The 53,702-nt window shown below is 65.3% G+C and carries 61 protein-coding genes and 1 tRNA gene (2 of these 62 cut by a window edge); 39 read left to right on the top strand and 23 right to left on the bottom strand.

Features of this window, described 5'->3' with window-relative positions:
• The 8 genes from fliD to queE all read left to right on the top strand — a co-directional run.
• Positions 1-39, top strand: partial view of a flagellar filament capping protein FliD gene (gene fliD, locus Q4610_RS03335; protein WP_304534575.1) — the 3' portion only. It extends 1,374 nt beyond the left edge of the window; only the last 39 of its 1,413 coding nucleotides appear in the window; its start codon lies off the left edge, out of view; its stop codon occupies positions 37-39.
• An 18-nt stretch (positions 40-57) separates the two neighbouring features.
• Positions 58-456: a flagellar export chaperone FliS gene (locus Q4610_RS03330; RefSeq protein ID WP_304534574.1), complete on the top strand. Its 399-nt coding sequence runs from the start codon at positions 58-60 to the stop codon at positions 454-456.
• A gap of 158 nt (positions 457-614) precedes the next feature.
• Positions 615-1,811, top strand: coding sequence for an aspartate aminotransferase family protein (locus Q4610_RS03325; protein ID WP_304534573.1), 1,197 nt, complete (start codon positions 615-617; stop codon positions 1,809-1,811).
• Between the two features lie 105 nt (positions 1,812-1,916).
• Positions 1,917-2,846 (top strand): ornithine carbamoyltransferase, encoded by a 930-nt coding sequence (argF, locus tag Q4610_RS03320; RefSeq protein ID WP_304534572.1) that lies wholly within the window; start codon positions 1,917-1,919, stop codon positions 2,844-2,846.
• A gap of 96 nt (positions 2,847-2,942) precedes the next feature.
• Positions 2,943-3,851 carry an Hsp33 family molecular chaperone HslO gene (gene hslO / locus Q4610_RS03315; protein ID WP_304534571.1) on the top strand — a complete coding sequence of 303 codons (909 nt, stop codon included), beginning with the start codon at positions 2,943-2,945 and terminating at the stop codon, positions 3,849-3,851.
• A gap of 141 nt (positions 3,852-3,992) precedes the next feature.
• Positions 3,993-4,445, top strand: coding sequence for a DUF3617 domain-containing protein (locus Q4610_RS03310; protein ID WP_304534864.1), 453 nt, complete (start codon positions 3,993-3,995; stop codon positions 4,443-4,445).
• Positions 4,446-4,492: 47 nt separating this feature from the next.
• Positions 4,493-5,185 carry a 7-cyano-7-deazaguanine synthase QueC gene (queC, locus tag Q4610_RS03305; protein ID WP_304534570.1) on the top strand — a complete coding sequence of 231 codons (693 nt, stop codon included), beginning with the start codon at positions 4,493-4,495 and terminating at the stop codon, positions 5,183-5,185.
• Positions 5,186-5,196: 11 nt separating this feature from the next.
• Positions 5,197-5,844, top strand: a complete 648-nt coding sequence (gene queE / locus Q4610_RS03300) for a 7-carboxy-7-deazaguanine synthase (RefSeq protein ID WP_304534569.1) — start codon at positions 5,197-5,199, stop codon at positions 5,842-5,844.
• Here the strand turns inward: queE and Q4610_RS03295 are convergent.
• From Q4610_RS03295 to lipB, 3 genes are all read right to left on the bottom strand, one after another.
• Positions 5,841-6,533 carry a hypothetical protein gene (locus tag Q4610_RS03295; RefSeq protein ID WP_304534568.1) on the bottom strand — a complete coding sequence of 231 codons (693 nt, stop codon included), beginning with the start codon at positions 6,531-6,533 and terminating at the stop codon, positions 5,841-5,843. The two genes, queE and Q4610_RS03295, sit on opposite strands and share 4 nt — an antisense overlap.
• Before the next feature lie 85 nt (positions 6,534-6,618).
• Entirely contained in the window at positions 6,619-6,912 is a 294-nt protein-coding gene (locus Q4610_RS03290) for a hypothetical protein (protein WP_304534567.1), read from the bottom strand.
• Between the two features lie 58 nt (positions 6,913-6,970).
• Positions 6,971-7,666, bottom strand: coding sequence for a lipoyl(octanoyl) transferase LipB (gene lipB / locus Q4610_RS03285; protein ID WP_304534566.1), 696 nt, complete (start codon positions 7,664-7,666; stop codon positions 6,971-6,973).
• Positions 7,667-7,742: 76 nt separating this feature from the next.
• On the opposite strand from lipB, the gene Q4610_RS03280 reads away from it, so the two are divergent.
• The gene (locus Q4610_RS03280; protein WP_304534565.1) at positions 7,743-8,537 is read left to right on the top strand and encodes a hypothetical protein; all 795 of its coding nucleotides are present in this window, start codon (positions 7,743-7,745) and stop codon (positions 8,535-8,537) included.
• Here Q4610_RS03280 and Q4610_RS03275 read toward each other — a convergent pair.
• Positions 8,534-9,118: a GNAT family N-acetyltransferase gene (locus tag Q4610_RS03275; protein ID WP_304534564.1), complete on the bottom strand. Its 585-nt coding sequence runs from the start codon at positions 9,116-9,118 to the stop codon at positions 8,534-8,536. The two genes, Q4610_RS03280 and Q4610_RS03275, sit on opposite strands and share 4 nt — an antisense overlap.
• The gene (gene hemF, locus Q4610_RS03270; RefSeq protein ID WP_304534563.1) at positions 9,118-9,975 is read right to left on the bottom strand and encodes an oxygen-dependent coproporphyrinogen oxidase; all 858 of its coding nucleotides are present in this window, start codon (positions 9,973-9,975) and stop codon (positions 9,118-9,120) included. Before hemF ends, Q4610_RS03275 begins: the two co-directional genes overlap by 1 nt.
• Before the next feature lie 201 nt (positions 9,976-10,176).
• On the opposite strand from hemF, the gene Q4610_RS03265 reads away from it, so the two are divergent.
• Entirely contained in the window at positions 10,177-11,037 is an 861-nt protein-coding gene (locus Q4610_RS03265; RefSeq protein WP_304534562.1) for an FkbM family methyltransferase, read from the top strand.
• A 6-nt stretch (positions 11,038-11,043) separates the two neighbouring features.
• Here Q4610_RS03265 and Q4610_RS03260 read toward each other — a convergent pair whose 3' ends face one another.
• The gene (locus tag Q4610_RS03260; protein WP_304534561.1) at positions 11,044-11,502 is read right to left on the bottom strand and encodes a tRNA (cytidine(34)-2'-O)-methyltransferase; all 459 of its coding nucleotides are present in this window, start codon (positions 11,500-11,502) and stop codon (positions 11,044-11,046) included.
• Between the two features lie 207 nt (positions 11,503-11,709).
• Here Q4610_RS03260 and petA point away from each other — a divergent pair, with 207 nt between their 5' ends.
• The 4 genes from petA (at position 11,710) to Q4610_RS03240 (ending at position 15,048) form a co-directional block, all read left to right on the top strand.
• Positions 11,710-12,276 carry a ubiquinol-cytochrome c reductase iron-sulfur subunit gene (gene petA, locus Q4610_RS03255; RefSeq protein ID WP_304534560.1) on the top strand — a complete coding sequence of 189 codons (567 nt, stop codon included), beginning with the start codon at positions 11,710-11,712 and terminating at the stop codon, positions 12,274-12,276.
• An 11-nt stretch (positions 12,277-12,287) separates the two neighbouring features.
• The gene (locus Q4610_RS03250) at positions 12,288-13,580 is read left to right on the top strand and encodes a cytochrome b (protein ID WP_304534559.1); all 1,293 of its coding nucleotides are present in this window, start codon (positions 12,288-12,290) and stop codon (positions 13,578-13,580) included.
• A gap of 14 nt (positions 13,581-13,594) precedes the next feature.
• The gene (locus tag Q4610_RS03245; RefSeq protein ID WP_304534558.1) at positions 13,595-14,443 is read left to right on the top strand and encodes a cytochrome c1; all 849 of its coding nucleotides are present in this window, start codon (positions 13,595-13,597) and stop codon (positions 14,441-14,443) included.
• 71 nt (positions 14,444-14,514) lie between these two features.
• Complete coding sequence (locus Q4610_RS03240; RefSeq protein ID WP_304534557.1) at positions 14,515-15,048, top strand: adenine phosphoribosyltransferase; 534 nt, start codon at positions 14,515-14,517, stop codon at positions 15,046-15,048.
• Positions 15,049-15,093: 45 nt separating this feature from the next.
• On the opposite strand, the gene Q4610_RS03235 is transcribed toward Q4610_RS03240, so the two are convergent.
• Complete coding sequence (locus Q4610_RS03235) at positions 15,094-15,723, bottom strand: 5'-methylthioadenosine/S-adenosylhomocysteine nucleosidase (protein ID WP_304534556.1); 630 nt, start codon at positions 15,721-15,723, stop codon at positions 15,094-15,096.
• A gap of 102 nt (positions 15,724-15,825) precedes the next feature.
• Here Q4610_RS03235 and Q4610_RS03230 point away from each other — a divergent pair, with 102 nt between their 5' ends.
• Complete coding sequence (locus Q4610_RS03230) at positions 15,826-15,984, top strand: hypothetical protein (RefSeq protein ID WP_304534555.1); 159 nt, start codon at positions 15,826-15,828, stop codon at positions 15,982-15,984.
• A gap of 66 nt (positions 15,985-16,050) precedes the next feature.
• Here the strand turns inward: Q4610_RS03230 and Q4610_RS03225 are convergent.
• Positions 16,051-16,125: transfer RNA gene (locus Q4610_RS03225), tRNA-Val, on the bottom strand.
• A 175-nt stretch (positions 16,126-16,300) separates the two neighbouring features.
• Positions 16,301-16,678 (bottom strand): cell cycle two-component system response regulator CpdR, encoded by a 378-nt coding sequence (cpdR, locus tag Q4610_RS03220; RefSeq protein ID WP_304534554.1) that lies wholly within the window; start codon positions 16,676-16,678, stop codon positions 16,301-16,303.
• A gap of 142 nt (positions 16,679-16,820) precedes the next feature.
• On the opposite strand from cpdR, the gene Q4610_RS03215 reads away from it, so the two are divergent.
• Positions 16,821-17,714 carry an N-formylglutamate amidohydrolase gene (locus tag Q4610_RS03215; protein WP_304534553.1) on the top strand — a complete coding sequence of 298 codons (894 nt, stop codon included), beginning with the start codon at positions 16,821-16,823 and terminating at the stop codon, positions 17,712-17,714.
• A 3-nt stretch (positions 17,715-17,717) separates the two neighbouring features.
• Here Q4610_RS03215 and Q4610_RS03210 read toward each other — a convergent pair whose 3' ends face one another.
• The 3 genes from Q4610_RS03210 to Q4610_RS03200 are packed head-to-tail and all read right to left on the bottom strand — an operon-like array spanning position 17,718 to position 21,065.
• Positions 17,718-19,625 (bottom strand): acyltransferase family protein, encoded by a 1,908-nt coding sequence (locus Q4610_RS03210; RefSeq protein ID WP_304534863.1) that lies wholly within the window; start codon positions 19,623-19,625, stop codon positions 17,718-17,720.
• 10 nt (positions 19,626-19,635) lie between these two features.
• Complete coding sequence (locus Q4610_RS03205; RefSeq protein ID WP_304534552.1) at positions 19,636-20,004, bottom strand: hypothetical protein; 369 nt, start codon at positions 20,002-20,004, stop codon at positions 19,636-19,638.
• A 56-nt stretch (positions 20,005-20,060) separates the two neighbouring features.
• Entirely contained in the window at positions 20,061-21,065 is a 1,005-nt protein-coding gene (locus tag Q4610_RS03200) for a class 1 fructose-bisphosphatase (protein ID WP_304534551.1), read from the bottom strand.
• A gap of 204 nt (positions 21,066-21,269) precedes the next feature.
• On the opposite strand from Q4610_RS03200, the gene Q4610_RS03195 reads away from it, so the two are divergent.
• Positions 21,270-22,058 carry a TerC family protein gene (locus Q4610_RS03195; protein ID WP_304534550.1) on the top strand — a complete coding sequence of 263 codons (789 nt, stop codon included), beginning with the start codon at positions 21,270-21,272 and terminating at the stop codon, positions 22,056-22,058.
• Positions 22,059-22,933: 875 nt separating this feature from the next.
• On the opposite strand, the gene Q4610_RS03190 is transcribed toward Q4610_RS03195, so the two are convergent.
• The 3 genes from Q4610_RS03190 to Q4610_RS03180 form a co-directional block, all read right to left on the bottom strand.
• Complete coding sequence (locus Q4610_RS03190) at positions 22,934-24,304, bottom strand: class II 3-deoxy-7-phosphoheptulonate synthase (RefSeq protein ID WP_304534549.1); 1,371 nt, start codon at positions 24,302-24,304, stop codon at positions 22,934-22,936.
• Positions 24,305-24,432: 128 nt separating this feature from the next.
• The gene (locus Q4610_RS03185) at positions 24,433-24,780 is read right to left on the bottom strand and encodes a Rap1a/Tai family immunity protein (protein WP_304534548.1); all 348 of its coding nucleotides are present in this window, start codon (positions 24,778-24,780) and stop codon (positions 24,433-24,435) included.
• Positions 24,781-24,854: 74 nt separating this feature from the next.
• Positions 24,855-26,111 carry a YceI family protein gene (locus Q4610_RS03180; protein WP_304534547.1) on the bottom strand — a complete coding sequence of 419 codons (1,257 nt, stop codon included), beginning with the start codon at positions 26,109-26,111 and terminating at the stop codon, positions 24,855-24,857.
• A gap of 199 nt (positions 26,112-26,310) precedes the next feature.
• Between Q4610_RS03180 and Q4610_RS03175 the strand changes: the two genes are divergently transcribed.
• A complete protein-coding gene (locus Q4610_RS03175) occupies positions 26,311-26,748 on the top strand; it encodes an acyl-CoA thioesterase (protein WP_304534546.1) in 438 nt (145 codons plus the stop codon).
• A gap of 59 nt (positions 26,749-26,807) precedes the next feature.
• Here the strand turns inward: Q4610_RS03175 and Q4610_RS03170 are convergent, their stop codons facing one another.
• Positions 26,808-27,185: a DUF983 domain-containing protein gene (locus tag Q4610_RS03170; protein ID WP_304534862.1), complete on the bottom strand. Its 378-nt coding sequence runs from the start codon at positions 27,183-27,185 to the stop codon at positions 26,808-26,810.
• A 92-nt stretch (positions 27,186-27,277) separates the two neighbouring features.
• Between Q4610_RS03170 and pabB the strand changes: the two genes are divergently transcribed.
• The 5 genes from pabB to msrA all read left to right on the top strand — a co-directional run bounded on the left by pabB (position 27,278) and on the right by msrA (position 31,610).
• Positions 27,278-28,468, top strand: a complete 1,191-nt coding sequence (pabB, locus tag Q4610_RS03165; RefSeq protein WP_304534545.1) for an aminodeoxychorismate synthase component I — start codon at positions 27,278-27,280, stop codon at positions 28,466-28,468.
• A gap of 8 nt (positions 28,469-28,476) precedes the next feature.
• Positions 28,477-29,100 carry an aminotransferase class IV gene (locus Q4610_RS03160; RefSeq protein WP_304534544.1) on the top strand — a complete coding sequence of 208 codons (624 nt, stop codon included), beginning with the start codon at positions 28,477-28,479 and terminating at the stop codon, positions 29,098-29,100.
• A gap of 187 nt (positions 29,101-29,287) precedes the next feature.
• The gene (locus Q4610_RS03155; protein ID WP_304534543.1) at positions 29,288-30,490 is read left to right on the top strand and encodes a pyridoxal phosphate-dependent aminotransferase; all 1,203 of its coding nucleotides are present in this window, start codon (positions 29,288-29,290) and stop codon (positions 30,488-30,490) included.
• A 309-nt stretch (positions 30,491-30,799) separates the two neighbouring features.
• Positions 30,800-30,952 (top strand): hypothetical protein, encoded by a 153-nt coding sequence (locus Q4610_RS03150; RefSeq protein WP_304534542.1) that lies wholly within the window; start codon positions 30,800-30,802, stop codon positions 30,950-30,952.
• Positions 30,939-31,610 (top strand): peptide-methionine (S)-S-oxide reductase MsrA, encoded by a 672-nt coding sequence (gene msrA / locus Q4610_RS03145; protein WP_304534861.1) that lies wholly within the window; start codon positions 30,939-30,941, stop codon positions 31,608-31,610. The genes Q4610_RS03150 and msrA overlap by 14 nt, the downstream gene beginning before the upstream one ends.
• 207 nt (positions 31,611-31,817) lie before the next feature.
• Here the strand turns inward: msrA and Q4610_RS03140 are convergent, their stop codons facing one another.
• Positions 31,818-32,270: an NfeD family protein gene (locus Q4610_RS03140; protein ID WP_304534541.1), complete on the bottom strand. Its 453-nt coding sequence runs from the start codon at positions 32,268-32,270 to the stop codon at positions 31,818-31,820.
• 154 nt (positions 32,271-32,424) lie between these two features.
• Positions 32,425-33,399: an SPFH domain-containing protein gene (locus Q4610_RS03135; protein WP_304534860.1), complete on the bottom strand. Its 975-nt coding sequence runs from the start codon at positions 33,397-33,399 to the stop codon at positions 32,425-32,427.
• A 76-nt stretch (positions 33,400-33,475) separates the two neighbouring features.
• Between Q4610_RS03135 and Q4610_RS03130 the strand changes: the two genes are divergently transcribed.
• Together Q4610_RS03130 and Q4610_RS03125 are read left to right on the top strand one after the other, a co-directional pair.
• Entirely contained in the window at positions 33,476-34,294 is an 819-nt protein-coding gene (locus Q4610_RS03130) for an HpcH/HpaI aldolase/citrate lyase family protein (RefSeq protein WP_304534540.1), read from the top strand.
• Between the two features lie 83 nt (positions 34,295-34,377).
• Positions 34,378-35,187, top strand: coding sequence for a DUF1206 domain-containing protein (locus Q4610_RS03125; RefSeq protein WP_304534539.1), 810 nt, complete (start codon positions 34,378-34,380; stop codon positions 35,185-35,187).
• 3 nt (positions 35,188-35,190) lie between these two features.
• Here Q4610_RS03125 and ubiG read toward each other — a convergent pair whose 3' ends face one another.
• Positions 35,191-35,931, bottom strand: coding sequence for a bifunctional 2-polyprenyl-6-hydroxyphenol methylase/3-demethylubiquinol 3-O-methyltransferase UbiG (gene ubiG, locus Q4610_RS03120; RefSeq protein WP_304534538.1), 741 nt, complete (start codon positions 35,929-35,931; stop codon positions 35,191-35,193).
• A 180-nt stretch (positions 35,932-36,111) separates the two neighbouring features.
• Here ubiG and Q4610_RS03115 point away from each other — a divergent pair, with 180 nt between their 5' ends.
• From Q4610_RS03115 to Q4610_RS03105, 3 genes are all read left to right on the top strand, one after another.
• Positions 36,112-37,377, top strand: a complete 1,266-nt coding sequence (locus tag Q4610_RS03115; protein ID WP_304534537.1) for an aspartate kinase — start codon at positions 36,112-36,114, stop codon at positions 37,375-37,377.
• 121 nt (positions 37,378-37,498) lie between these two features.
• Complete coding sequence (locus tag Q4610_RS03110) at positions 37,499-38,512, top strand: NAD(P)H-dependent flavin oxidoreductase (RefSeq protein WP_304534536.1); 1,014 nt, start codon at positions 37,499-37,501, stop codon at positions 38,510-38,512.
• Between the two features lie 86 nt (positions 38,513-38,598).
• Positions 38,599-39,525, top strand: coding sequence for a hypothetical protein (locus tag Q4610_RS03105; RefSeq protein WP_304534535.1), 927 nt, complete (start codon positions 38,599-38,601; stop codon positions 39,523-39,525).
• A 48-nt stretch (positions 39,526-39,573) separates the two neighbouring features.
• On the opposite strand, the gene Q4610_RS03100 is transcribed toward Q4610_RS03105, so the two are convergent.
• On the bottom strand, positions 39,574-40,245 hold the full coding sequence (locus Q4610_RS03100; RefSeq protein WP_304534534.1) for a winged helix-turn-helix transcriptional regulator: 672 nt from the start codon (positions 40,243-40,245) through the stop codon (positions 39,574-39,576).
• Between the two features lie 96 nt (positions 40,246-40,341).
• On the opposite strand from Q4610_RS03100, the gene Q4610_RS03095 reads away from it, so the two are divergent.
• From Q4610_RS03095 to Q4610_RS03080, 4 genes are all read left to right on the top strand, one after another.
• Positions 40,342-40,704, top strand: coding sequence for a DUF1428 domain-containing protein (locus tag Q4610_RS03095; RefSeq protein ID WP_304534533.1), 363 nt, complete (start codon positions 40,342-40,344; stop codon positions 40,702-40,704).
• A 78-nt stretch (positions 40,705-40,782) separates the two neighbouring features.
• Positions 40,783-41,580 carry a VOC family protein gene (locus Q4610_RS03090; RefSeq protein ID WP_304534532.1) on the top strand — a complete coding sequence of 266 codons (798 nt, stop codon included), beginning with the start codon at positions 40,783-40,785 and terminating at the stop codon, positions 41,578-41,580.
• Positions 41,580-42,071 (top strand): VOC family protein, encoded by a 492-nt coding sequence (locus Q4610_RS03085; RefSeq protein ID WP_304534531.1) that lies wholly within the window; start codon positions 41,580-41,582, stop codon positions 42,069-42,071. Before Q4610_RS03090 ends, Q4610_RS03085 begins: the two co-directional genes overlap by 1 nt.
• Complete coding sequence (locus tag Q4610_RS03080; RefSeq protein ID WP_304534530.1) at positions 42,068-42,535, top strand: SRPBCC domain-containing protein; 468 nt, start codon at positions 42,068-42,070, stop codon at positions 42,533-42,535. The genes Q4610_RS03085 and Q4610_RS03080 overlap by 4 nt, the downstream gene beginning before the upstream one ends.
• A gap of 101 nt (positions 42,536-42,636) precedes the next feature.
• On the opposite strand, the gene Q4610_RS03075 is transcribed toward Q4610_RS03080, so the two are convergent.
• Positions 42,637-43,803 (bottom strand): pyridoxal phosphate-dependent aminotransferase, encoded by a 1,167-nt coding sequence (locus Q4610_RS03075; RefSeq protein ID WP_304534529.1) that lies wholly within the window; start codon positions 43,801-43,803, stop codon positions 42,637-42,639.
• A gap of 169 nt (positions 43,804-43,972) precedes the next feature.
• On the bottom strand, positions 43,973-45,130 hold the full coding sequence (locus tag Q4610_RS03070; protein WP_304534528.1) for a pyridoxal phosphate-dependent aminotransferase: 1,158 nt from the start codon (positions 45,128-45,130) through the stop codon (positions 43,973-43,975).
• Between the two features lie 160 nt (positions 45,131-45,290).
• On the opposite strand from Q4610_RS03070, the gene ptsP reads away from it, so the two are divergent.
• The 7 genes from ptsP (at position 45,291) to Q4610_RS03035 (ending at position 53,430) form a co-directional block, all read left to right on the top strand.
• Positions 45,291-47,567, top strand: coding sequence for a phosphoenolpyruvate--protein phosphotransferase (gene ptsP / locus Q4610_RS03065; protein ID WP_304534527.1), 2,277 nt, complete (start codon positions 45,291-45,293; stop codon positions 47,565-47,567).
• A 74-nt stretch (positions 47,568-47,641) separates the two neighbouring features.
• Entirely contained in the window at positions 47,642-48,601 is a 960-nt protein-coding gene (locus tag Q4610_RS03060; RefSeq protein WP_304534526.1) for a helix-turn-helix domain-containing protein, read from the top strand.
• Positions 48,602-48,677: 76 nt separating this feature from the next.
• A complete protein-coding gene (locus Q4610_RS03055; protein ID WP_304534525.1) occupies positions 48,678-49,637 on the top strand; it encodes a tol-pal system YbgF family protein in 960 nt (319 codons plus the stop codon).
• Entirely contained in the window at positions 49,628-50,596 is a 969-nt protein-coding gene (gene tilS, locus Q4610_RS03050; RefSeq protein WP_304534524.1) for a tRNA lysidine(34) synthetase TilS, read from the top strand. Before Q4610_RS03055 ends, tilS begins: the two co-directional genes overlap by 10 nt.
• Before the next feature lie 196 nt (positions 50,597-50,792).
• Entirely contained in the window at positions 50,793-50,984 is a 192-nt protein-coding gene (locus Q4610_RS03045; RefSeq protein WP_304534523.1) for a hypothetical protein, read from the top strand.
• 74 nt (positions 50,985-51,058) lie between these two features.
• The gene (gene ftsH, locus Q4610_RS03040; RefSeq protein WP_304534859.1) at positions 51,059-53,005 is read left to right on the top strand and encodes an ATP-dependent zinc metalloprotease FtsH; all 1,947 of its coding nucleotides are present in this window, start codon (positions 51,059-51,061) and stop codon (positions 53,003-53,005) included.
• A 155-nt stretch (positions 53,006-53,160) separates the two neighbouring features.
• Positions 53,161-53,430, top strand: a complete 270-nt coding sequence (locus Q4610_RS03035) for a hypothetical protein (protein WP_304534522.1) — start codon at positions 53,161-53,163, stop codon at positions 53,428-53,430.
• Positions 53,431-53,525: 95 nt separating this feature from the next.
• On the opposite strand, the gene Q4610_RS03030 is transcribed toward Q4610_RS03035, so the two are convergent.
• Positions 53,526-53,702: the 3' portion of a GIY-YIG nuclease family protein gene (locus Q4610_RS03030; RefSeq protein ID WP_304534521.1), read on the bottom strand. It continues 114 nt past the right edge of the window; 177 of the gene's 291 nt are visible here — the last part of the coding sequence; its start codon lies beyond the right edge, outside the window; the stop codon is at positions 53,526-53,528.

Below are 53,702 nucleotides of genomic sequence, written 5' to 3'. Positions count from 1 at the left end.
GAGCAGCAGATCAAGGTCTGGAACAACAGCGACAATTAATCGGGAACGGGCAACACGATGTTTTACAATCAGGGTTATGCAGGTGGTTCGGCGGCGCGGCGCTATGCAGCGGTTCATTCCGGCAGCCGTACCGAAAGCGCCACCCCGCACGGGCTGGTCAAGATCCTGTTCGACGAGCTGCTGCTGGCGTTCGAGGCGGCGGCGCTGGCCGAACGGCAGGGCGACCGGATGAAGGTGTCCGACAAGCAGGCCCGCGCCATGTCGATCCTGTTCGCGCTGGAATCGAGCCTGGATTATGACAAGGGCGGCGATGTCGCGGTCGGCCTGGCGCAAATCTACCGCGAAGCGCGTCGGCTGCTGCTGGTAGGGGCCAAGGAACGGTCCGCCGCGCCGGTCGATCAGGCCCGCGCCATGATCGCGGAAATCGCCGACGCCTGGAACCAGATCGGACAATAAGCGCGATTGCGCCCGGTCCGTCGGGCGGGGTTGCGCGACCAAAAGCCCGTCTGTATAGGCGGTGCTCGCAAAGGGCGGCCCGGCGGGGACCGCCTTTTTGCGTTTCGCGCAAGTCCGCGCACCTGACGATGTTACATCAGTCCAGAAAGGGAAGGCCCATGTCGATTACGCCGCTCATGCCCGTTTACCCCCGGTGCGATGTGCGTCCGGTGCGAGGCGAGGGCTGTTACCTGATCGGCGAGCGCGGCGAGCGCTATCTCGACTTCGCCAGCGGCATCGCGGTCAACCTGCTGGGCCATGGTCATCCCAAGCTGGTCAAGACCATCGCCGACCAGGCCGCGACGCTGATGCATGTGTCGAACCTGTACGGGATGCCGCTGGGTGAGCAATTCGCGCAGAAGCTGGTCGACAACACGTTCGCCGACACGGTGTTCTTCACCAATTCGGGCGCCGAAGCGGTGGAATGTGCTATCAAGACCGCGCGCCGCTATCATTATGCCAATGGTGCGGCGCACCGGCACAAGATCATCAGCTTCGACAACGCCTTTCACGGGCGGACGCTGGGCACGATCTCCGCCACCAGCCAGCCCAAGATGCGCGACGGGTTCGAACCGCTGCTGCCCGGTTTTACCGTGGTGCCGTTCAACGATCTGGACGCCGCGCTGGCGCAGATCGACGACAACACCGCCGGTTTCCTGCTGGAGCCGGTGCAGGGCGAAGGCGGCGTGACGCCGGCGACGCAGGCGTTCCTCAAGGGCCTGCGCCAGGCGTGCGACGAGCATGGCCTGTTGCTGATCCTGGATGAAGTGCAGTGCGGCTATGCCCGCACCGGCACCTTCTTTGCCCATGAACAATATGGCGTGACGCCCGACATCATGGCGGTGGCCAAGGGGATCGGCGCGGGCTTCCCGCTGGGTGCCTGCCTCGCCACGGAAGAGGCGGCCAAGGGCATGGTGTTCGGCACCCATGGCACCACCTATGGCGGCAATCCGCTGGCCATGGCGGTGGGCCTGACGGTGATCGAGGAAGTGCTGGCCGACGGTTTCCTGGACCATGTGACCGCGATGGGCACCCGCCTGCGCGCGGCGCTGGAACAGCTTATCCCCAATCATGACGACATGTTCGAGGATGTGCGTGGGCTGGGCCTGATGCTGGGGGTCAAGCTGAAGGACGGTTATGACGCGCGTGGCTTTGTTGGCCATCTGCGTGATCATCATGGCCTGCTGACGGTATCGGCCGGGCAGAATGTGCTGCGAATCCTGCCGCCCCTCGTCATCGAGGAAAGCCATATCGCCGAAGCCATCGAGAAGATTTCCGCCGGCGCGCGGAGCTTCGCGGAGGCAAAGGCGGCCTGATCAATACTACCCCGTTCGTGCTGAGCCTGTCGAAGGGTCGTTCTTCTTCAAGGGAAAGAGGGGGCTTCGACAGGATCAGCCCGAACGGCTGTGGGGGGTAATGATATGACCAAGCATTTCCTGAATCTTTCCGATGCGGGCGGCGACGCGATTGCCGCGATGATCGCCGACGCCATCGATCGCAAGGCGGCACGGGCAGGCAAGCCCAAGGGCGCGGCGGATGCCGACGCGCCGCTGGCCGGCCACACGCTGGCGATGATCTTCGAAAAGAACAGCACCCGTACCCGTGTCAGTTTCGACATGGCGATCCGCCAGTTGGGCGGCACGTCGCTGATCCTGGACGGTGCGACCAGCCAGCTTGGCCGGGGCGAGACGATCGCGGACACCGCGCGCGTCCTGAGCCGCATGGCCGATGCGATCATGATCCGCACCGACGATCATGCCAAGATCGAGGAAATGGCGCATTATGCCAGCGTCCCGGTCATCAATGGCCTGACCGACCTGTCGCATCCCTGCCAGATCGTCGCCGACCTGCTGACCGTGGTGGAACATGGGCTGGCGTTGCCCGGCAGCCAATGGGCGTGGCTGGGCGATGGCAATAATGTTCTGCACTCCATCGTGGAGGCGGCGGGCCTGCTCAGGTTCGATGTCCGCATGGGCATACCGCAAGGCTATGATCCCGACCCGGCCTTTGCCGATGCGGCGCGCGCGGCAGGATCGACCATCAGCCTGACCCGCGACGCGACCGCGGCAGTCGCGGGCGCGGATGTGGTCGTCACCGACACTTGGATTTCGATGGGCCAGGCCCATGCCGAAGAGAAGCTGGCGGCGATGATGCCCTATCAGGTGACGGCCGACCTGATGGCGAAGGCGAAGCCGGGCGCCAAATTCCTCCATTGCCTGCCCGCGCATCGCGGCGAGGAAGTGGTAGCCGACGTGATCGACGGGCCGCAGTCGCTGATCTGGGATGAAGCGGAAAACCGCATCCATGCCCAGAAATCGGTGCTGCTCTGGGCATTGGGGCGGCTCGGTTGAGTTTTCGGGCAGGCTTCCTATCTAGGCGGCCTGCCCGCATCGCTGGATGCCTTTCTTGTTCCGACGCGCAGCGCGGCGGATGACCGGAGCTGTGACGTGACCACCCAAGCCGATCTCGACCAGGCCCTTGGCTTCACCATCGCATCGCGCCATGTGCGCGGGCGCATCGTGCGGCTGGGGCCGGTGCTCGACCAGGTGCTGGCCGCCCATGCCTATCCCCCTGCCATCGAACGGTTGCTGGCGTCGGCGCTGGTGCTGGCGGCGCTGCTGGGCAGCACGCTCAAGCAGGCGGACGGGCAACTGACCTTGCAGGCGCAGACCGAACATGGCGTCGTCAGCCTGCTGGTCGCCGACTACAAGGATGGCGACCTGCGCGGCTATGCCAAGTTCGATGCCGACCGGCTGGCCGAACTTGGCCCCGGCCCGACGCTGTTCGGCCTGTTCGGCAAGGGCTATCTGGCCATCACATTCGACCAGGCGGTGACGGGCGAGCGCTATCAGGGCATCGTGCCGCTGGAAGGGCAGTCGCTGGCCGACGCCGCGGAACATTATTTCTTCCAGTCCGAACAGATCCCCAGCGTCATCCGCATCGCCACCCGTCATGACATGGGCGGCGGCTGCATTGCGGCGGGCATGCTGCTCCAGCATCTGCCCGAAGGCGAAGTGGGGCGCGAGCGGTTGCATGTGCGCCACGATCATCCCGAATGGGAACATGTGCAGGCGCTGGCGGAAACATTGCAGCCCGCCGAACTGACCGACACGGCGCTGCCGCTGACCGACATTCTCTGGCGCCTGTTCCATGAGGAAGAGGAAGTGCGCGTGACCGAGGGCGGCGGACTGGCCAAGGGATGCCGCTGTGACCTGGCCCATATTCGCGACGTGATCGGCCGCTTTTCGGTCGAGGAACGGGTGGAAATGGCCGATGAGGCGGGCGTGATCGGCGTCGATTGCGCCTTTTGCTCACGCATTTTCCCGCTCAGGCTGGACAGTTTCGCCGCCGATTGACGGAAATCGTTTCGATAACGATATTTGTAATTACGGCGAAACGAGTCATTTGCGCTATCAAAATGCCGCAATTGGACGGCAGCCATGGCGCGGGACAGTCGCGCCCGGATCAACTGGCGGCGCATGGGAACGAGCGGGATCATGACGACAGGGGGATGGCGCGCACTGGGCGCCGCATCGGCATGGGTGATGGCGGCATGGGCCGGAGTCGGGGTCGGGGCTGGAGCCGCCACCGCCACCGGGTCGGCAGGTACATCTGCGCCGGTGGCGCTGCGCATGCTGGAACCGGGGCAATGGGAACTGCGCGGGCGCGGCGAGGGCGCGGAAACGCGCAGGCTGTGCGTCACCGACCTGCGCCAGTTGCTCCAGTTGCGCCACAATCAGGGCCAGCGGCAGGCGCTTTGCCGCAGCTTCACCATCAGCGACAGCCCGCATGCGGTGTCTGTCACTTATGATTGCGCGGCGGCGGGCAATGGCCGCACCGACCTGCGCGTCGAAACCGCGCGGCTGGTGCAGATCCGGTCGCAGGGCGTGGCCGATGGCGCACCCTTTGCCTTCGCGGCGGAAGGGCGGCGCATCGGCGCGTGCGGCTGATCGCGCTCCGGCTTGCGTTCGGGCGTTGCGGGCGGTAGCGCGGAGCCATGATTGCCAACAAGGGAAAATTCGCCGTCGTGCTGCTGTCCGGCGGTCTTGATTCGATGGTTGCGGGCGGGCTGGCGCGCGAGGCCGGCTATCATGTGCTGGCCCTGTCGATCGACTATAATCAGCGGCATCGCGTGGAACTGGGCGCGGCGACCCGCGTGGCCGAATCCCTTGGCGCGATCCGCCATATCGTGTTGCCGCTGGACCTGACCGCATTTGGCGGATCGGCGCTGACCGCCGACATCGCAGTGCCCAAGGGCGGTGTGGGGGCGGACATTCCCGTTACCTATGTGCCCGCGCGCAACACCATCTTCCTGTCGTTGACGTTGGGCCTGGCCGAAGTGGCGGGGGCAAGCGACATTTTCATCGGCGTCAACGCGCTCGACTATTCGGGTTATCCCGACTGCCGGCCGGAGTTCATCGACGCCTTTCAGGCCATGGCGACGCTGGCGACCAAGGCAGGGGTGGAAGGCCATCCGATCCGCATCAACACGCCGTTGCAATATATGAGCAAGGCCGACATCGTGCGCGAAGCCCATCGGCTCGGCCTCGACACCGGCATAAGCTGGTCCTGCTACGACCCGACGCCCGACGGCAAGCATTGCGGCCTGTGCGACAGTTGCCGCCTGCGGTCCAAGGGGTTCGAGGAAGCGGGCCTGCTCGATCCCACCGTCTATGCGACGCGGCCCTGAAGGGGCGGGCGATGGCATATGCGGTCAAGGAAATGTTCCTGACGCTTCAGGGCGAAGGCGTGCAGGCGGGACGGCGCGCGGTGTTCCTGCGCTTTGCCGGATGCAATTTGTGGAGCGGCCGGGAGCAGGACCGGGCGAGCGCGATCTGCCGGTTTTGCGATACGGATTTCGTCGGCATCGATGGCCTTGGCGGCGGCAAGTTCGCCGATGCCGATGCGCTGGCGGCGGCGGCGCTGGATTTCTGGGGCGATGGTGCCGAAGGGCGCTATATCGTCCTGACCGGCGGCGAGCCGATGTTGCAGGTCGACGATGCGCTGGTCGATGCGCTCCATGCGGGCGGCTTTACCATTGCGATCGAAAGCAACGGCACGCTGCCCGTGCATCCGGGGATCGACTGGGTCTGCATCAGTCCCAAGGCGGGGAGCGACGTGGTGCAGCGGTCGGGGCATGAACTCAAGCTGGTCTGGCCGCAGCCCGGCGTCGGGCACAGCCTGGCGGAGGTCGACGGGATGGCGGGCTGGGCCTTTGCCCATCACCTGATCCAGCCGCTCGACGACGCCCATGCCGTCGACAATGCCCGCGCCGCGATTGCGCTGGTCATGGATCGGCCGCAATGGCGGCTGACCGTGCAGGCGCATAAATATCTGGGTTTGCGTTAGGGCTTCACCCCGGTCTTGTCGTTCCAGGCCTGATGACAGACCGGCTGGAGCACGCCCTTCTTCCAGCATTTCGGGTCGAAGGAGGGCAGGGCAAGGGCATAGTCATAGCCCGGCGTGCCGTAAAATTGCTCGCCAGCGACGATCGTTGCCTTCTTGATCGACCCCAGCCCCTTGCGTCCCACCTCATGCAGCGTGCCGCGATCGGCGAAGATGGCGTCACGCCCGACCTGTGCCGCCGCCTGGCAGAAGCCCTTCTGCGCCTGCACCGTCGAATAGCTGGAATAGATGCGGGTATTATACATGTCCGACGCGGACTGGCCCGGTTTGCCCTTGCCCACGGTGCGCTGGAAATAGGCGAGCAGGGTCGCCTGCGCCGTGTCCAGTTCCGCATCATGATGGGCGATCATCGCATTATAATTGCTGGTGGTCAGCAATGTGCGTTCGAAATCGCATTGCAGCGCCGCCACGTTGAGCGCGGCGCGCAGATTCCAGGCAAGGCCGGCCCTGATTTCCGCAGGGGTCGCGCCGGGCAGGCCGAGCATGGTCGTGGCGGCATCGTCGGTCAGCGGCGGGGCGCCGAGGTCGGGCGGCGACCAGAAAAATTGCGCGGCGACAGGCTGGGCGAACAGCGGCGCGGCGGCCAGCGCGATGCCGGCCAGCACGCGGCGCAACGGGTAACGGAACATCATTCTTTCAGCCTCTCGCAAGGGGTTGGATATGCCCCCTTTTTCTTCTGTCTGGCCAGTGTATCAGCCCTGAACGATTGCGCCAGCCTTACTGGTCCGACAGGACTTCGGCGTCCGCGCCTTCGGCCTTTTCGGCGGCCGGCTTGTCAGCGGCGGCACTGGCGGGCGCGCTGCTGTTGGCGCTGGCGGCATTGCCCGCCGGCAGCGCGACGGCGGTGCCTTCGCTCTGCACGCCGTCCAGATCGGTCATGGCATCGGTCGCGGTGCCGTCCACCACTTCCATATCCTTCATCTGCACCTTGGTGGCGCCTTCATCCTTCTTGCCACAGGCGACGAGGGGGAGGCAGGCGATGAACAGCGCGGTGGTGAAGATGCGGCGCATCCGGGTCTCCTTGAAACGGTCAGCCCGGCAGCCCCGGCCGGCAAAAGAAACCGCGACCCTAGCGATCCGTTCCGCATTGCTCAACCCCCGCGCCGCAACGCGCCAAGCGGCTGAGAAAAGCCGGGAAATGCGCTTTTAGCGCGGCGTCGAGCGCAGCCATGGAAGCGTCTCTGCCCAGCGCTGCGATGCTGGTGACGGGATAGTCGCTGATGCCGCACGGCACGATGCCCCCGAAATGGGACAGGTCGGGATCGACATTGATCGAAAAGCCGTGGAGCGTGACCCAGCGCCGCACCCGGATGCCGAGCGCGCCGATCTTCGCCTCCCGACCGTCCCGGTCATCGGTCCAGATGCCGATCCGGCCTTCGGCCCGGCGCGCCGCGATGTCCAGATCGGCGAGCGCGGCGATCATCCAGCCTTCGAGATGATGGACGAAGTTGCGGACATCCTTGCCCCGTTCGCGCAGATCGATGTTGAGATAGCCGATCCGCTGCCCCGGCCCATGATAGGTGTAGCGGCCGCCGCGCCCGGCGTCATGGACGGGAAAGCGCGGGTCGATCAGTTCGGCCGGGTCGGCGCTGGTGCCGGCGGTGTAGAGCGGGGGATGCTCAAGCAGCCAGACCCGTTCGGTCGCCTGCCCGTCATGGATGGTGGCGGCGCGCGCCTCCATGTCGGCCAGTGCGGTCGGATAGTCCACCGGCGCATCGGCGACGCGCCATTCGACCGACGATGGAAAGGGCAGGGGCTGCGTCATGGCGCTTCCTTGACTTGAAGTGAGCGAGCGATCAAGGCTCGCCTCCTCTTTTGCGGACAGAGATCAGGTTCAACATATGGCGACAATGTCGATCGGCAAGGCGTGGCAGGACAGCCTGGCCTTCATCAAGCGGGAGGGGCATCTGCTGTTCCCGGTCGCCCTGCTGTTCCTGTCGGTGCCGCTGGCGATCGTGCAGCAGATGGTGCCTGCCAATTACATGCAGATGCAGCCGGGGCAGACGATGGCATCGCTGCCGCCGTTGCCGGCCGGGGCCAGCGTCGGCATCCTGCTGGGCGCGATCGTCATGGTGGTGGGGTCGCTGTCGGTCTATGCGCTGGCACTGCGGCCGGGCATCAGCGTGGCCGAAGCGATCCGGCTGGCGCTGTCGCGGCTGCCGATGCTGATCGGTGCGTCGATGATCGTGGGCCTTGCGCTGATGGTGGCGCTGTTCGCGGTGGCGATGGTCGGCGGGCTGCTGGCGGCGGTGATCGGCAAGGCGGGCGGGGTGCAACTGTCGGTCCTGCTGATGACCGGCGTGCTGCTCTATATCGGTGCGCGGCTGGTGCCGCTGAGCGCGGTGGTGATCGACCGGCGTTCGGGCGTGATCATGTCGGTGCGCGCGGCGCTGGCGCTGACGAAGGGGCAGGTCGGTCGCATGGCGGCGTTCCTGATGATATCGATGATCCTGATCTTCATCGTCCAACTGGCGGTGCAGTCGGCGGTCGGCGTGGTCGCGACGCTGGCGCTGGGCAAGGAAAGCGGCCGTTCGATCAGCGATCTGGCGGTCGCGCTGACTTCGGGCGTGCTCAACGTCTATCTGCTGGTGCTGACCGCGCGCATCTATCGCCAGCTTGAAGAGGCTGCGGCTTAACCCAGCAGCGGCACATGCGGCGCGGCGTCGCGCGGCAGCACGCCCGCCAGGCGCGGATCGGCGAACGTCTCTATTTCCCGGCCGACCGGCACGAAGCCCGATTTCAAATAGAAGCCGAGCGCAGCCGGGCTGTCGAGCGTGCAAGTGTGAACCCGGAAACGGGCCACCCCCTTGCGCCAGGCGAGTGATTTCGCCTGTGCCATCAGCCAGCGGCCAAAGCCCTTGCCGGTCAATTGCGGGATGAGGCCGAAGAAGCTGAGTTCGCAATCGGGCATGAATCGGAAATCCAGTTCCAGCAGGCCGACTTCGGCGCCGCGCGGATCGATGACGGCATAGACCTCCACCGCCCGGTCATGGAGGATCGCCGCCAGGGCCGCATCGTGCATGACCAGGCGGGAGAACCAGAGCCACGGCTCTCCGACACGCCGGAACAGGGTGCGATAGGCGTCGAGGTCCGGCGCTTTCCATCGCACCAGCCGCAGCGGCGCGATCGGGAGCGGCGCGGGCCTGGGTCTGTCGCGCATCTCCAGATGGGTGACGACCGCCGCCACCATGCCTGGCTCGACGGGCAGGAAGGGCATCAGTTCCAGCTTGCCATCGGCGGCAGGCTCATCAGGATGGCATCGATATTGCCGCCGGTCTTGAGCCCGAACAGCGTGCCGCGATCATGGACCAGGTTGAATTCGGCGTAGCGGCCGCGCCATTCCAGCATCGTGGCATAGTCGGCATCGGTCCAGGCTTCCCCCATGCGCCGTCGCACGATCGGCGGGAAGGCGGCGAGGAAAGCGTCGCCGACCGCGCGGGTGAAGGCGAAGTTGGCGTCGAACCCCGCATCATCGGCGCATTCGAGATGATCGTAGAAAATCCCGCCGACGCCGCGGTGGACGCCGCGATGGGGGATGAAGAAATAGTCGTCGGCCCACGCCTTGAAACGGGGATAATGGTCCAGGTCATGGGCGTCGCAGGCGGCCTTGAATATGGCGTGAAAGTGATTCGTATCCTCTTCGCGCGGCAGCGGCGGATTAAGGTCCGCGCCGCCGCCGAACCAGCTCTTGGTCGTGACCAGATAGCGGGTGTTCATATGCACCGCCGGGACATGCGGGTTGGTCATATGCGCGACCAGGCTGATGCCGGTGGCGAAAAAGGCGGGATCGTCGGCCGCGCCATGGATGGTCTGGGCGAAGCCGGGGGCGAATTCCCCCCCCACGGTGGAGACGTTGACGCCGACCTTTTCGAAGATCTTCCCCTTCATCACCCCGCGCACGCCGCCGCCACCCTCACCAGGCGCCTGGCCTTCGGCCTCCCGGTCCCAGGCGGTGAAGGCGAAGCGCGCGTCGCTGCCGGCTTCCCGCTCGATCGCTTCGAATTCAGCGCAGATGCGATCCCGCAGCGATTCGAACCATGTGCGTGCCGCCTGTTGGCGAATGTCCAGTTTCATCCGAAGTTCCATTCTGCCGAGCGTTCATGCTGCAACTGGCGCGGATGCCCCGACGCAGGGGCATTATCAAGGCTGGAAATCACATCTGTTTCATGCTCAGTGCCTTTGCTAGCCGCCGTCATGCGGATCAGGCATGGCTTTCGGTGAAGGAAACAGCGTTTGAAACGATTGCAGGGAATAAAACGTCGCTGGCAGCGTTGGATGCTGTCGTCCGATTCGACGCAGCAGTCGCGTATCCTGGGGCTGAACGACCTGATCCGCCGGTCGCGTGAGATCAACCAGACTCACATCCGTTCGATGGGGCGCACCGTGGTCCTCGATTCGCGCACCGCGATCACGCGGGTGCTGGGGCGATACAAGATGTTCGTGGATCCCTCTGATCTGGCGATTTCGGTTCATCTGATGTTCGACGGTTTCTGGGAAATGTGGCTGACCGAAGAAATGATACGGCTGGTAAAGCCCGGAATGGTCGTTGCCGATGTCGGCGCCAATCTGGGCTATTTCTCGATCCTCATGGCGGATATTGTAGGGCCGGCCGGTAAGGTACTGGCCTATGAACCCAATCCCGAAATGGCCGATCTGATGCGGCGCAGCCTGCTGGTCAACGGCCTGTTGCCGCAGGTCGACATCGTGCAATCGCCGCTGACGGGAATCAGCGGCGAAGCCGTCACGCTCTATTATAATCGCGAACAACCTGGCGGCGCCTTCGTCACCACCGGGCATCGGGACGATCATGAGGTCGGCATTTCCCTGTTTAGCCGTCGGTTCGACGACCATCCCGATGCACAGCGCGTGCAATTTGCAAAGATCGATGCAGAAGGGGCGGAAGAAGGCATATGGGCCGGCATGGCCATGATGCTGGCCGGCGACAGTCTGCGCACGGTCGTGATGGAATGGTGCGCCTGCCGCTATCGCGATCCCGCCGCCTTTCTTGCCGCGATGACGGCGCCGGGTTTCACCCTGTCGCATCTCGATCCGTCCAGCGGCGTCACGCCGGTCAGCGCGCAGGCGGTGCTGGCCGATTCGCCCTATCGCGAGTGGTTGTTCGTCTTGCAGCGCTGAGCGCCTCTATCCGGGGAATGTCCCGGTCTGGCGCAGGGCTTCGGCAACGGCGATCCCTGTGGAAACGGCGATGTTCAGGGACCGAAAGCCCGGCGCCATCGGGATGCGGACGCGAATGTCCGCCATGTCGCGCACGGCGTCGGGCACGCCGGCGCTTTCGGACCCCATCAATATTATGTCGTTTTCCCGGAACTGTACGTCGGGCAACCGTTGCGAGGCATGGGCGCTCATCAACAGCAGCCGGCGGCCTTCCGCCCGTCGAACCGCATCGAAAAGGGCGAAACTGGCGTGGCGGGTGACATCGGCGGATTGCCCGTAATCCATCGCCGCGCGTTTCAGCCGGGCGTCGGAAAAGGCGAATCCGGTGGGCATGATGATGTCGACGGGCACCTGGAAACAGGCGGCCAGGCGCAGGATCGCGCCGACATTGCCCGCAATTTCCGGTTGATACAGGGCGATACGCATGGTGCAGCGCCATAGTCGATTGGGAGCATTTGCAACAGACTATGCAATATTGCGACTGGCAAAGCGCGCGCAGTGCGGTTATCACGCCCTCGAACCACGCCGGGGGGTAGGCGGGGTCAGCCCAGGCTGACGACCCAAATCCCTCGATAATCAGCGCCGGAAACGGCATTTCGGTGTGGCAGGGAAGTCTTGCAAGGGTAGAGGTGCATGGCGAGCGTAGAGCATTCTGATGGCCCAGGTCTATCCGGCGGAGAAGGGGTGCGCCGCCGCGATTTTATCAATATCGCGGCCGTGGGCTTCGCGGGGGTCGGTGCTGTCGCCGTCGTCGTGCCGCTGATCGACCAGATGAACCCCAGTGCCGATGTGTTGGCGCTGGCGTCGACGGAAGTCGACCTGTCGGCGATTCAGCCGGGACAGGCGATAAAGACCACGTTCCGCGCGCAGCCGCTGTTCGTGCGGCATCTGACCGACAAGGAAATCGCCGAAGCCGACAAGGTGGACGCATCCACGCTGCGCGATCCGCAGACGCTGGAGGAACGCACTGTCGGTGGCAAAAAACAGTGGCTGGTGACGATGGGTGTGTGCACCCATCTGGGCTGCGTTCCGCTGGGCGCGGGCGAAGGCGAGAATCGTGGCGAATATGGCGGTTATTTCTGCCCCTGCCATGGCTCGTCCTATGACACCGCGGCCCGCATTCGTAAGGGGCCTGCACCCAAGAACCTGGAAGTTCCGAAGTTCAGCTTCACTTCCGACACCGCCATTCTCGTGGGCTGAGGGGGACCATCATGAGCTTTCCATGGGCTGAACATTATGCCCCCAAGCATCCGCTGATGCAGTGGGTCGACGAGAAGCTGCCGTTGCCGCGTCTCGTCTATAATGCGATCGGTGCGGGCTATCCGGTGCCGCGCAATCTCAATTATTTCTGGAATTTCGGCGTGCTTGCCGGTGTGGCGCTGGTGATCCAGATCGTCACCGGCGTGATCATGGCGATGCATTATGGCGCCAATGACCTGGTTGCCTTCAGCACCGTCGAGCAGACCATGCGGGACGTGAATGCCGGCTGGTTGATGCGTTACGCGCATGCCAATGGCGCCAGCTTCTTCTTCATCGTGGTCTATCTCCACATCTTCCGCGGCCTCTTCTTCGGTTCCTACAAGGCGCCGCGTGAAATGGTGTGGCTGCTGGGCCTGGTCATCTTCCTCCTCATGATGGCGACCGCCTTCATGGGCTATGTGCTGCCCTGGGGGCAGATGAGCTATTGGGGCGCGAAGGTGATCACCGGCCTGTTCGGCGCGATCCCGGTGGTGGGCGAACCGATCCAGACCTGGCTGCTGGGCGGCTTCGCGCCTGGCAACGCCTCGCTCAACCGCTTCTTCTCGCTGCACTTCCTGCTGCCCTTCGTGATTGCGGGCGTCATCATCCTGCACATCTGGGCGCTGCATATCCCAGGCTCGTCCAACCCGACTGGCGTGGAAGTACAGGGTCCGCAGGACACGGTGCCGTTCCATCCCTATTATACGGCCAAGGACGGCTTCGGGCTGGGCGTGTTCCTGATCTGCTTTGCGACCATGCTGTTCTTCGCGCCCAACTTCCTGGGCCACCCGGACAATTATATCGAGGCGAACCCGCTTTCGACGCCTGCGCATATCGTGCCCGAATGGTATTTCTGGCCCTTCTACGCGATCCTGCGCGCCTTCACCGTCGATTTCTTCTTCGTGCCGGCCAAGCTGCTGGGCGTGCTGGCGATGTTCGCATCGATCCTGCTGCTCTTCTTCCTGCCCTGGCTGGATACGTCGCCGGTGCGGTCGGGCCATTATCGCCCGGTGTTCAAGAAGTTCTTCATCATCCTGCTGATCGATGTGGCGATCCTGGGCTATTGCGGCGGCGCGCCGGCGGAAGAGCCTTATGTGATGATTTCGCAGATCGCGGCGGCCTATTATTTCGCCCACTTCCTGATCGTCCTGCCGCTGATCTCGCGCTTTGAAAAGCCGTTGCCGCTGCCGGGTTCGATCACGGAATCGGTGCTGGCCAAATATGGCAAGGCTGACGGCGAAATCGCCGCGGTCCCGGCCGAATAAGGGGGTAGACAGATATGGTTCGCATCGGCGCATTTCTCGTCGGCCTCTTCTTCGCTGGCTGGCTGTTCGTTTCCTTCCTCGTGGGCGCCTATTCCTACGTCACCGAGCCACCGGCCAAGACGGTGGAGCAGGCATTCCACCTGCCGCCCAAGCATGTGGCCTTCTCCTTCGACGGCCCCTTCGGCAAATATGACAAGCAGCAGCTCCAGCGCGGCTTCCAGGTGTTCAAGGAAGTCTGCTCGGCCTGCCACAGCCTGAAGTTCGTGGCGTTCCGCGACCTTGAAGCACTCGGCTATAACGAGGCCGAAGTGAAGGCGATCGCCAAGCAGTGGGCCATCAAGACCCCTTCGGTCGATCCTGCCACGGGTGAGGCATCGACCCGCGAGCCGGTGCCGGCGGATTATTTCCCCAAGCCCTTCGCGAACAATGTCGCGGCGGCGGCGGCGAACAACAATGCGATCCCGCCGGATCTGTCGCTGATGACCAAGGCGCGCCACCATGGCACGGCCTATGTCTATTCGCTGATCACGGGGTATCAGAATCAGCCGGCCGCGCTGCTCAAGCAGTTCCCCGACGCCAAGACGCCTGAGGGGCTGCACTACAACCCCTATTTCGCCAACCTGAACCTTGCCATGGCGCCGCCGCTGACGGCCGATGGACAAGTGACCTATGGCGACGGTACGAAGCCGACGGTCGACCAGATGGCCCAGGACGTTGCGGCTTTCCTGACCTGGACCGCCGAACCCAAGCTGGAAAATCGCCGCAAGGCGGGGCTGGCGACCTTGCTCTTCCTGCTGATCGCGACGGGGCTGGCCTATATGTCCTATCAGAATATCTGGGCGGACAAGAAAAAGGCGGCCTGATCCGCTGCAACGGACGAGACGAAAGGGCGCGGTTTCTTGAGGAGGCCGCGCCCTTTTTCTATGGAGGCGACATGAGCAGCGACCTGACCGACCGCATCCGCACCATCCCCGACTTTCCAAAGCCCGGCATCCAGTTCCGCGACATCACGACGCTGCTGGCCGATGGTGACGGGTTGCGCGACCTGACTGCGCGGCTGGCCGACATTGCCCGGCCGCTCGACCCGGACCTGATCGTCGGGATCGAAGCGCGCGGCTTCATCCTGGGGGCGATATTGGCGCAGATGCTGGGCAAGGGATTTGTGCCGGTGCGCAAGAAGGGCAAGCTGCCCGGCAAGACCGTGGGCATCGACTATGTGCTGGAATATGGCACCGACCGGCTGGAGATTCATGAAGGCCAGGTGCCGCAGGGCAGCCGGGTCATCCTGATCGACGATCTGATCGCGACCGGGGGCACGGCGATCGCAGCCGCACAATTGCTGCGCGAACAGGGGGCGGTCCTGCTGATGGCGCTGTTCGCGATCGACCTGCCGGACCTGGGCGGCATGGCCGCGCTGGCGGCGGAGGGCGTCGCGGCGCGGGCGATCATGGCCTTTGACGGCCATTGAGGCCGCGCCAGACGTGACAGGCGGCTATGGCGCTGTCACGCCCGTTCAGCCCGGCTGGGCGCGCAGTGCCGCTTCCAGCCCGTCGACCGCCAGTGCCAGCCGTTCGTCCAGCAGGCCCAGCAGCGCGGTCCAACTGTCGATATGGTCGAGTTCGCCCGGTCCGTCCGACACCCCGCGCAAGCCCATCAGCGGCACGTCGAACCGGGCGCAGGCCCGCGCCACGGCGAAGGTTTCCATATCCACCATGTCCGCATCGATCGCGGCATAATCGTTCCCGCCCACGATATTCGCGCCGGTCGACAGCCGGGCGAGCGGCAGGTCCAGCGGCGTCGCCAGCGGCACATCGACCGGATGGTCGATGAACGGCGTCACGCCTTTGGTGAAGCCCAGGCGGGAGGCATCCATGTCGCGCCAGGAGACGCTGGCGATCTGGAATATGTCGCCCAGCGGGCAAGTGCGCGATCCGGCCGATCCCAGGCAGACGACCAGATCGGGCAAGCCATCCTGCCGGGCCAGGGCCTGCAACGCCATGCCGGTGGCCAGCGCGGCTTCGACCGGCCCAACGCCTGTCATCAGCGGCGTGAAGCGGGCGCGCAGATGCGGTCCATATTCCGCCTCCACCGCCATCACGAACAGCAGGCGTCGCCCGCCGATGATGTCGCATGCTGCCTTCATAGCGTACCCATTTCCGCATTGCCGCTCTGTAATGTCCGGGACATGGCGGTGACATGCGCGAGGGGTATAGTCGAGAGCACAGGATCATTTTGTGAGCTGACCATGCCCGTTCCCGTCCGTCGTCCCCCTATCGTCGCGACCATCGATGACGCGGCCATTACGCCTGCCGATATCGAAGCCTGGGCCAGGGTGGAGCGGGCGCTGGCGGGCAAGCGCCAAGCGTGCCGCAGGCTGCGCATCGGTCACGCCGCAGCGCGATGATCCAGCGTTCGACAATCGGGTAAAAGAGAAAGCCCGCCGCTTCATCTGAAGCGGCGGGCTTTGTCATGGTGGGCGTGGCAAGGATTGAACTTGCGACCCCTGCGATGTCAACACAGTGCTCTACCACTGAGCTACACGCCCGCCGTGGAGGGGGCCAATAACGGGGCTATGTGACTCGCGCAAGGACGAAATTGAAACTGGCCGATATTCTTGTGGACCATGGACGGTTCAACGCCGGGACAGGTGCGACACCCGTTCGGCCCCCGCTCGGCTCCATGCGGGCAGGGAAGAGGATCGCACCCGATCGCTGGGGGGGTCAGCTTAGCCCGGATACCGTCTGGCTGCCGAACATCCGTTCCACTTCCAGCACCAGGTCGCGCAGATGGAAAGGCTTGGACAGCACCTTGGCCTGGGGCACCGCCTTGCCCGCTTTCAGCGTCACGGCGGCAAAGCCGGTGATGAACATGATTCGCGTGTCGGGGGCGACCTGCGCCGTGTGCTGGGCCAGTTCGATACCGTCCATTTCGGGCATGACGATATCGGTCAGCAGCAGGTCGAACCGATCGCTGTTGATATGCGGCAACGCCTCGACGCCGGTGGCCACCGCCACGACCTCATATCCTGATCGTTCGAGCGCACGGGCCAGATAGACCCGCATGCTCTCGTCATCTTCGGCCAGTAAAATGCGAACCATTGCCCCCACACAGTCCCGTCCGGCCGATTCGCCGGTTGTGCGCGCCGCCAACGGGGTGGCGCGAAGCCCGCTTATATGCGACAAGGTGTAAAGATTATCCAGCCAGGCAACGATTTTTGGCGCGCCGGTGAAAGGAGCCGCATTGGATCATCCCGCGCCGTGTTCCCCGACCCTGATCGATCCCGCTTTTGATCTTTACGGCCCGGCCGTGCCGGACCGGCCGGTCATCCTGTCCGTCCCCCATGCCGGGCGGGCTTATCCCGACGATCTGTTGGCCGCCGCGCGTGTGCGGCCGGCGGTGCTGCGACGGCTGGAGGATCGGTGGGTCGATCTTCTGACGCATGGACTGATCGCACGGGGGTTTACTGTCGTCGTCGCGCGGACGCCGCGGGCTATGATCGACCTGAACCGGCATGAGCGGGAAATCGATCCGGCCATGATCGCCGGCTTGCCGCGCGAGGCCCCCTTGCAGAGCAGCACCAAGCTGCGCGGGGGGCTGGGCCTGTTTCCGCGCCGCCTGCCCGAAGCGCATGAATTATGGCGGCAGCCGATGACCTGGGCCGAGGCGTGCCGTCGGATCGAAGGCGTGCACCGGCCCTATCATGCCGTGATTGCGCGATTGATGACGGCAGCGCGGGAGGCGCATGGCCATGCGATCCTGATCGACCTCCATTCCATGCCGCCGCTCCCGCCACCAGCCGCCGGTCGCGTCGCGCCGGGACTGGTGCTGGGCGATCGCTTCGGTCGCAGCGCATCGACCCGGCTGATGACGCTGGCCGCCGACATGATCGAGGCGCGGGGCCTTTGCGTCGCGCAAAATCATCCCTATGCCGGTGATCATATGATCGAGCGGCATGGCCGGCCGGAGCAGGGGATGCACGCCATCCAGGTCGAGATCGACCGCAGCCTCTATCTCGATGTCGCGCTGGAACGACCGGGGCCGGGAGTGGCGCGGATGCAGGCGCTGGTCGCGCATATCGCAGAAGCGCTGGCGGCGGAATTGCCGCGGGCCGGCTATGCGCTGGCGGCGGAATAAGGGTCAGCCGCCCCGCGCCACGACCAGCTTCGCGCCGGTCACGCCCAAATGATGGGAATCGAAATAGAGCGGCCTGCCATCGTGCTGGATCGCGCAGCTTTGCGTGTCGCACAGTGCGGCGACGGGATCGATCAGCCGCACCCCATGCGCCTGCCAGCGGGCGAACAGCGCGCGCAGATGGACGGTGCGCCCATCCACGAAGCGGCGGGTGACGCCTTGGGCCGCATCGGTGCGGCCCGCCTGTGCCAGATGGGCGAGGCGCCGCGGCACGTCGAAGGGCTGGGGCGGGACCGGGCCGATCAGCACCACGTCGCGGCCCAGCGCCCGTAATGCGGCGATCGTGCGGTCGAGCCGGGCGACGAAAGCGGGGGAATCGAAATTTCCGTTGGCCCAGAAAGCGGCCATATAGACGCGGCGGATCGCGGGATCGGCGCGAATCGCATCGAAGGCGGCGCGATTGGCGGCGGCGCAGCGCGGATCCGTGGCGTCATAGCCCAGTACCGGCGGGCAGCTCGACGTGGTGCGTTCGATCAGCGCGCCGCCCCGTGCCTTGGCATCCAGCGAGAGCGCATAGGCCAGTTCGACGCCGTGACTGTCGCCCCACAGCATCGCATCGGGCCGGGTTGCGGCGCCAAGGGTGCAGGGCCGGGCGTTGCGCAGGAATGTGTCGTGGCATTGCTTGCGGCTGGGTGCGAAATCATGCTGGCCCGCCATCTGCGCCAGCGCCGGCGGGTCGAAGCGGGACGGCCAGCCGCCCATGGCCAGCAGCGCCAGCGACAGGATGCACAGGAGCGCCATCGCCGCGCCGGTGAAGCGGAAGATATGGCGTGCCGGCACCCGCCGCGAATCGCGGAAGGGGCACTCGACAAGCCGCCAGGACAGGGTTGCGGCGATCAGCGCCGCAGCAACCACGACGATCCGCGTCCCGCCCGCCAGCGGCATGTCGGTCGCATATTCGGTGAAAACGATCAGTGGCCAATGCCACAGATAGAGCGAGTAAGAAATGAGGCCGACGCCGACCAGCGGCGGCAATGCCAAGATCCGCGCCATGCTGGTCCCTGGCGCGGCATGGATCAGCATGGCCGCGCCCAGCACCGGGGGCAGGGCGGTGATGCCGGGAAAGACGGTGGTGCGATCATAAAAGGTGACAGCGAGTGTGACAGCTAAACAGCCGCTCCACGCCACCAGCTCGCGCGCCCAGCGCGGCCGGATCGACGGCACCGCGCCCAGCGCCAGCAGCGCGCCGGCGAACAATTCCCAGGCGCGGGTCGGCAGCAGGTAGAAGGTGAAGCCGCTGGTGTCGCGCTGCATGAGGATCGCCAGCGCCAGCGATCCCGCCGCGATCAGCGCCACGACCACGATCCGCCAGCGCGGGGCGAAGCGCGCCAGCAGCATCAGCAGGATCGGGAAGCCGATATAATATTGTTCCTCCACCGCCAGCGACCATGTGTGCAGCAGCGGTTTCACGTCCGCGCCGCCGGAAAAATAGCCGGTGTCGGTGAAGAACCAGAGGTTGGAAGCGAACAGGGTGGCGGCCAGCGCCGATCGCGGCACCCCTTCCAGGTCGCCGGGCAGATAGAGCCAGGCCGCCGCCGCCAGCACCGCCAGGATCATCAGCGCCAGCGCGGGCATGATCCGGCGGAAGCGGCGTTCGTAGAAGCGCATCAGCGAGAAACGGCCGTCATCGATTTCGCGGGCGATGATGCCGGTGATCAGAAAGCCGGAGATGACAAAGAAGATGTCGACCCCGACATAGCCGCCCGAAAAGCCGGGGACATGGGCGTGGAACAACAGCACCGGCAGGATGGCGAGCGCCCGCAGCCCGTCTATGTCGCGGCGATAACGCCCGGCTGCGGGGTGGGGGTTGGCGGTCCCGTCCCCCGGTGTCGACGCTGGCGCTGGTCCGTGCATGGCGCCGGGCTTAAAGGCCAAGCCCTGATATTTGCTTTAAGCCGGGCTGTGCGAATCGGAAAAAGAGGGTGGCGGGGTGCCGGGCCATCACGGCCGCGATGGGTAACTGTCCCTGATTGCGCATTGTGCAACTGCCTTCGCGCCCTTCGCATTTGCGAAAATCCAGCCGGTCGGACAGAAAGACTGTGCCTTTCAGGCATCCTCTCCTAAAAACTTTCAGGCCGGTCTCATGATCGGCCTTTTTTTTGTCACGCGCCTGGGCTAGGCAATTGCTGCTGATGCCGCGCCAATAAAAAGTTTCTGGAGAGGAGCCGCCGGTAAGACCGGCATGTGCGGTATGGCTGGGGGATGGAGCGCTTTTGTCGGCGCTCTCCCCCATCTTCTTCCCCCCTGTGGCCGCGCAGCCGGGACGGCATGGCCGCCCCGTTCTCGTCCTTATGCCCGGCCATAGGCGACGATCGTTTCGACCTCCGCCTTGTCGCCCAGGATCACGCCGACCCGCTGGTGCAGCCCGGTCGCCTGCACGTCCATGATCGGCATGAAACCGTCGCTCGACGCGCCGCCGGCCTGTTCGATCAGATAGCTCATCGGATTGGCTTCATACATCAGGCGCAGCTTGGCCTTGCCGGGGGTGCGGTGGTCATAGGGATACATGAAGATGCCGCCGCGCTTCAGAATGCGATGCACGTCCGCCACCATGGAAGCGGTCCAGCGCATGTTGTAATCCTTGCCGCAGGGACCGGCTTCGCCCAGCACCCGTTCCTCGACATAGCGCAGGATCGCGGGCGACCATTGGCGGCGGTTCGACATGTTGATCGCGAATTCGCACTTGCCCTGGGGCATCTGCATGTTCGCGTCGGTCAGAACCCAACTGCCGACTTCGCGGTCCAGGGTGAATTCGTGGACGCCGGTGCCCACGCTGAGCACCAGGATCGTCTGCGGGCCGTAGATGGCATAGCCGGCGGCGACCTGGCTGCGGCCGTCCTGAAGGAAATCCTCCTCCGTCACGTCGCGACCGGCGCAGGCGTCGGGGGCCTTGAGCACCGAGAAGATGGTGCCGACCGACAGGTCGACATCGATATTGCTGGAGCCGTCGATCGGGTCGAACAGCATCAGATATTCGCCCTTGGGATAGCGGTTGGGGATGGGATAGAGCGTTTCCATCTCCTCCGACGCCATCGCGGCCAGGTGCCCGCCCCATTCATTGGCGTCGAGCAGCAGTTCGTTGGCGATGACGTCCAGCTTCTTCTGCACTTCACCCTGCACATTTTCGCTGGTCAGGCTGCCCAGCACTTCGCCCAGCGCGCCCTTGCCGACGGCATGGCTGATCGTCTTGCACGCGCGGGCGACGGTTTCGATCAGAAGGCGCAGTTCGGCGGGCAGCGCATTGGCCTGGCGCTGTTGTTCGATCAGGAAACGGGTCAGGGTCGTTCGGGTCATGGGCCGCCTTTCGGATGGCACGGAAGGATGGATCGTCTTCTCGCTAGGGGAGACAATCCGCCTAGTCCAGCGCGGGAAAGCCGCCCATGGCCCTGTTAGCGCTGTCATGTGACAAAGCATGTCCGGGGCGGGGGTGGGCGGAACCCGGAGCCGCCGCTTCCGTTTCGGTGCCGTGCCGATATTCTGCCTGAGCAAGGGACCATCATGGACAGCCTGATTACCGCCTTCACCGACCCCACCGCCCTGGCCGCGCTGATCGCGCTTGTGGTGATGGAGGTGGTGCTGGGCATCGACAATCTGGTGTTCATTTCCATCCTGACCAATAAATTGCCCGAAGCGCAGCGGCCCAGGGCGCGCAAAATCGGCATCGGGCTGGCGCTGGCGATGCGGCTGGTGCTGCTGTCGATGATCGCCTGGATCGTCGGGCTGACCGCGCCGGTGTTCGATCTGGGCATCAGCGGTCCGCTGGACCAGCATGGCGCGCCCACATTCGAAACCGATTTTTCCTGGCGCGACCTGATCCTGATCGCGGGCGGGCTGTTCCTGATCTGGAAGGCAACCAAGGAAATCCATCACAGCGTCGATCCGGCGGGCGGCGACGATGTGCTGGACAAGAAGAGCGTGGCGACCATGACATTCGGCGCGGCGATCGCGCAGATCATCCTGCTGGACATGATCTTCTCGCTCGATTCGATCCTGACGGCGGTGGGCATGACCGATAATCTGGCGGTCATGTATATCGCCGTGATCGTGGCGGTGACGGTGATGCTGATCGCGGCCGATCCGCTCGCCAACTTCATCGCGCGCAACCCGACCGTGGTGATGCTGGCGCTCGGCTTCCTGCTGATGATCGGCGCGGTGCTGATCGCCGACGGCTTTGGCGTGCATGTGCCCAAGGGTTACATCTATGCGGCGATGGCCTTCTCCACGCTGGTCGAGTGCCTGAACATCTTTGCCCGGCGGGCGCAGGCGCGCAAGAATGCGGCGGCGTAAGGGCGGTCGAAGTTCACACCGTTGTCGGGGAATATCGGCCCAATGCGCTCGCGACGCGCCTGCAAAGCGTCCCCAAAGCGTCACTTCCTACACCATGACGGCATGACAGGCGCGTTAGCGGCGCGTCCATGTTCGCGAAGCAGGGAAGGGCGGGCAGGATGATCCATCGATCAGGATAGATCAGATAAAATCCTACATTGGAAGGGTGTTGGATTAAACTGCGGGGCAAGGAAGCGGACGGTCTTGAAGCGACCATTTGCGGACATTGCACGCAGTGATCCTGTGCGCTGATAGCGGACATTGCGAAACCAGAAACGCTATGTAGTTTGGATGAATGAGACCTCGAAATAATCCAGCAAAGCGTGATGCTCTTTGGAAGCGGTATTGGTCCATCAAAGATGAGCATGGGTGTGGTCTATATGAGCCAATTTTATGGCATCTTGCCTTAGGCCAAGACTTTGCTGCAATGGTCGCTTTGGCTGATACCTTCTCGGCAGAAGGACGAATTTCCGATCCGTTCAGTCGGGCGGGCCTTTACTATCGAGCGCACAAGGGCGGCTATGAGTATGCCGCTCAGCATCTAGCAATGGATGCTTTCAATCGAGGTGACCTTGCATCCTACCGATATTGGTTGCGACGTGCGGCTCCCTTCGATCCTTACCACTTAAGGGAACTCAAACGGTTTGAAACTCGACTGCCTCATCAAACCGCGCGTGAACGAGGACGGGGCCGTCCTTACCGAAAATATGATTAGGTGGCTCCCCTAACCCGACAGTCCGCAAACCACCCAAGTCAGTCATCGACTGATGTGCGGGTCAGACAAAGAAACGGGGCCAGATCTTGCGATCCGGCCCCGATCTGTTTTCCTTAAAACCTCACGCAGCGGCGCGGCGTTCTTTCAGTTCTTCGTTGAGCATTTCGGCCAGCAGGAAGGCCAGTTCCAGGCTCTGCGCGGCGTTCAGGCGCGGGTCGCAATGGGTGTGGTAGCGATCCGCCAGCCCTTCGTCGGTGATGGCGATGGCGCCGCCAGTGCATTCGGTGACGTTCTGGCCGGTCATTTCGGCATGGATGCCGCCGCCGAAGCTGCCTTCGGCGCGGTGGACCGCGAAGAAGCCGCGCACTTCGGCCAGGATGCGGTCGAACGGGCGCGTCTTGTAGCCGTTCGCCGCCTTGACGACATTGCCGTGCATCGGGTCGCAGGACCAGATGACCGGATGGCCTTCGCGCAGGACGGCACGGACGAGTTTGGGCAGGCCGGCCTCGATCTTGTCATGGCCATAGCGGGTGATGAGCGTGATGCGGCCGGCTTCGCGCGCGGGGTTCAGCGTGTCGAGCAGGCGCAGCAGCGCGTCCGGCTCCAGGCTGGGACCGCATTTGAGGCCGATCGGGTTGCCAATGCCGCGCAGATATTCGACATGGGCCGACCCTTCGAAACGGGTGCGGTCGCCGATCCACAGCATGTGGGCGGACGTGTCATACCAGTCGCCGGTCAGGCTGTCCTGCCGCGTCAGCGCCTGTTCGAACGGCAGCAGCAACGCTTCATGGCTGGTGTAGAAGCTGGTGCCGCCAAGCTGGGGCACGGTTTCCGCCGACAGGCCGCAGGCGCGCATGAAGTCGAGCGCCTGGCCGATCTGGTCGGCCATCTGTTCGAACTTCGCGGCCCAGGGGCTGCGCCCCATGAAATCGAGCATCCAGCCATGGACGCGATCGAGGCTGGCATAGCCGCCGGTCGAGAAGGCGCGCAGCAGGTTGAGCGTCGCGGCCGACTGGTTATAGGCCTGCACCATGCGCTGCGGGTCCGGCTCGCGCCCTTCCGCAGTAAAGGCGATGTCGTTGACATTGTCGCCGCGATAGCTGGGCAATTCGACGCCATCGACGGTTTCGGTATCGGCCGAGCGCGGCTTGGCGAACTGGCCCGCCATGCGGCCGACCTTCACCACCGGCAGTTTCGACGCGAAGGTCAGTACGACCGCCATCTGGAGCAGCACGCGGAAGGTGTCGCGGATGTTGTTCGGGTGGAACTCGGCGAAACTTTCGGCGCAGTCGCCACCCTGGAGCAGGAACGCCTCGCCCGCCACGACCTTGGCCAGGTCGGCCTTCAGATGGCGTGCCTCGCCCGCAAAGACGAGGGGCGGAAACTGGCCAAGCTGGGCCTCTACCGACGCCAGTGCGCCTGCATCCCGGTAAAAGGGCATCTGGATGCCCTTCTGGCTCCGCCAGCTATCCGGCGTCCACTTCGCCGCCACGTCTCGTCTCCTTCGCATTGATAAAATAGGGGGCGCACCTACGCTGTCATGGGGTGCAAGGCAAGATTGTACCAGTTGGACCATCGCTGCGCGCAATGATTTGTCCCGATCAGCCTGATCGAGCGGCTCTATTTCTGGCAGGGCCAGCGTTCGTTGAGCGCCACGCTGACCAGCACGGAGGCGGGGCCGCGCCGCTGGTCGGGCCAGCGTTCGAGATAGGCGATCACCGTCCCGCGCGCCTCGTCCGCGCTCATGCGGTCGGGCCAGCAGACGGGGCGGGCGCGGCCGATGAACATGTCCTTGCGGATGCCATCGACCACCCCGACGATATAGGCGGTGCAGGCGAGGCTGTATTCCGGCGCCCTGTTGCGGCATTTGGCGAGCAGGGTGGTGCCGGTTTCGAACATATAGGTCTGGGCCGCGACCGGGGTGGGGGTGGCGGCCAGCAGGGGAAGGGCGAGGAGGAGGGCGCGCATCTGTGGTTCCGATCATCGCCAAAAAGACCGTCTAGCATAATGCTTCTGCTTGCGCAGGCGCATGGCGGCCTTTTTTACTGCCGCTTCGCCGTGAAGGCGAAGGTCAGCGCCACTTGCGGCCCCAATCCGCCGCTGCTGTCGCCATTGCCGACGCCGAAGGATGCGCGGGCGATGGTGGCGCTGCCCGACACCTGGCGGGTGGCGTCCGTGCCGGCCCCATCCTTCCCGGAAAGCGTGAAGCGGATCGTCTGGGGCTTCGACACGCCCTTGAGCGTCAGCGTGCCGCGCGCGCGATAGGTGCTGGGGCCGGTGGCTTGCGCGCCCCTGGCGATGAAGGTCGCGGTCGGGTGCGCGGCCACGCCGAAAAACTCGTCGCCCGGCAGCATCCCGTCCTTGTACGCATCGCCCACGCTGGCCGATGCCATGTCGATGGTGACGGCGATGTCGGCGCTGTCGGGATGGTCGGGGTCCATGACGATCCGCGCGGTCCATCTGGCAAAGCTGCCACTGATCGTTTCGCCATCATTGCCGACGGAGAAGCCGATGCGGCCGCCCGGCTGGATGGTCCAGGCGGGCGGCGGGGCGAGGGGTTCTTGCGCGGCGGCCTCTGCTGCATTGGCGGCGGGGGCGGCCGCGTTGGCCGCTTCGGCGATCGTGACGGCGGCGGCGATGTCGGCGGGTTCGGCGGCGTTGGCGGCGTTGGCCGGCTCCGGCGCGAGGGGGGCAGGCGCGGCTTGCGGCCCCGGCAGGATCGCGCGGCCGGCGACGAAGCCGACCAGGATCAGCGCGGGCAGCGCGATCAGCAGCGCGGTCGAACGCCCCGGCACCATCCGCCAGATCAGGCCGTCGCGCATCAGCAGATGATGGCGCAGCGCGCCCGCGACATGCAGCGCGACCAATGCGATGCCCAGCCAGGCGAGCAGGCCATGGCCGTTTTCGGCAAGGCCGTGCGCGGCTGCGGGCAGGGGCAGATGCGGCAGGGGGATGGTGCCGAAGATCAGCGTCGGCACCTTGACCTTCGCGGTCGACACCAGCGCCCAGCCGGTCAGCGGCGCCCCCAGCATGAAGGCGTAGAGGCCGACATGGACGCCCGACGCCAGCGCGCCCTGCCAGCCGCCCTCCAGTTTCGCCGGGCGCGGTTTCCAATAGCGCACGGCGATGCGTGCCAGCGTCAGCGCCAGCACGGTCATGCCGACCGACTTGTGCAACTGGTAGAGGGCAAAGCCGCGCGCGCCCAGATCCTCCAGCGCCCAGCCGACGCTGATCTGGAAGGCGAGCAGGGCGGCGATCGCCCAGTGCAGGACGATGGCGGCACGGTTGTAGCGTTGCATGCGGAACCCCTGATCGTGGCATGGCGAAACTATGGGCAGTGCATGGTCAAGTCCATCGGGCTGGCGCGAAACACTTTGTTGCCGGGCCTTGCCCACCTGTGTCCAAAAGGCCGCAGTTGCGCCATTTTTATAGGCGCGATTGCATCACCCGCCATCCGGGTTAAGAGGTTGATCGCTTATAATCAGGGAATTACCGGACATGGCCAAACCCGAAGCCTGGCGGCTCAATCCCGAAGCCTATTGCTTCGTGACCAGCATCGATACGCGGTTCCAGGATCTCGACACCATGGGCCATATCAACAATGTCGCGATTTCCGGCATTTTTGAAACGGCACGAATCCGGTTTCATCATCATATGGGCCGCCATCCGCAGGAACAGGGGGTGCGCTGGCTGGTCGCGAATGTGAACCTGAACTTCGTCGAGGAATCGCATTTCCCCTATCCGTTCGAGGTGCATTGCGCGATCGGCCATATCGGCCGCACCAGTTGGACCATCAGTTCGGCCGGGTTCCAGAAGGGCGTGTGCGTCGCGACGTGCGACACCACCGTCGTCACCCATGGCGCCGAAGGCCGCCGCGCGATCGACGAGACGCTGCGTGAGGCGATGGAACGGAACTTCCTGCGCCAGCCAGTCTGATTTCCGAAGTTCGCGCTGTTTTAAGCGCCGTGTTCCCGCCTGCGCGGGAACGGGTTGTTTTAGCGGAAACCGGCCATGCGCCGGCTCCATTGCACCGCGATCACCGCGCCCTTGACCGGCTGGATCATCGCGACCGCCAGCCCGATGGCCAGGGTCGGCCAGATCAGCGCCTGCCAGCCGAGCGGTATGGACAGGGCGCTGTTCACCTCGATCATCAGGGGGACGAGGATATGGCCCAAAGCCAGGATCACGATATAGGCGGGAAAGTCATCCGCCTGATGATCGTCCAGCCGCAGGCCGCAGGTCGTGCAGGCGGGCACGGTTTTGAGGAAGCGCGCGAACATCGCGCCTTCGCCGCAGGCCGGGCAGCGTCCGCGCAGCCCATGGCCGATCGCCGGGCCGACCGGACGGGTGGAAGGAGGTGCGGACTGGGGCATGGCGACCGCGATACGGGCGTGCGCGCGCCCATGCAACAGGGCATTGCGCAGCAACGCCCTTTCGCCGATCGTAAAGATTGTTAAGAAGCGCCATGCGCCTGCCCGGTCCCGACGAGATATTCTGCCTGTTCGACGATGCGCGGGTGCGCGGCGCGGCGCCGGCGCGGCTCTATCGCGATCCGGTGGCAATCGTGGCGGCGCAGACGATGGCGCAAGTGCAGCCCGCGCTCGACCGGCTGGCCGAAGCGCGCGAGGAGGGGCTGCATGTCGCGGGCTATATGGCCTATGAGGCGGGGCTGGCGCTGGAGGAGCGGCTGGCGCCGATCGCGCGGCGGCGGGAAAGCGATGGCGCGCCCCTGCTCTGGTTCGGCCTGTATGAAGGGATGCGGCTGATCGCGCCGGAGGATGTGCCGGCGCTGTTGCCCGATCCGGCCGGCGCGCGGGTGGGGCCGGTGCGGCCATTGGTCGACCAGGGGGCCTATCAGGCCGCCTTCGACCGGGTGCAGGACTATATTCGCGCGGGCGACATTTATCAGGTCAACCTGACCTTTCCCTGCACGATCGATGTCGCGGGCGATCCGATGGCGCTCTATGCTGCGATCCGGCCGCGCGCGGCGGCGGGCTATGGCGGGGTCATGCGCACGGGGGCACAGACGATCCTGTCCTTTTCGCCCGAACTGTTCTTTACCCAGGTGCGCGGGCAGTTGACGGCCCGGCCGATGAAGGGGACGGCGACCCGCGCGGCGGACCCGGCCGAGGATGCGGCGCTGGCCCGATGGCTGGAGAGCGACGCCAAGCAGCGGGCCGAGAATCTGATGATCGTCGACCTGCTGCGCAACGACCTGTCGCGCGTGTCCTGCGCGGGCAGCGTCATCGTGCCCGACTTGTTCAAGGTCGAAACCTATCCGACCGTGCATCAACTGGTGTCCACCGTCCGCGCCCGCATCCTGCCCGGCCTGTCGCCGGTCGATGTGCTGCGCGTGCTGTTTCCCTGCGGCTCCATCACCGGCGCGCCCAAGGTGCGGGCGATGGAGATTGTCGATGCGGTCGAACCGCATCCGCGCGGCGTCTATACCGGCGCGATGGGCTGGATCGACCCGGAAGGCGACGCGGCCTTCAATGTTGCCATCCGCACCATTTGCGTCGAAGAAGGGGCCGGAACAGGGCGGCTGGGCCTGGGTTCGGGCATCGTCGCGGATTCCGGGGGCGAGTCCGAATGGGCCGAATGCCTGGCCAAGGGCCGCTTCCTGTCCATGGATATTGTGCCGGCTGCGGGAGTGTGAAGGTTTCGATGGCATTGGCTGACGGACGGTACGACCTGCTGGAAACCATGGCGTTCGACCCGCTCGACGGTGTCCGGTCGCTGGAACTGCATCTGGCGCGGATGAAGGCCAGCGCCGACGCGCTGGGTTTCATGTTCGACCGGCATGAGGTTCGCAACGAATTGCAGGCCGCGACCTTTCGCCTGCGCGAAAGGAGCCGGGTGCGGTTGCTGGTGTCGCGGCGCGGATCGGTGGCGATCGAGGTGCGCGATCACCGGAGCTGGCCCGACCCGATCATGAAGGTCGCGGTCGTGCCGCGCCAGGCGCCCGCGGATGACCCGCGCCTGTTGCACAAGACCACCGATCGCAGCCTCTATCGCGATGCGTTGCGGCGTGGCGGCACTTATGAAGTATTGATGCTGGACGCACAGGGCTATCTGACCGAAGGCTGTTTTTCCTCCCTGTTCGTGGAGCGGGGCGACAAGCTGGTGACGCCGCCGCTGTCGCGCGGCATCCTGCCCGGCATATTGCGGCAAAGCCTGATCGACATGGGCGAAGCGGTGGAAGGCGACCTGCGCCCCTATGACCTGGAGGGCGGATTCTTCATCGGCAATGCGTCGCGCGGCATGGTTGCGGCCACGCTGGCGCGATAACAACCCTATTCTGCCGTAAAGCCAATAAGCGCCATCTGGCCGGTTGCCCATGCGCCGGTTGCGCATTAAGGGACGCCGCGTTCGCCATTGTTGCGGACGTTGGGGATTATGTTGTGTGCTGTCGCGATTTCCGAGCCAGCGGGCGTCACCGCCCGCTGTGCAATCGCTTTGGAGAAAGAGTGTTGCCATGAGCCAGACTTCCGCCGCCCTGGGGCGCATCCAGCCGTCCGCCACGCTGGCCATGAGCGCCCGTGTGAACGCGCTCAAGGCGCAAGGCGTGGACGTGATCGGCCTGTCGGCGGGCGAGCCGGATTTCGACACGCCCGATTTCGTCAAGGAAGCGGGCATCGCCGCGATCCGCAACAACCTGACCCGCTACACCGATGTGGACGGCACCGCCGATGTCAAGGAAGCGGTCGCCTTCAAGTTCAAGCGCGACAATGGCCTGATCTACCAGCGCAGCCAGATCAGCGTCAATTCGGGCGGCAAGCATACGCTGTTCAACGCGCTGGTGGCGACGGTGGACGTGGGCGATGAAGTGATCATCCCCGCGCCCTACTGGGTCAGCTATCCCGACATCGTGAATTTCGCCGGCGGCACCCCGGTGTTCATCGACGGGCCGGCGAGCCAGGGGTACAAGATCACGCCCGCGCAACTGGACGCGGCGATCACGCCGCGCACCAAATGGGTGATGCTCAATTCGCCGTCCAACCCCAGCGGCGCGGCCTATTCGGCCGAAGAGCTGAAGGCGCTGGCCGACGTGCTGTTGCGCCACCCGCATGTGCTGGTGATGACCGACGACATGTATGAGCATGTCTGGTACGCCCCGACCCCCTTCGCCACCATCGCGCAGGTGTGCCCGGACCTGTATGACCGCACCCTGACGGTCAACGGCTGTTCCAAGGCCTTTTCCATGACCGGCTGGCGCATCGGCTTTGCCGGTGGTCCTGAATGGATCATCAAGGCGATGGGCAAACTGCAATCGCAATCGACCAGCAATCCCTGCTCGATCAGCCAGGCGGCGGCTGTCGCCGCGCTCACCGGCCCGCAGGATTTCCTGGAGGACCGCAACGCCGTGTTCAAGAAGCGCCGCGACATGGTGGTCGCGATGCTGAACGACGCGCCGGGCCTCGATTGCCCGACGCCCGAAGGCGCCTTCTACGTCTATCCCGACGCCAGCGGCGTGATCGGCAAGACGACGCCCAAGGGCAAGGTCATCGACAGCGACGAAGCGCTGATCGGCTATTTCCTGGATGAAGCCAAGGTCGCGGCTGTGCATGGCGCCGCCTTTGGCCTGTCGCCCGCTTTCCGCATCAGCTACGCGACCTCGGACGAGGTGCTCAAGAAAGCCTGCACGCGGATTCAGGAAGCCTGTGCGGCCCTGAAATAAGGACGCTGGAAATCCTCTCCTTGCAGGGGAGGATGGATGGCCATCCGCGTGGATGCGTCTGCATATTCGCAGGGCATTGCAAAAATTGGAAACGGTCTTTTTCGCGCCGCGCCGTCTTGTCATCGGCGCGGCGCGGTCTATATGCCCGTTGCGAAGAGAAACTTAAATATCCGGCGGCGTTCGTCGTCCTAAACCCCGCATTGGTCGAAACCCGCTCACGCCGGGGCGGCCGTTCAGCCAGGGGCAAGGCGCATGAACATAGCTGGACAGCCGGCACGACCGGCAGACTATGGTAGAAAGGCGTTGGCCATGATGGCGTTCCTCAAATCCGACCTGTTCCTGCGCTTCCTGGGCGGGTTTGCGATCGGTGCTGTCGGCATGTTCCTGATGCAGCCGAACGAAACGCCCGTGCTGGCTTCGCCCGCGATCGCAGCGACGGCGACCCATGATGCGGCGCTCTGATCGCCTGATCCTGACTGTTCTGGCGGCGCTTGCCGTCGCCACCCCGCTGCGCGCCGAGCGCACCGTGCTCGCGCCGGTTCCGGCCATCGACGCCAAGCCCGTGCGCAAGCTGGAAACCGCCATATTCGCCGGTGGCTGCTATTGGGGCGTCGATGGCGTATTGTCCCATGTGAAGGGCGTGCATCTGGTCAGTTCCGGCTTTGCCGGCGGCCCGCGCGGCATGAAGGTCGATTATGACGCCGTGAGCAGGGGCGACACCGGCTATGCCGAAGCGGTGCGTGTGACCTATGATCCCAGGGTCGTCAGCTACGGTACGTTGCTGCGCATTTTCTTCTCGGTCATCGCCGATCCCACCACGCTCAACTATCAGGGGCCGGACCATGGCACCCAATATCGCAGCGCGCTGTTCCCGCTGAACGGGGAACAGGACAAGGCGGCGCGCGCCTATCTGGCGCAACTGGGCAAGAGCGGGTTGTGGCGCGATCCGGTCGTGACCAGGGTGGAGCGCTTCACCGGATTTCAGGATGCGGATGCCTATCATCAGGATTTCCTGACGAAAAATCCGCGTCATCCCTATATCCTGCGCTGGGACATGCCCAAGCTGGTCGCCTTCCGCGCGCGCTTCCCGACGCTGTACCAGGCGCGCCCCGCGCGCTGAACGCGACATGAAGGCGGGACCGACCGGATTTGCCAGCCGGCCTTGGGCCGGTCTTGCTTTGCGTTAGGAAAGACCCGGCTTTATTGCTGGTGGAGCGTATCGGCAGCCATCATATACCAAGGATGATCGGGCATGCCCGACAACCGATCCTGCTGTCGTGGCGCGGCATTGCGCCGATGCGCGGGGGAGGGGACGGGCGTGGTTGCCCTAACCTTCTGCCCGCAGCCCCTCTACCTGGAGCACCGCGCCGTCCGCGGCCACGACCCGCACCCGCGCGCCGACCGCTGCATCCGGGCCAGTGGCGCTCCATACGCCGTCGCCGACCTTGACCCGGCCCTCCCCCCCGACAATCGGCTCCACGACCGTCACGGTCTGGCCGATCAGGCGGGCGGTGCGATCATTGAGCAGGGGGTCGGTGGAGGCGACCGGATTGTCCACATACCAGCGGCGACCGGCATAGACCGCCGCGATGCTCAAGCCCGCGAACAACAGGAACTGGAGCGGGAGGGCGATCGGCAGGGCGAGCGCGACGAGGCCGGTGATGGCGGCGGCGATGGCGATCCAGATCAGGAACACGCCGGGGATCATCACCTCCGCTATGCCCAGCAGCGCGGCGAAAACCAGCCAGCCCCAATGGTCCTGGAGGAGGGAGAGGGTCATGGGGTGGGGGCCTCTTTGCTTCCGTCATGTCCATGCGGGTGAGGCGCGACGTTCGGTGTCAGCCAATCCGTTGCGCAAGCGTGGCGTTGGGTGGAGAGGTCGGGAGACGGGGGCCCGCCTTCGCGGGGATGACGGCTTTTCATGGCCAGCGCCATCACCCCTGGCTCTGGCCGAAGGGACCGCGCCGGGGGGCGGGTGGCGGGGCGGGGGGCGTGGGGGCGCTGTCGCCCAGCGCTTCCTTCGCCAGGGCGCCGATGCCGCCCAGCGTGCCGATCAACTGGGTGGCCTCCACCGGGAAGAGGATGGTCTTGGCATTGGGGCTGGTCGCGAACTGGCTGACGGCTTCGGTATATTTTTGCGCGATGAAATAGTTGAGCGCCTGCGGGTTGCCGGCGCTGATCGCATCGGACACCATCCGGGTCGCCTTGGCTTCCGCCTCCGCCTCGCGCTCGCGCGCCTCGGCGTCGCGGAAGGCGGCTTCGCGGCGGCCTTCGGCCTGCAATATCTGGCCCTGCTTCTCACCCTCCGCGCGCAGGATTTCGGCGGCGCGCGCGCCTTCGGCATCCAGGATGTTGGCGCGCTTTTCGCGCTCCGCCTTCATCTGGCGGCCCATGGCGTTGACGATGTCGGCGGGCGGGCGGATGTCCTTTAGCTCGACGCGGGTGATCTTGATGCCCCAGGCGTTGGTGGCATGATCGACCACCGACAGCAGCCGGGCGTTGATCTCGTCGCGTTTCGACAGGGTTTCGTCCAGGTCCATCGAACCCATGACGGTGCGCAGGTTGGTGGTGGCAAGCTGCATGATGGCGACATAGAGTTCGGAGACCTCATAGGCCGCCTTGGCCGCGTCGAGCACCTGGAAGAATACCACGCCGTCGACCGACACCATGGCATTGTCCTTGGTGATGATTTCCTGTCCGGGAATATCGACCACCTGCTCCATCATGTTGATCTTGCGCCCGACGGCGTAGAAGAAGGCGGGGTAGAAGTTGAGGCCGGGCCTGGCGACTTCGGTGAAGCGGCCGAACCGCTCGATCGTATATTGATAGCCCTGCCGCACCACCTTCACACTGACGGCGAGGTAGAAGAGGACGAGCCCGGTCAGCGTCAGTGCAAAGGTCGTCAGCATCATGATCTCCGGCGAAACAGGCTTGGACTATGCGCCTTATTCGTTAACGGGGAAAGTCAAACCAAGGAGAGTTTCCATGTTGCTGCGCCACGCCCGTTCGCTGCTGTTCCTGCCCGCGTCCAACCCGCGCGCCATTGCCAAGGCGCGCGCGCTGCCGTGCGACATGGTGATACTGGACCTGGAGGATGCGGTGCCCGACGACGCCAAGGCGGCCGCGCGGGCGGCGGCGGTGGAGGCGCTGGGCGAAGGGTTCGGGGCGCGGCTGGCGGCGGTGCGGATCAATGTCGAGGGCACGGCCTGGCACGGGGCGGAGATGGTGGCGATGAAGGCGTCGGCCGCCGACTATGTCGTGCTGCCCAAGGTGGAGCGTGCGCGGCAGGTGCGCGATGTGTTCAGCGTGGCGCAAAAGCCGGTGATCGCGATGATCGAAAGCGCGCGCGGTGTGCTGGCGGCGGCGGAGATCGCGGCGGCGGAGGGCTGCGCCGGCCTGTTCATGGGCAATAACGACCTGCGCCGGGATCTGGGCATACCGGCGGGCGCGGGGCGCGAGGGGCTGGCGTTCGCGATGCAGGCGAGCGTCCTGGCGGCGCGGGCGGCCGGGATCGCGGTGTTCGATGGCGTGTATAACCGGCTGGACGACGAGGCGGGGCTGGCGGCGGAATGTGCGGCGGGTCATGCGATCGGCTTTGACGGCAAGACGCTGATCCATCCCGCGCAGGTGCCAGTGGCTAATGCGGTGTTCGGGCCGGACGCGCAGGCGCTGGCCGACGCGCGGCGGCTGATCGCGGCGGCGACCGGCGGGGCGGAACGCTTCGAGGGACGGATGATCGAAACGATGCATGTGGAGCAAGCGCGCGCGCTGGTGGCGCGGGCGGAGGCGGTCGGGCAGGCATAAGCGGGCGGTCCGTTCAACTGGCCTGTTCCTGCCGAGGGAACGGCGGGCGATCTGGCGCATTGGCGCTGCGACAGGAGCGCAGCATGACCTATAATGACAGAATGACCCTTTTCGCCCGGATCGGATTTGCCGCGCGGGGGCTGGTCTATATCCTCATCGGCTGGTTCGCGCTGGATGTCGCCATCCATGGCGGACGGCCGATGGACAATCAGGGCGTGCTGGGGACGCTGGTGGATGCGCCGCTGGGCCATGTCCTGCTGGGCATCTGTGCGCTGGGTTTTGCCGGCTATGCGGTGTGGCGCCTGACCGAAGCGATCACGGACCCGGAAAATCTCAGCCATGACCTCAAGGGCCGCTTCAAGCGGGCCGGCCATGCGGTGAGCGGCATCGTGCATGTCACGCTGGCAGTTGCGGCCGGGCGGCTCGCGCTCCGGCAGACGTCGGCGCAGGGGGCCAGCCCCGGCGACCAGAGCGCGGAAAGCTGGTCGGCATGGCTGCTGGCGCAGCCGGGCGGCACGCTGCTGCTGATGCTGGTGGGGCTGTGCTTTTTCGCCGTCGCCGCAGCGCAGGCGATCAAAGCCTATAAGGCACAGTTTGACGAGATGGACGCGCAGGTGCCCGCGCCCCATCATGTGCGGTGGATCGGGCGGTGCGGATATGCCGCGCGGGCGCTGATCTTCGCCATCATCGGCTGGTTCCTGATATCGGCGGCGGCCAATCATGACGCCGATCGCGCCGGCGGGCTGGGCGAGGCGCTGAAACAGTTGCGCGCTCAACCGGAGGGCGCGGCGATCCTGGCCGTCGTGGCATTCGGGCTGGCGCTATTTGGCATATTCAGCCTGATCGAGGCGCGTTATCGCCGGATCAGGGTGCGCAAACCCGGTTTCCTGTAAGGATTAGCGGGCTTTGTGCCGCGCGGTCAGCAGATAGTTGATCGCGCTGTTTGCCGACAGGGTGAAGCCGCTGCGTGGGTCGAAGGACAGGCCGCTGCTGTCCGTCACCTCCAGCCCGGCCTGGTCCAACAGTACGGTCAGTTCGTCGGGCGTCAGGAATTTGCGCCAGTCATGCGTCCCTTTGGGGATGCCGCCGACGCTTTCGCCGATGGTGATCATGGCGAGGCGGGAGAGGGGGGTGCGGTTGGGGGTGGACAGGATCATCAGGCCATCGGGCGCGAGTTTGCCCGCCAGCGCGCGCACGAAGGCGGCGGGATCGGCGACATGCTCGATCACTTCCATCGAGGTGACGAGATCGAAGCCACTGTCGGCCAGATCCTCCACCGGAGTGGCGCGATAGTCGATGCTGAGCTGCTGGCCGACGGCATGGGCGGCGGCGACGGCAATATTTTCCGGCGCGGCGTCCAGGCCGGTCACGGCCGCGCCGAGGCGCGCGAGCGGTTCGGCCAGCAGCCCCGCGCCGCAACCCACATCCAGCGCGCGCCTGCCCGCCAGCGGGCGGAAGCCGTGCGCGTTGCCCGGCCAATGGCGGTCGATCGCTGCGCGGATATAGCGCAGGCGCACCGGATTGAGCTTGTGCAGCATCGCGCTGGACCCGGCGGGGTTCCACCAGTCGGCGGCCATCTCGCCGAAATGGGCGGCTTCCCTGGGGTCGATCGTGGCGGTGGCGTTTTGCGTGGTCATGATGCCGTCTTAACAGGCCGGGGACCGGAGGCAAAGGCGATGATCCGGGTCGGCAGGGCAGGACACCGATGCAGGACAGGCAGGATTGCTTGCCATATCCGTCGCTGCTGCTAAGAGAAGCGCCGTTTTCGCCCCCTTTGGGATATTTTCTTTCACAATCAAGGCAGGTTCGACAAGCAAATGGCGCGCATCGTGATGAAATTCGGCGGCACCTCCATGGCGGGGATGGAGCGAATTCGCAACGTGGCCGCGCGTGTCAAACATGTTGTGGACCAGGGCCATGAAGTCGCCGTCGTCGTGTCGGCCATGGCGGGCGAGACGGACCGGCTGGTCGGATTCTGCAAGGAAGCATCACCCCTGTACGACCCGGCCGAATATGATGTCGTGGTCGCGGCGGGCGAGCAGATCACCAGCGGCCTGTTGGCGATGACATTGAAAGCCATGGGCGTGGAGGCGCGAAGCTGGCTTGGCTGGCAATTGCCGATCCGCACGGTGGAGGCCCATGCCAAGGCGCGGGTGAGCGATATCGACACGATCGACCTGCTGGCGTCGATGCGCAGCGGCAAGGTGGCGGTGATCCCCGGTTTCCAGGGCATGATGGCCGATGGCCGGGTGTCGACGCTGGGCCGGGGCGGGTCCGACACGTCGGCGGTCGCGGTGGCCGCGGCGATCAAGGCCGATCGCTGCGACATCTATACCGATGTCGATGGCGTCTATACCACCGACCCGCGCATCGTCGCCCGCGCCCGCAAGCTCGACCTCGTCACCTATGAGGAGATGCTGGAACTGGCCTCTGTCGGCGCCAAGGTGCTCCAGACCCGGTCGGTCGGCCTCGCCATGAAGGAAGGGGTGGTCGTGCAGGTGCTCTCCTCCTTCGATGATCCCACCCAGGACGACCTCCCCGGCACGCTGATCGTCAGCGAAGAGGAACTGGAAGCCAAGCTCAAGGAAGACAAGATGGAACGTCAGCTCATCACCGGCATCGCCCATGACAAGAATGAGGCGAAGATCATCGTCACCCGCGTGCCCGACAAGCCCGGCGCTGTCGCCAGCATCTTCGGCCCGCTGGCCGATGCGGCGATCAATGTCGACATGATCATCCAGAATGACAGCAAGGAGAAGGAGGAGACCGACGTCACCTTCACCGTGCCGCGCGCGGACCTGGCCCGCAGCGTCGACCTGCTGGAATCGCTCAAGGACAAGATCGGCTTCCGCCGCATCATCACCGACGCCGAAGTCGCCAAGATCAGCGTCGTTGGCGTGGGGATGCGCAGCCATGCCGGCGTCGCCGCCACCATGTTCAAGACGCTGGCCGAGCGCGGCATCAATATCGAGGCGATCTCCACCAGCGAGATCAAGGTCAGCGTGCTGATCGACGAGGACGAGACGGAACTGGCGGTCCGCGTGCTGCACACGGCCTATGGGCTGGACGCGCCGGCGGCTTGATTTTTCGCCTGTCCCCGGTCAGGGGATGAGAAGAGAAAGGGTGAGGGCGCTGTTTCGGCATGTCCCCACCCCAACCCCTCCCTCGCGGGGAGGGGCTTTTTGTATCTTGAAGGCTAGACATATGACCACCGCCAAACTCGCTTCCCTCATGGCCCGTGGCACCGACTTTCTGGGGTGCGAGAGTGCGATCCTGTGCGGGGCGATGAGCTGGGTGAGCGAGCGGCATCTGGTGTCGGCGATCTCCAACGCGGGCGGTTTTGGCGTGATCGCGTGCGGGGCGATGACGCCCGCCTTGCTCGATGCCGAGATTGCGGCGACGAAGGCGCTGACGGACAAGCCGTTCGGCGTGAACCTGATCACCATGCATCCGCAACTGTTCGACCTGATCGCGGTGTGCGCGCGCCATGATGTCAGCCATGTCGTGCTGGCCGGCGGCCTGCCGCCCAAGGGCAGCATCGAGGCGATCAAGGCGAACGGGGCGAAGCTGATCTGCTTCGCGCCTGCGCTGGCGCTGGCCAAGAAGCTGGTGCGGTCGGGCGTCGACGCGCTGGTGGTCGAGGGGATGGAGGCGGGTGGCCATATCGGTCCGGTCGCGACCAGCGTGCTGGCGCAGGAAATATTGCCGGAAATGGCGCAACAGGTGCCGGTGTTCGTCGCGGGCGGGATCGGCCGGGGCGAGGCGATCGCCGCCTATCTGGAAATGGGCGCGGCAGGCGTGCAGCTTGGCACCCGCTTTGCCTGCGCCACCGAGAGCATCGCCCATCCCGCGTTCAAGAAGGCGTTTTTCCGCGCGTCGGCGCGCGATGCGATCGCCAGCGTGCAGATCGACCCGCGCCTGCCGGTCATCCCCGTCCGCGCGCTCAAAAATGCGGGCACCGAAGCCTTCACCGCCAAGCAGCGCGAAGTCGCCAACCTGCTGGACAGCGGCGCGGTGGACATGGGCGAGGCGCAGTTGCAGATCGAACATTATTGGGCCGGGGCGCTGCGCAAGGCGGTGATCGACGGCGATGTCGATGGCGGGTCGCTGATGGCGGGGCAGTCGGTCGGCATGGTGACGAAGGAAGAGCCGGTCGCCGACATCATCGCGCAGTTGCTGGACGAGGCCGCGGGCGCGCTGGAGCGGCGAGCCGCCTGAGGGCTTGCGGTGAACGGAGTATAAGGCATATTTCCTCCGGACAGAATGACCGGCATGACCGGCGCACAGTCCCATCGGAGAATTTGATGCTCGCAACGCGCCGTTTACCTGGCCGGATCTCATTGGTGTCGCTGGCGGTGCTGGCGGCCTGTTCGACCCCGCCGCCGCCACCGCCGCCCACCCCGCCACCGCCCGTCGTGCCCACGGTGCGCCCGGTGCCGCCCGATCAGGCGGCCGAAGGGATGGGCATCCCCGAAAAGGATGCCGATGGCAAATATCTGACCGCCAATCGCGGCGTCACGTCCAACACGGCGTTGTGGCATGTGCGCATGGCGCTGAACGTCGCGGCGCTCAATTGCGACAAATATGGCAGCACCGCGCGGCTGCAATATAATCAGATATTGGCAGTGCATAAACCGATGCTGACGGCGGCCAATGCGGCGGTCGACCGCAATTACAGCGTCGCCTATGGCAATGCCGGGCTGGGCGCGCGCGAGCGGCTGAACACGGTGGTCTATAATTTCTTCGCCCTGCCGCCGGTGATCAAGCATTTCTGCCCGGTGGCGGTGGGCGTGGGGGCAAAGGTGCTGGCCACGCCGTCCGGCCAGTTGCTGGACCAGGCGCCCGTCTGGCTGGCGGAACTGGAAAAGCCGTTCCAGGATTTCTATGCCGCCTATGCCGACTATCTGCGGCGGCTGGCCGAATGGCAGTCCCGCTTTGGTGCGAGCGTGACGGTGGTGGTGTCGCCCACGCCCCTGCCGCCGCCGCCGGTGCCGCCGGGCGATGCGCCGCCCAGGGGCTGGACGCCCAGCGTGACGGCATCGACCGTGACCCGGACGGCGACGCCCCCGTCGACAGGCAGCGCCAGGCCGCCGGTCACGCCAGCCGCGCCGAACGCCGCCACGCCGCCTGTGACTTCACCCTCTGTGACACCGCCCTCCGTGGCGCGGACCGTGCCGGACAATAGCGTGCCCAAGCTGGTCGTACAGCCGCTGCCGGCCACGGGGGAATGACATGCGCCGCGCACGTCGCAGGGCGGCGTGCGCGGCAACCCGGATCGGTCAATCCGCGCCATAGGTCGAAGGCGCCTTGGGCGGCAGGGGAAAGAGGCTGGCGAAGCGGTCGGCCAGCGCCCGGTCGCCCTCTATGCTGAGCGCGTCCGCCATGTCGTCATAGCGCGCGCCGCCGTAGAGGACCGCGACCAGTGCGTTCTGGTCGCCACTGATCACCACGTCCGCGCCCGTCAGGTCGCCCCGGTCGATATGGACATCGCCATCCTGAAACGTGGCGCGAAACGTCTCCTCGCCAAAGCGCAGGCCGATCGTGGCGTTGAGGTCGCCGATCCGGCTGCGATCGATCATGGTGCGCATCGACAGGATCACCGACGCCTGGCTCATCGGCTTGCCCGGTTCCATCGTCGGCGACCGGCAGGCCCAGCGGCCCAGTATCTGGAACAGAATCTCCGATTCGCGGCCCCAGTCGGTCAATTCGTAAATCTGGCTGGCGGCGGGCGGGGGCAGGCGGCGACGGATGAGGATGCTGGCCGCCTCCAGATCCGCCAGCCTTTGCGTGAGCATATTGGCGCTGATTCCGGGCAGCCCGGCGCGCAGGTCGGTGAAGCGCCTGGGACCGAGCATCAATTCGCGCATGATCGGCATCGCCCAGCGATCGCCGATGATGTCGAGCGCATGGGCGACGGCGCATCCGTCCTGATAGGCGCGTTTCTGGCTCAATGGTTATCTTTTCTAACTTAGTAGTTGCAATAGATAAGATCGGGGCGCAGGAAGTGCAAGCGATGAGTCGCCTTTTGCAGGAAAAGGAGAGGGACGATGGCCTATATGGACGGTTTCGTGATCCCGGTGCCCAAGGGCAACAAGGAACGCTATCGGGAGATCGCCGCCTTCGCCGCGCCGATCTTCATCGAACATGGCGCGACCCGCGTGGTCGAATGCTGGGGCAATGACATCAAGCCCGGCAAGGTCAATGATTTCCGCACCGCCGTGATCGCCGAAGAGGGCGAGGAGGTCGTCTTTTCCTGGATCGAATGGCCCGACAAGGCGACGCGCGACGCGGGCGTCGACAAGGTCATGAAAGATGAACGGATGCAGCCCAAGGAGGGGGAGGACATGCCCTTTGCCGGCGCGCGGATGATTTATGGCGGGTTCGAGGTGCTGTTGGACGCACCGGCGTAAGCGGACGGTGCGACATGGATGCGCTGTCTGCGAAGGCAGTGGCGCGGCGCCTGTTCTCATTCTTTCGGGAGGACTATCATGACCGATCTGACCGGCAAATTCTTCTGGTACGAATTGATGACCAGCGATCCGCAGGCGGCGCTGGCCTTTTATGGCGATGTGGTGGGCTGGACCCATGCGCCCTTTGGCGGCGATCTGGGCGAACCCTATCATGTCGTGTCGGGCAGCGCGGGGCCGCTGGGCGGGGTCATGGCGATCCCGGCGGACGCGAAGGATTGCGGCATGACCCCCTGGTGGGGCGGCTATGTCGGTTCGGCGGATGTCGATGCCGACGCCGCACGGCTGAGCGCGGCGGGGGCGAAGGTGATGCGCGCGCCCGAAGATATTCCGGGCGTTGGCCGCTTTGCCGTGATGGCCGATCCGGGCGGGGCGATCTTCATGCTGCTCAAAGGCGCCAGTCCCGACGGGATGGACGTGCCGGCCGGGATGCCGCCGGGCCATGTCGGCTGGCATGAGCTTTATGCCGGCGACTTCGACAAGGATCTGGCCTTCTACACCGGCGCGCTGGGTTGGACCAGGGGCGAGGCCATGGATATGGGCGAGATGGGCAGCTATCAGCTCGTGTCGCAGACTGGCGGCGCGGCTTTCCCGGACATGACCGGCGGCATCATGCCGGCGCCCAAGGAAATGCCGGTGCCGGTCTGGCTCTTCTACTTCATCGTGGGCGACATCGATGCGGCGGTGGAGCGGGTGACGGCGGGCGGCGGCACGGTCTTGCAAGGCCCGATGGAAGTGCCGGGCGGCACGTGGATCATCCAGGCGACCGATCCGCAGGGCGCGATGTTCGCGCTGGTCGGCACCAGGGACGCGGGGTGATGGGCCAGATTGCACCCTGCCTCTGGTTCAACGGCCAGGCGGAAGAGGCGGCGCATTATTATGCGTCGGTCTTTGGCGGGTCGGTCGACCATGTGACCCATTATCCCCAAGACAATCCTTCACCTTCGCCGATGGCGGGGGGCAGCGTGCTGCTGGTCGAGTTCACATTGTTCGGACAGAGCTATCAGGCGCTGAACGGCGGCCCGCAATTCACGTTCGACGAAGCGATATCGCTGTCGGTGACATGCGCGGATCAGGCGGAACTGGACCGTTATTTCGATGCGCTGACCGGGGATGGCGGGACGGCGGGGCCGTGCGGCTGGGTAACGGACAAATATGGTCTGTCCTGGCAGTTGGTCACGCGCGGGATCATGGACAATTATCATAGCGACGACAAAGCGGCGATTGCCCGCATGATGGCGGTGATGATGACGATGCAGAAACTGGACAGCGTTGCGATGCAGGCAGCGTTCGAGGGGAAAAGCGCATGAGCGGCACGGAGCATGAACTGTCCGTCACCTGCCATATCGCCGCATCGCGCGCGATCTGCTGGACGGTATGGACCGACATGAAGGATGCATGGTTCTGCCCCCGCCCCTGGCGCGCCGAGGTGATCGAGCAGGATCTGCGTCCGGGCGGGCGCAGCGCGGTGCAGATGTTCGGCCCCGATGGCGAGGAAACGGGGCCGATGGAGGGCGTGTTCCTGGAGGTGGTGCCGCACGCACTGGTCGTGACGACCGACGCCTATGCCGCAGGCTGGGTGCCGCAGACGCCGTTCATGACCGCGATCTGGCGTTTCGAGGAGGAGGGCGCGGGCACCCGCTTCACCGCCACTGCGCGCCATTGGGACGCGGAGACACGGGCGCGGCATGAGGAGATGGGCTTCCATCCGGGCTGGGACCAGATGATGGCCCAGTTCAAGGCGCTGTGCGAGACATGCGCGGCGCGCGCCTGACCTTTGCGGGTGTGCCGCCATGTGAAAAGGGTGGGGGGGCAGAAAGGAAAAAAAGGCGCCCGGTCGCCCGGACGCCCTTTTTCATGCGGTGAGAGGGCCGCTTACGCCTTGTAGCATTTGTCCACGGCGGCGCAGAATTTGGCCATGTCGGCGGCGGACCCCACGGTCACGCGCGACACGGTGGGCCAGATCGCCCAGTTGCGGCCGATCTGTACCTTTTCCGGGGTGGCGAGCAGGGCGGCCTGCATATCCTTGGCCGGCTTCTTCCAGTCGACCATGAACATGTTCGCCTGGCTGCCGGGCTGGACTTCGATCCCCTTCCTGGTCAGCCATGCGATGGTTTCGTCGCGATTGGCGATCATTTCGTTGCGGCGCGCCTTGATGAGCGCGGCTTCCTTGTAGACCGCATTGCCGCAATGCATGGCGGTGATGGCGAGGCCACCGGCCGAGGGGCCGAACAGCGCGATACGCTTTTGCACTTCCGGGTCGGCAAAGGTGAGGCCAAGGCGCACGCCCGCCATGCCGAACAGCTTCGAGAAGGTCCGCATGACGATGATGTCCTTGCGGGTGCCGATCAGCGAAGCGGCGCTGGGGCTTTCCGAGAAATGGATATAGGCTTCGTCCACCAGCAGCATGGAGTCGGCGGGCTTGTTGTCGAGCAGCCATTGGATGTCGGCCAGCGGGGTGATGGTGCCGGTCGGGTTGTTGGGCGTGCAGATATAATAGAGGCCCGCGTTCGGGTTGGCGGCCAGCATCGCTTTCACGTCATGGCCCTTGCCGATCGCCTGGGGCGCCTTGGCAATGGGGGCCTTCATGTAATCGGCGGTGCGCCAGGCGGATTCGAAGGTCGGGTCGGCGGTTACAAGCCCCTTGGTGGGCGAGCAATAGGCCGCGACGATGCTGACCAGCGGGCCGCCGGAACCGGGCCAGGGCATGACCTGCGCTTCGGGAATGCCCTCGACCGCGGCGACGGTCTTGATCAGGTCGCCGCGATAATTGTCGGGATCATACCAGTTGCCGAAGGATGCCGCTTCGGCAGCGGCCTGCACGCCCGAAGGGAAGGGGCCGGTCCAGCATTCATTGGCGCCGATGCGGACCGCGCCCTTGATGCCCCGGCCGGCCTGCTGCTGGGCCAGGGCGGCGGCGGGGAGCAGCGCGCTGGCCGCGACCCCCGCGCCGACGATTGCGGTGATTTCGGCCAGTTGGCGGCGCGAATAGCCGCGTTCAAGCAGGTCGTCCCTGGCATCCTTGTTCAGCATCATGGTCATGTCGTCCGTCCCTCGTCTGCATGGGCTTGCGTTATGCAGGGGGAAACGAAAAGGCGGCGCATTTCCACAATGCGCCGCCGGGGATTTCGCTAATTTTTATGCATTCCGGGATGATGGCATCGCGGTGCTGGGATTGCATGGTCCCGCCTGGGCGGGACCATGCTGTGCCTTATGCCTTCCACACCTTGTCGATGGCGGCGTTGAAGGCCTCCATTTCCGCAATCGAGCCGACCGATACGCGCGACACATTGGGCCAGATCGGCCAGCTACGGCCGATCTGCACATTGGCGGCGAGCAGGGCGGCCTGCATGTCCTTCGCGGGCCTGCCCCAGTCGACCATGAACATGTTCGCCTGGCTGCCGGGAATGACCTTGATCCCCTTGGCCTTCAAATGGCTGACCGATTTTTCTCGGGCGGCGTTCATTTCGGCGCGACGCGCCTTGATCAGCCCGGCTTCGCCGACCGACGCGGTGCCGCAGGCCACGGCGGTCATCGGCAGCATCGCCGTCACCTGCCCGCCATCATAGCGCATCATCTTGTCCATCAGGCCGGGGCTGGCGAATGTGAGGCCAAGGCGCATCCCCGCCATGCCGAACAGTTTCGAGAAGGTGCGCAGGATCAGCACGTCGTCGCGGGTGGCGGCCATCTTCGCCGCGTTGGGACCGTCGACCCAGTGGATATAGGCTTCATCGACGACCAGGATCGAATCCCTGGGCTTGTTATTGGCCAGCCATTCGATGTCGGCGATCGGGGTGACGGTGCCGGTCGGGTTGTTGGGCGAGCAGATATAATAGACGCCCGCATTGGGGTCCGCCGCCAGCATCGCCTTCACGTCATGGGCATAATCCTTGGTCAGCGGCACCTTCGTCACCTTCGCGCCGATCCATGCGCCGGTGCGCCAGATCGCTTCATAGGTCGGGTCGGCGGTGACGATGCCGCGCGTGGGCGAGGCATAGGCGACGGCGACGCGGCTGAGCGGGTCCGACGATCCGGGCCAGGCGACGATGCGGTCGGCGGGAATGCCCTCCACCGCGGCGACGGCGTCGAACAGTTTCTGATGCTCATTGTCCGGTTCGTATCGATTGCCTTCCTGCACCAGCCTGAAAGCGGCCTGGGCGGCGACCGGGAAGGGGCCGGTCCAGCATTCATTGGCGCCGATGCGCACCGCACCCGCCACGGCCTTGGCCGCCTGCTGCGCGACGGCGCCGGTGACGCGCAGGGTGGCTGTGGCTGCGCCCAGCAAGGCGGCGGCCTTCGCCATCTGGCGACGTGAATAGCCGCGTGCGGCCAGATCCTGTTCGAATGTGGGTTCGGTTTGCGTCGCCATGATCCCTCGTCTCCCTGCGGGCCTGTCCATGGCCCATTCGATCTGCTGAACGATTGTACAGAATCTTTCCGCCATGCAAATGCGTTCCGCGCGCCAATCGACCGGCGGTGCTGCATGAAACGCCTTGGAAAACGGGGCTTCAATCTGTTAGCGCATGATCATGCCCAGCACACCCGCCGCCGCCGCCCGCCAGATCCTCGTCCGCCTTCAGGAAGTCATGGCGGCGCGCACCAGCGCGCAGGCCAAGCTGAACAAGGTGGTGGAGATTATCGGCGAATCGCTGTCGAGCGAGGTCTGTTCCATCTATCTGGTGCGCGAGGGCGTGCTGGAGCTGTTCGCGACGCGCGGCCTGAAGCAGGAGGCGGTGCATGTCACCCGCATGGCGATGGGGGAAGGGCTGGTCGGCCTGATCGCCACCAATGTCGAGACGCTGAACCTGGACGAGGCGGCGGCGCATCCTGACTATAGCTATCGCCCGGAAACCGGCGAGGAACTGTTCCACAGTTTCGCCGGCGTGCCGATCGTGCGGCGCGAACGGTCGATCGGCGTCCTGTGCGTGCAGCATGTCGAGCCGCGCAAATATGAAGAGGTCGAGATCGAAGCGTTGCAGACGGTCGCCATGGTGCTGTCCGAACTGATCGCCCATGCCGAACTGGCCGATGACGGCCCCGCCGACGCGCGGGTGGCCGACACCAGCACCACCATGCTGCACGGGTTGCAACTGGTGATGGGCATGGCGCGCGGCCATGCCGTGTTCCACCAGCCGCGCATCCATGTCGAACATACGGTGGCGGAAGATACCGAAGCGGAGCGGGCGCGGGTCATTTCCGCCTTCACCAAGATGCGCGAACAGATCGACCGGATGACCGGCGCGGCCGAGTTCGGCACGGAGGGCGAGCATCAGGAGGTGCTCGAAACCTACAAGATGTTCGCCTATGACGAAGGCTGGATCAGGCGCATCAACGAGGCGATCGACAGCGGCCTGACCGCAGAGGCGGCGATCGAGCGGGTGCAGCAGCGCACCCGGATGCGGATGCGCCAGATCGACGATGCGCTGTTGCAGGACCGGATGCACGACCTGGAGGACATGGCCAACCGGCTGCTCCGCATCGTGTCCGGGCAATTGGGTACGGCGGCGACCATGGGATTGCGGCAGGACGCGATCCTGATCGCGCGCAACCTGGGCCCGGCGGAACTGCTGGAATATGACCGCCGCCGCCTGAAGGGCGTGATCCTGGAGGAAGGGTCGCTGACCGCCCATGTCACCATCGTCGCGCGCGCCATGGGCGTGCCGGTGCTGGGCCGGGTGCGCGACATCCGGCATCAGGTGAATGAAGGCGACCTGATCCTGATGGACGTGGCCGGCAACAACCTGCTGATCCGTCCCAGCGCCGACATGGACGAGGCGTTCGAGAACAAGCTGCATGTGACGCAGAAGCGCCGCGCGGAATTCGTCGCGATGCGCGACCTGCCATCGGTCACGACCGACGGGCAGCGGGTCGAACTGATGGTCAATGCCGGCCTGCGCGAGGATGCGCAGGCGCTGGACCTGGTGGGAGCGGATGGCATCGGCCTGTTCCGCACCGAATTCCAGTTCCTGGTGTCGGCCACCCTGCCGCAGCGCGAAAAGCAGCAGCGATTGTACAAGGATGTGCTGGATGCGGCAGGCGACCGGCCGGTCATTTTCCGCACCGTCGACATCGGCGGGGACAAGGCGCTGCCCTATATGCAACGCGATGGCGATGACGAGCTGGAGGATAATCCGGCGATGGGCTGGCGCGCGCTGCGGCTGGCGCTGGACCGCGACGGCCTGATGAAGGTGCAGGCGCGCGCCCTGCTGGAGGCGAGCGCGGGCAAGGTGCTCAACATCATGTTCCCCATGGTGTCGGAGCCATGGGAATATGAAGAGGCCCGCGCCCTGGTCGAGCATCAGCGCGAATGGCTGCACGCGCAGAAGAAGAAGCTGCCGATCGCGGTCCGTTATGGCGCGATGCTGGAAGTGCCGGCGCTGGCCGAGGTGCTGGACATATTGCTGCCGCGCGTCGATTTCCTGTCGATCGGCACCAACGACCTGACCCAGTTCCTGTTCGCCGCCGACCGCGCCCATCCCAAGCTGGCGGAGCGGTACGACTGGCTGAGCATCGCGATCCTGCGCTTCCTCGACCGGGTGGTGCGGGCATGCCAGGCGCATCAGGTGCCGGTCGGCGTATGCGGCGAGATGGGCGGGCGCACGCTCGAAGCGATGGCACTCATTGGCCTTGGCATCCGTCGCCTGTCGATCACCCCCGCGTCGGTCGGGCCGGTCAAGGCGATGATCCGGGCCATCGATGCGGCGGAAGTGGGCGCCGTGATGCACGACCTGCTGCGCGACGGGCGCACCGATATTCGCGGTGCGCTGACCCAATGGGCGGTCGAACGGAACATCGAACTGAACTGAATAACAGGGACGCGGCGTTGACAAGGCCCGTCCCGCGATGAGACAAGACCCAGCCCCAAAGGTCGCGGAGCAGCATGGCAGACGATAATCACCCGGAAACCGGCGCGGGCTTCGCGCCGGATGCGCAGCCCAATACCCCCGGCGCGAAGCTGCGCGCGGCGCGTGAAGCGCAGGGCCTGTCGATCCAAGATGTCGCGACCCGCACCCGGATCGCGCAGCGCCAGCTCGAAGCGATCGAGCGTGACGATTATGCCGCCTTGCCGGGCATTCCCTATGCCGTCGGCTTTGCCCGCGCCTATGCCCGCGCCGTCGATATGGACGAGGTGACGATCGCTGCCGACGTACGCAGCGCCGTCCATAACAGTGATATGGGCGCCAATCGCTACGAAATGTTCGAGCCGGTCGACCCCGCGCGGGTGCCGCCGGGCAAGCTGGCCTGGGTGGCGGCGGGCATCGTCGTCCTGCTGATCGCGGGCTATACCGTGTGGCGCACGCAATTGCTGACCCCGCCGACCGGCGAGCAGATCGCGCAGGAGGCGGCGAAGCCCGCCGCGGCGCGGCCCGCCGGGGTCGCGCCGGTTGCGCCCGCCGCCCAGCCGGTGGTGTTCACCGCCGTCGATGACGTGTGGCTGCGCATCTATGACGAGGCAGGGGAGCGGTTGAAGGACGGGTTGATGAAGAAGGGCGAGAGCTTCACCCTTCCCGCGACCGCCAGGGGGCCGATGATCCTGACCGGCCGGCCGCAGGCGCTGGCCGTCACGGTCGGCGGGAAAGCGATCCCGCCGCTGGGCGCGCCCGACCGCACCATCGCCGACGTGCTGGTGAGCGCCGAAGCGCTGCTGGCGCGGGGAACCGCACCGGCGGCGAGCGCCACGCCCGCAGCATCGGCACCGCGTCCGGCGCCGCGACGGGCTACGCCCAGGCCCACGCCCACGCCTACACCCACGCTGGACAGTCCGGTTCCGGCCGCTGCACCCGCCGCGCCGCCACCGGCCGGGACAGGCGCTGCGGCAACCCAGCCGCCGCCTGGCTGAGCCTGCGCGCACGTCGCGCTTTACCGCGGGAAATTACGCCTTATGGTTAAGGCGACGAAGCTAGTCGGGGAACATCATGCGTAACGCCCTTTTCGCGACGACGGCCGTACTGCTGGCCGTCGCCCTGCCTGTCCTTGCAATGCCTGCCGCCGCCCAGACATCGGTTGAAGGGCGGGTCGGCCGGCTGGAGAAGGAAATGCGCGCGGTGCAGCGCAAGGTTTTTCCGGCCGGCACGCCGCTGGAGGCGGAGATCACCCGCCCGGCGACGCCGACGGTGACGCCGGGCAGCCCGTCGGGCACGCCGCTTTCCGATCTGACCGCGCGGGTGGGCGCGCTGGAATCGCAGCTTGCCTCGATCACGGGCCAAGTGGAGGAGAATGGCTTCAAGCTGCGCCAGTTGGAGGAAGCGTTCAACCGCTACAAGGCGGATACCGACGCCCGGCTGGTCCAGCCGGAAAGTCCCGCTCCCATCGCCGCCAAGCCGGGCGTGTCTACGCCTGTCGCGGCCGATCCCGCGCCGATTGCCGCAAAGCCGGCCCCGTCGACCGCCCCGTCCAAGCCGGTGGCGGCCAAGCCCGCCGCGCCGGCACCGGCCAGCGAGGAACGCAAGGCCGCTGTCGCGGCGATCGAACGGCCGAGCACCGGGGACGCTGCCAGCGACGCCTATAATTATGGTTTCCGCCTGTGGGACGCGAAATTCTATCCTGAAGCGCAGGCGCAGTTGAAGGCGACGGTCGACAAATATGGCGCCAGCCCGGTCGGCAGCAAGGCGCAGAATCTGCTGGGCCGCGCCTATCTGGACGATGGCAAGCCGGCGCTCGCATCGGTCGCCTTCTATGAAAATTACCAGAAGCGCCCGCGCGGCGAACGCGCGCCCGACAGCCTGGCCTATCTGGGCGAGGCGCTGATCCAGCTCAAGAAGCCGGCCGACGCCTGCAAGGTCTATGAGGAACTGGAACAGGTCTATGGCGGCAACCTGTCCGCCACGCTGCGCGGCCTGATGGACAAGGGGCGCGTCAAGGCGAAGTGCAGCTAGACAAGGACAGTGCGGCGCTGACGGCGCGGCTGGTCACGGCGACGCAGGCGCTGGTCGGGGACGTGTCCGCCGCGCGCTTTGGCGTGGCGGTGTCGGGCGGGCCGGACAGCATGGCGCTGCTGTTCCTGGCCGCGCGCGCCTTTCCGGGGCGGGTGGCGGCGGTGACGGTCGATCACCAGTTGCGCCGGGAGTCGGCGGACGAGGCGGCGATGGTCGCGCGCTGGTGCGCCGGTCAGGGCATCGACCATGCGACCTTGACCCCCGATGGCGCGGTCGAGGGCAATGTCCAGGCGTGGGCGCGGGCGCAGCGCTATCGGGTGATAGAGGGCTGGCGTGTGCGGGCAGGGATCGACTGGATCATGACCGCGCACCATGCCGATGACCAGTTGGAGACGCTGCTGATGCGGCTCAACCGGGGTTCGGGCGTGGCCGGGCTGACGGGCGTGCGGGGGCGATCAGGGGTCGTGATCCGGCCGCTGCTGGGCGTGCGCAAGGCTGCGCTGCAAAGGCTGGCGCAGGTCGAGGCGCTGCCCCATGTCCATGATCCCTCCAATGCCGATCCGCGTTTCGACCGGGCGGCGTTGCGCGCGGCGCTGGCGGATGCGCCATGGATCGACGTGGCGGCGGCGGCGCGCAGCGCGGCGGCGCTGGCGGAGGCGGATGCCGCGCTCGACTGGAGCGTTGCGGCGTTGGCGCAGGCGCATGTGCGGCCGGACGGGGCGGGCTGGCGGCTGGAGCGCACGGACCTGCCGCGCGAATATCTGCGCCGCCTGCTGCTGCACATGCTGGCGCTGGCGGGCGCGCCCGCGCCGCGCGGCGACAGCCTGGACCGCGCCATCGCGCAGGCGGGTGAGGGGCGGCAGGCGAGTCTGGGCGACTGGTTGATCAGGGGCGGCAAGGCGTGGACACTGCATCCCGCGCCGCCGCGCCGCCAGTCGTGCGGGATGACGCCGGATTGACCCGCTGCATCCTTGCGCGCGCAGCGGGCCGAAGCAAGGCTGCGTCATCGGCTTCTGGCGAGAGCCGGCCGGTACGGAAAAGTTCCCCCGCTCGTCGCGCAAGCCCAACGGTCCGCCGATTTTGTGCGGTGCGGCGATCTTTTCTTAAGCGCCATCGGCTCTATCCTGACGCCCTTTCGAGCGGGGATTCTGGACGATGGTGGAATTTGCGGCGCTGACCTACGGCCTGATGGCGAGCATCATTCTTTCGGCAGCGCAACGGAACCGGAAACTGGCGCGGCCGCATCCGCCGTTGCTGCTCTATCTGGGGTATCTGCTCTGCGGCCTGTCGGCGGGGCTCGCGCTGGCGCTGCTCTATGTCGCGGCCACGCTGCTGGCCGGTGGCTGATCGTTCGTCCCTGTCCCACGTCCGCTTGCGCTTTTGCGGGCGCGCCCTATCTTGGGCGGTGAAAGAGAGTGATGATGAACGACGATAAAGACCCGCAGGGCAACCCCTGGATCAAAAGTGCGATGATATGGGCGGGCGTGATCGTCGCCCTGCTGCTGTTCGTGTCGCTGTTCAACAATCCCAACGCTGTCGCCGGCAGCGGCATCGCCTATTCCGAATTCCGTTCCAAGGTGCAGGAAGGCCAGGTCAAGGACGTGGCGATTGCGCCCGACAAGATCAGCGGCACATTGGCGAGCGGACAGAAATTCACCACCGTCCCGGTCAACGATCCGGGGCTGACTGGCCTGCTGGACGATTATAACGTCAAATATTCGGGGCAGGCCGAAGAAGGGCCGAGCTTCTGGCAGATCATGCTCTACCAGTCGCTGCCCTTCCTGCTGATCCTGGGCATCGCCTTCTTCGTGCTGCGCCAGATGCAGAAGGGCGGCGGCGCGGGCGGCGCGATGGGTTTCGGCAAGTCGAAGGCCAAGCTGCTGACCGAAAAGCATGGCAAGGTGACGTTCGATGACGTTGCCGGCATCGACGAAGCGCGCGAGGAATTGCAGGAAATCGTCGAATTTCTGAAAGACCCGACGAAATTCGCGCGGCTGGGCGGCAAGATTCCCAAGGGCGCGCTGCTGGTCGGCTCGCCCGGCACCGGCAAGACGCTGCTCGCCCGCGCGATCGCGGGGGAAGCGGGCGTGCCCTTCTTCACCATTTCCGGCTCCGACTTTGTCGAGATGTTCGTGGGCGTCGGCGCGAGCCGCGTGCGCGACATGTTCGAACAGGCCAAGAAGAATGCGCCCTGCATCGTGTTCATCGACGAAATCGACGCGGTCGGCCGCCATCGCGGCGCGGGCCTGGGCAATGGCAATGACGAGCGCGAGCAGACGCTGAACCAGTTGCTGGTCGAAATGGACGGGTTCGAGGCGAATGAGGGCATCATCATCGTCGCGGCGACCAACCGCCCCGACGTGCTGGACCCCGCGCTGCTGCGGCCGGGCCGCTTCGACCGTCAGGTCGTGGTGCCCCGCCCCGATATCGAAGGGCGCGAGAAGATTTTGGCCGTCCACATGAAGAAGGTGCCGCTGGCCCCCGATGTCGAACCGCGCGTCATTGCGCGCGGGACGCCCGGCTTTTCCGGCGCGGACCTGGCCAACCTGGTCAACGAAGCTGCATTGATGGCGGCGCGGCGCGGCAAGCGGCTGGTCGCGATGGACGAGTTCGAAGCGGCCAAGGACAAGGTGATGATGGGCGCGGAACGCCGCTCTATGGTCATGACCGACGATGAAAAGAAGATGACCGCCTATCATGAGGCTGGCCATGCGATCATCGCTGTCCATGAACCCGCGTCGGACCCGATCCACAAGGCGACGATCATCCCGCGCGGCCGCGCGCTGGGCATGGTGATGCGCTTGCCGGAACGCGACAGCTACAGCTATCACCGCGACAAGATGCACGCGAACATGGCCGTCGCCATGGGCGGGCGCGTGGCCGAGGAGATCATCTTCGGATACGACAAGGTATCGAGCGGCGCGTCGGGCGATATCCAGTACGCCACCAAGCTGGCCCGCGACATGGTCACGCAATGGGGCATGTCCGACAAGCTGGGGCCGCTGCAATATGAAGAGCAGCAGGGCGAGACGTTCCTGGGCTATTCGCAGAGCCAGCGTGTCCATATGTCGGACGAGACGGCCAAGCTGATCGACGCGGAAATCCGTGGCCTGGTGGAGCAGGGCTATGCCCGCGCGCAGGAATTGCTCAAAGGGCATGAGGACCAGCTCCACCTGCTCGCCAACGCGCTGCTGGAATATGAGACGTTGAGCGGCGACGAGATCAAGGCCCTGCTGGAAAAGGGCGAGATCACCCGCGACGACGGGACGACGATCAAGCCATCGGTCATCCCGGCGGCGGGTTCCTCGATCCCGCGCATCCGCAAACGCAAGGGCCCGTTCGGCGAGGCGTCGCCTGCCGGGGCTTGAGGGATTCGGTGAGGTGCGAGAAAGGGGCGTGGCTGAGGCTGCGCCCTTTTTCGTTGGGCGTCGCTGAATGTTTTGAAACGATCAAAAATTGCCGTTTAGGAGTGCCTTGCAGGTTCCTGATTGCGGACGTTCGTTCAGCAGGGCAAACCGCTGTGATGATGATAACACCAGACGTCATTGCACAACTGCCGTTGGCAGATATCGATGCTGTCGTATTCTACAAACGGGACGAGATCACGACTGACCTGATCTGCTGCGATGTCGAGGTGGCTGGCCGTGTTTCGTCATTCCATGAGGAAGCCAAAGGTTGGGATAACCTGATCGCGCACCTGTCCGCGCTGCCGGGCTTTCGTGCCGATTGGTATGAAGCCGTCGCTAACCCGGCTTTTGCAGCAAGCGAAACGGTCGCGTTCGACAGGCGCTGAACGACCATTTTTTGCTTTCAAAACAAAATGTGCCATTGTCCTGAAGCGGCCATTCTTCTTATCGTCACCCCAGCGAACGCTGGGGTCTCAGGCGGTCAGAGGATAAGGTCCGTCATATCGCGCCAATCGGGATTACTCTCTTCTACAAGCCGGATTTTCCATTCGCGCTTCCAGGCTTTGAGGGCCTTCTCGCGGGCGATGGCGAGCATGATGTCATCATGTGGCTCCACCAGAACGAGGCGCGTCAGCCCGTATTTCCTGCAAAAGGCCGA

Origin of the sequence: Sphingobium cyanobacteriorum (assembly GCF_030580935.1) — a bacterium.
In the GTDB taxonomy this organism is placed as follows: Bacteria; Pseudomonadota; Alphaproteobacteria; order Sphingomonadales; family Sphingomonadaceae; genus Sphingobium; species Sphingobium cyanobacteriorum.
This window is presented reverse-complemented; position numbering and strand designations above follow the sequence as displayed.

Bases quoted from the DNA above. Each gene is read 5' to 3' on its own strand.
- Q4610_RS03330 (WP_304534574.1), top strand. From the start codon at position 58: ATGTTTTACAATCAGGGTTATGCAGGTGGTTCGGCGGCGCGGCGCTAT.
- Q4610_RS03325 (WP_304534573.1), top strand. From the start codon at position 615: ATGTCGATTACGCCGCTCATGCCCGTTTACCCCCGGTGCGATGTGCGT.
- argF (WP_304534572.1), top strand. From the start codon at position 1,917: ATGACCAAGCATTTCCTGAATCTTTCCGATGCGGGCGGCGACGCGATT.
- Q4610_RS03310 (WP_304534864.1), top strand. From the start codon at position 3,993: ATGACGACAGGGGGATGGCGCGCACTGGGCGCCGCATCGGCATGGGTG.
- queC (WP_304534570.1), top strand. From the start codon at position 4,493: ATGATTGCCAACAAGGGAAAATTCGCCGTCGTGCTGCTGTCCGGCGGT.
- queE (WP_304534569.1), top strand. From the start codon at position 5,197: ATGGCATATGCGGTCAAGGAAATGTTCCTGACGCTTCAGGGCGAAGGC.
- Q4610_RS03295 (WP_304534568.1), bottom strand. From the start codon at position 6,533: ATGATGTTCCGTTACCCGTTGCGCCGCGTGCTGGCCGGCATCGCGCTG.
- Q4610_RS03290 (WP_304534567.1), bottom strand. From the start codon at position 6,912: ATGCGCCGCATCTTCACCACCGCGCTGTTCATCGCCTGCCTCCCCCTC.
- lipB (WP_304534566.1), bottom strand. From the start codon at position 7,666: ATGACGCAGCCCCTGCCCTTTCCATCGTCGGTCGAATGGCGCGTCGCC.
- Q4610_RS03280 (WP_304534565.1), top strand. From the start codon at position 7,743: ATGGCGACAATGTCGATCGGCAAGGCGTGGCAGGACAGCCTGGCCTTC.
- Q4610_RS03275 (WP_304534564.1), bottom strand. From the start codon at position 9,118: ATGCCCTTCCTGCCCGTCGAGCCAGGCATGGTGGCGGCGGTCGTCACC.
- hemF (WP_304534563.1), bottom strand. From the start codon at position 9,975: ATGAAACTGGACATTCGCCAACAGGCGGCACGCACATGGTTCGAATCG.
- Q4610_RS03265 (WP_304534562.1), top strand. From the start codon at position 10,177: ATGCTGTCGTCCGATTCGACGCAGCAGTCGCGTATCCTGGGGCTGAAC.
- Q4610_RS03260 (WP_304534561.1), bottom strand. From the start codon at position 11,502: ATGCGTATCGCCCTGTATCAACCGGAAATTGCGGGCAATGTCGGCGCG.
- petA (WP_304534560.1), top strand. From the start codon at position 11,710: ATGGCGAGCGTAGAGCATTCTGATGGCCCAGGTCTATCCGGCGGAGAA.
- Q4610_RS03250 (WP_304534559.1), top strand. From the start codon at position 12,288: ATGAGCTTTCCATGGGCTGAACATTATGCCCCCAAGCATCCGCTGATG.
- Q4610_RS03245 (WP_304534558.1), top strand. From the start codon at position 13,595: ATGGTTCGCATCGGCGCATTTCTCGTCGGCCTCTTCTTCGCTGGCTGG.
- Q4610_RS03240 (WP_304534557.1), top strand. From the start codon at position 14,515: ATGAGCAGCGACCTGACCGACCGCATCCGCACCATCCCCGACTTTCCA.
- Q4610_RS03235 (WP_304534556.1), bottom strand. From the start codon at position 15,723: ATGAAGGCAGCATGCGACATCATCGGCGGGCGACGCCTGCTGTTCGTG.
- Q4610_RS03230 (WP_304534555.1), top strand. From the start codon at position 15,826: ATGCCCGTTCCCGTCCGTCGTCCCCCTATCGTCGCGACCATCGATGAC.
- cpdR (WP_304534554.1), bottom strand. From the start codon at position 16,678: ATGGTTCGCATTTTACTGGCCGAAGATGACGAGAGCATGCGGGTCTAT.
- Q4610_RS03210 (WP_304534863.1), bottom strand. From the start codon at position 19,625: ATGCACGGACCAGCGCCAGCGTCGACACCGGGGGACGGGACCGCCAAC.
- Q4610_RS03205 (WP_304534552.1), bottom strand. From the start codon at position 20,004: ATGGGGGAGAGCGCCGACAAAAGCGCTCCATCCCCCAGCCATACCGCA.
- Q4610_RS03200 (WP_304534551.1), bottom strand. From the start codon at position 21,065: ATGACCCGAACGACCCTGACCCGTTTCCTGATCGAACAACAGCGCCAG.
- Q4610_RS03195 (WP_304534550.1), top strand. From the start codon at position 21,270: ATGGACAGCCTGATTACCGCCTTCACCGACCCCACCGCCCTGGCCGCG.
- Q4610_RS03185 (WP_304534548.1), bottom strand. From the start codon at position 24,780: ATGCGCGCCCTCCTCCTCGCCCTTCCCCTGCTGGCCGCCACCCCCACC.
- Q4610_RS03180 (WP_304534547.1), bottom strand. From the start codon at position 26,111: ATGCAACGCTACAACCGTGCCGCCATCGTCCTGCACTGGGCGATCGCC.
- Q4610_RS03175 (WP_304534546.1), top strand. From the start codon at position 26,311: ATGGCCAAACCCGAAGCCTGGCGGCTCAATCCCGAAGCCTATTGCTTC.
- Q4610_RS03170 (WP_304534862.1), bottom strand. From the start codon at position 27,185: ATGCCCCAGTCCGCACCTCCTTCCACCCGTCCGGTCGGCCCGGCGATC.
- pabB (WP_304534545.1), top strand. From the start codon at position 27,278: ATGCGCCTGCCCGGTCCCGACGAGATATTCTGCCTGTTCGACGATGCG.
- Q4610_RS03160 (WP_304534544.1), top strand. From the start codon at position 28,477: ATGGCATTGGCTGACGGACGGTACGACCTGCTGGAAACCATGGCGTTC.
- Q4610_RS03155 (WP_304534543.1), top strand. From the start codon at position 29,288: ATGAGCCAGACTTCCGCCGCCCTGGGGCGCATCCAGCCGTCCGCCACG.
- Q4610_RS03150 (WP_304534542.1), top strand. From the start codon at position 30,800: ATGATGGCGTTCCTCAAATCCGACCTGTTCCTGCGCTTCCTGGGCGGG.
- msrA (WP_304534861.1), top strand. From the start codon at position 30,939: ATGCGGCGCTCTGATCGCCTGATCCTGACTGTTCTGGCGGCGCTTGCC.
- Q4610_RS03140 (WP_304534541.1), bottom strand. From the start codon at position 32,270: ATGACCCTCTCCCTCCTCCAGGACCATTGGGGCTGGCTGGTTTTCGCC.
- Q4610_RS03135 (WP_304534860.1), bottom strand. From the start codon at position 33,399: ATGCTGACGACCTTTGCACTGACGCTGACCGGGCTCGTCCTCTTCTAC.
- Q4610_RS03130 (WP_304534540.1), top strand. From the start codon at position 33,476: ATGTTGCTGCGCCACGCCCGTTCGCTGCTGTTCCTGCCCGCGTCCAAC.
- Q4610_RS03125 (WP_304534539.1), top strand. From the start codon at position 34,378: ATGACCTATAATGACAGAATGACCCTTTTCGCCCGGATCGGATTTGCC.
- ubiG (WP_304534538.1), bottom strand. From the start codon at position 35,931: ATGACCACGCAAAACGCCACCGCCACGATCGACCCCAGGGAAGCCGCC.
- Q4610_RS03115 (WP_304534537.1), top strand. From the start codon at position 36,112: ATGGCGCGCATCGTGATGAAATTCGGCGGCACCTCCATGGCGGGGATG.
- Q4610_RS03110 (WP_304534536.1), top strand. From the start codon at position 37,499: ATGACCACCGCCAAACTCGCTTCCCTCATGGCCCGTGGCACCGACTTT.
- Q4610_RS03105 (WP_304534535.1), top strand. From the start codon at position 38,599: ATGCTCGCAACGCGCCGTTTACCTGGCCGGATCTCATTGGTGTCGCTG.
- Q4610_RS03095 (WP_304534533.1), top strand. From the start codon at position 40,342: ATGGCCTATATGGACGGTTTCGTGATCCCGGTGCCCAAGGGCAACAAG.
- Q4610_RS03090 (WP_304534532.1), top strand. From the start codon at position 40,783: ATGACCGATCTGACCGGCAAATTCTTCTGGTACGAATTGATGACCAGC.
- Q4610_RS03085 (WP_304534531.1), top strand. From the start codon at position 41,580: ATGGGCCAGATTGCACCCTGCCTCTGGTTCAACGGCCAGGCGGAAGAG.
- Q4610_RS03080 (WP_304534530.1), top strand. From the start codon at position 42,068: ATGAGCGGCACGGAGCATGAACTGTCCGTCACCTGCCATATCGCCGCA.
- Q4610_RS03075 (WP_304534529.1), bottom strand. From the start codon at position 43,803: ATGACCATGATGCTGAACAAGGATGCCAGGGACGACCTGCTTGAACGC.
- Q4610_RS03070 (WP_304534528.1), bottom strand. From the start codon at position 45,130: ATGGCGACGCAAACCGAACCCACATTCGAACAGGATCTGGCCGCACGC.
- ptsP (WP_304534527.1), top strand. From the start codon at position 45,291: ATGCCCAGCACACCCGCCGCCGCCGCCCGCCAGATCCTCGTCCGCCTT.
- Q4610_RS03060 (WP_304534526.1), top strand. From the start codon at position 47,642: ATGGCAGACGATAATCACCCGGAAACCGGCGCGGGCTTCGCGCCGGAT.
- Q4610_RS03055 (WP_304534525.1), top strand. From the start codon at position 48,678: ATGCGTAACGCCCTTTTCGCGACGACGGCCGTACTGCTGGCCGTCGCC.
- Q4610_RS03045 (WP_304534523.1), top strand. From the start codon at position 50,793: ATGGTGGAATTTGCGGCGCTGACCTACGGCCTGATGGCGAGCATCATT.
- ftsH (WP_304534859.1), top strand. From the start codon at position 51,059: ATGAACGACGATAAAGACCCGCAGGGCAACCCCTGGATCAAAAGTGCG.
- Q4610_RS03035 (WP_304534522.1), top strand. From the start codon at position 53,161: ATGATGATAACACCAGACGTCATTGCACAACTGCCGTTGGCAGATATC.